Origin of the sequence: Klebsiella sp. KE9456, from assembly GCF_043832615.1 — a bacterium.
In the GTDB taxonomy this organism is placed as follows: domain Bacteria; phylum Pseudomonadota; class Gammaproteobacteria; order Enterobacterales; family Enterobacteriaceae; genus Klebsiella; species Klebsiella indica.
This window is the reverse complement of record NZ_JBDYQK010000025.1, coordinates 1-57671: the sequence shown is the minus strand read 5'-3', so window position 1 is coordinate 57671 and position 57671 is coordinate 1. Positions and strand designations below refer to the sequence as shown.

The following is a 57671-nucleotide window of genomic DNA, read 5'->3' as shown; positions in this document are numbered from 1 at the left end:
AAGGATTTGGCCTGATACTCATGTAAATTCATAATGTCCCTCAACGTTATCCATGCAGCGCCTGTTTATTCAGCGCCATCGCGGCTTCGTGTATCACTTCACTGAGCGTCGGATGGGCATGTACCGCGCAGGCAATATCCTCACCCGCCGCGCTGAACGCCATCGCTAACGCAATTTCATTAATTAATTCAGAGGACTGTGGACCGACGATTGCCCCGCCCAGCAGGCGATCGGTGTGCTTATCCGCATACAATACGCAGCGGCCCCCCTCCTGCCCCAGGGCCAGCGCCCGTCCGTTGCCGACAAACAGCGAATGGCCTTTTGTAAAGGGAATCCCCGTTGCTTTAAGCGCGGTTTCGCTGTTGCCAATCCACGCCACTTCCGGCTGGGTATAGATAACGGACGGGATCAGCGCGAAATTAACGGGCTCCACCGGTAACCCTGCAATCTGATCGGCGACAACCACCCCTTCCGCCATCGCTTTGTGCGCCAGCATTGGCCCGCGTACCACATCGCCGATTGCCCACAGGCCGGTCTGACCCGTCCGGCATAGCGCATCCACCTCAATGCCTCCCCGGCCATCAGACGTCAGACCCAACGCGGTCAGATCGACGCCGGACAAGCGCGGCTCCCGGCCAATCGCGACAATCAGCTTGTCGACGCGGGTTTCCTGTACCTCATCGCCCTGCCGCCAGCGAATGACGACCGCATTCTCCTGTGGTTCAACAGCGTCAATCGCCACACCGAACTGCATCTCCATGCCGCTGGCGGTCATCGCTTTACGGACCTCGCCAGCCAGTCGCGGCTCCAGCGCGGGCAGGAAGGTTTCCGCCATTTCCCACAACGTGACCTGCGCGCCCAACCGGTTCCAGACAGACCCCAGTTCCAGACCTATCACCCCGGCGCCAATCACTCCCAGACGTGCCGGGCATTCGCCTAACGCCAGGGCGCCGCGGTTATCAAGAATCTGCACATTGTCCACGATGGCGCCAGGCAGTTGCCGTGGCTGCGAGCCGGTGGCGATCACCACATTCCGGGCGCCAATCCGTTGCTCATTGACCGCCAATTGCCACAGACCCTCTTGTTGCCCGCACAGCGTCGCCAGCCCGGAAAGATAGGTGACTTTGTTTTTATCAAACAGCAGGCGAATCCCCTGAGTCAGGCGATGTACGATGGCGTCCTTACGTCGGATCATGGCGGCGACATCAAAGGCGACGCTCTCGACCTTAACCCCATGGACGCTCGCTTCATGCTGAATCTGTGCATACAGTTCGGATGATTGCAGCAGCGACTTCGACGGTATACAGCCAACGTTCAGGCAGGTGCCGCCCGGTGAGGGTTCGCCCTGCTCGTTAACGCCATCATCGATACAAATCACCGACAGCCCGCGTTGCGCCGCCCGCAAGGCCGCCACATAGCCTCCGGGACCGCCCCCCATCACCGCTACGTCAAAAATCGTATTCATCAACGCTCTCCTTACAGATCAAGCAGCAGTTGTTCCGGCGCTTCCAGCAGCTCGCGGATCGTCACCAGCGTCTGCACTGCCTCCTGGCCATCGATAATGCGATGGTCATAGCTCAGCGCAAGATACATCATCGGGCGAACCACCACCTGGCCGTTCTCCGCCACCGGGCGTGGCGTAATGGCGTGCATACCGAGAATGGCTGATTGCGGTGGATTGATAATTGGCGTTGACATCATCGAACCGAACGTACCGCCGTTGGTGATCGAGAAAGTACCGCCCTGAAGCGCCTCAAGCGGCAGCTTCCCGGCGCGGGCCTGAGTGGCATATTCTGCGATTTGCCGTTCAATATCGGCCAAAGAGAGATTTTGCGCGTTGCGGAGTACCGGCACCACCAACCCGCGATTACTGCTCACCGCAATGCCAATATCGCAATAATCGCGCCAGATAATATCGTGACCATCAACGCTGGCATTGACGATTGGGAAGCGTTCCAGCGCGCGCGTCACCGCCTTAACAAAGAACGACATAAAACCAAGCTTCACGCCGTGTTTTTCCGCAAAGCGCTCCTTCCAGCGAGCGCGCAGCTCCATGACCTGCTGCATATTCACTTCATTGAAGGTGGTGAGAATCGCGTTATCCCGCTGCGATGCCAGCAGACGTTCGGCAATGCGTGTACGCAGGCGCGACATCGGCTCGCGACGCTCTTCCCTGGAGCCAGATAGTGCAGGGGCCGGACGCACGGTTTCTGGCGTCCGGACGGGCTCCGGCGCTGAAGCGGGAACAAATCGCAACACATCTTCTTTCAGGATCCGCCCCTGACGGCCGCTTCCCGACACATCGGCGAGCGCCACCTCGCTACGTTGCGCTTCCAGCCTCGCCGACGGCATCACTGCCGCTTCGACTGGCGCGGAAGCGGCTTCCACAACGGCGGCAGCCTGCGGCTCCAGATGGGCCAGCAGTTGAGTCGAGGTCACCGTACAGCCTTCGTCAACCAGAATATGCGTCAGGATGCCATCCTGCGGTGCGGGAATTTCGAGGATCACCTTATCGGTTTCCAGCTCCGCCACAACCTCATCACGTTTCACCCAATCACCTTCCTTCTTGCACCAGGTCGTCAAGGTACCTTCCGCCACGGACTCGGGAAGCTGAGGGACTGTAATTTCCATCATTGTTTATTTTCCTTGTGATAACGGGATATCTGCGAACGCATCCGTCAGAAAGTCGTCAATTTGTTGTTTATGCACTCGCCCGTAACCCGTCGCCGGTGCGGCGGCGGCAGGTCGCCCGACATAGCGCCAGACGGGGTTATCAAGCGCCAGTGCGGCCAGTTGCTGGCAAATCTGCCGCCACGCGCCCTGATTCTCCGGTTCCTCCTGGAGCCAGACCCAATTTGGGCAATGCCGCCATACCGCCAGCAAAGCGTTCAGTTCATCCGCCGGGAACGGATAAAGCTGTTCAACACGTACGATCGCCACGCTGTCATCAAGGCCACGCTGCTTCCTCGCGTCCAGCGCGTCGTAATACACCTGGCCGCTACACAAAATGACGCATTTAACCTTCGCCGGATCCTGCGCCAGCGGATCGTTAATCACCGGCCGGAAAGCGCCTTCGCTCAGTTGTGAAAGCTCGCTCATCGCGCCCTTAAGACGAAGTAAACGTTTACTCATAAAGATGACCAGCGGCTTACGCATCGGTCGCAACATCTGTCCACGCAGCAGATGGAACATCTGCGCCGACTCGCTGGGCATCACCACCTGCATATTGTTTTCGGCACACAGTTGCAGCCAGCGCTCAGGACGAGCGGAAGAGTGTTCCGGGCCCTGACCGTCGTAACCGTGCGGCAGGAGGATCGTTAGCCCGCTATAGCGGTCCCATTTGGTTTCACCGGACGAGATAAACTGGTCGATCGCCACCTGCGCACCGTTGGCGAAATCACCAAACTGCGCCTCCCAGATCACCAGTTGCTGCGGCGCGGAGGTGGAATAACCGTACTCCCAGGCCAGCAACGCCTCTTCGTTCAGAACCGAATCAAATACCTCGAAAGGCGCTTGTCCCGCGCGGATATGTTGCAAAGGTGAGTAGCAAATCGGCTGCGTCTGATGATGAATGACGGCATGGCGGTGGCTGAATGTTCCCCTGCCAGAATCTTCTCCGGACAGGCGCACGCCATATCCGTAATCGACCAACGAGGCATAGGCCAACATTTCCGCCATCCCCCAATCGACGGGTTGCGCGCCTGCCGCCATCTTCTTGCGCAAAGCCAACTGCCGCTTGATAGTAGGATGCGCGACGATATCTTCCGGCAGCGTGGCAATGATCTCGCCGTAGCCGGTCAGCGTCTCACGGGGCAGCGCGGTGGAAACCTGCGCGCTCCACTGTGGGTTGGATAACCCCTCCCAGTTGGCGCTGAATGCGTGTTTTGCACACGGTACGGGAAGCGGCTCACGCTCATGGCAGGCATCCAGCCAGTCTCGGTAACGGCCAATCAATTGCTCCTGTTGCTCCGCCGTCAAAACGCCGCGACGCATCAGCACTTCACCATAGCGGGTACGCGTACCGGGATGAGCATCAACAGCCTGATACATCTGCGGCTGGGTCAGGCGCGGTTCATCGCTTTCGTTATGACCGTGCTTACGAAAACAAACCAGATCGACCATGATGTCGCGGTGGAAAGTATTGCGCCAGTCGCAGGCCAGCGCTATCGCCTGACATACCGCGTCCACATCGTCGCCGTTGATGTGGATCACCGGCGCCGCAACCATTTTGGCGATATCGGTACAGTAACGCGATGAACGCATATCCTGCTGTCGGGAGGTGGTGAAGCCAATCTGGTTATTAATAACAAGATGAATCGTGCCCCCGGTACCATACCCCTCCGTTTGCGACAGATTAAGCGTTGTCTGGTTGACCCCGAGGCCGCCCAGCGCTGAATCGCCGTGGATTAGCACGCCAGCGACCCGCTCCCGTCCCTTTTCGCCACGCCGGTTCTGCCGCGCGCGCACCTGTCCCTGTACGACCGGATTGACAATCTCCAGATGCGACGGGTTATAGGCCAGCGCCACATGTAGCGACCCAGCCGGTGTCTCCAGATTGCTGGAGTAACCCATATGATATTTCACGTCGCCGGAACCGTGGCCAACAGGCAGTTTCCCTTCAAATTCGGCAAACAACCGGGCCGGATCTTTATTCAACAGATTGACCAGCACATTCAGCCGCCCACGGTGCGCCATGCCGATCACTAACTCTTCCACGCCCTGTTCACGCAGGCGCTGCGCCAACGTATGCAGCGCGGGGATCGCGCTCTCTCCTCCCTCCAGAGAAAAGCGCTTCTGCCCGACATAGCGCGTATGCAGGTAACGCTCCAGCGTCTCCGCCGCCACCAGCTTTTCAAAACGCGCCATACAGGTCTGCGCATCCGGCTGCGGAGCGTTGCGTTCAATTCGCGCCAGTAGCCAGGCCACTTCCTCACGGTTATCCAGATGGGCCAGCTCATACCCCTGGCTTCCCGCCCAGCTCTGCTCCAGCATCGTAAGCAGCTGTTTAAGCGGCATCAGCGTTGTATGTTCGCCGAAGGTGACGCTGAACTCCTGGGTCAGATCCTCTTCGCTCAATCCCCAAAATGCCAACGTCAGCTGCGGCACTTCCGCAACCGCCGATTGCGCCAGCGGATCCAGTTTCGCGCGCAGGTGTCCGAGATTTCGCCAGGCGTAAATCAACTGCGTCACGGCAGCCTGTTTTTTTAAGGTCGTGCCTGTGGTCGCTACCGTTGACGGTTCAACGCCGGGATCCTGTTCCTGAGAAAGAAAAAAACGCCGCCAGTCTTCCGGGATCTGCTCGGGGGAGTGCAGCCAGGTCTGGTAATACTCTTCAAGCCAGGCCGCATTCTCGCCGCTGAGCAGCGCACCGGGCGAGGTCGTGTTTTCCATATGATTCTCCTTGTGGTTAATAACCTGCCGGAGTAATGCAGCATCCATACCAACAAGGATAAATCTTTATATTCAAATGGTTATCAATAATTCGATGCGTAAATCTGGGCGGAAACAGGAACAGGTAATAAGAAGATGTCCGGCATCAGGCACAGCCGTTCGGATTAACAGAGGTGATGACATCAAGCCAGTCAGAAATGCTGGCAAAATATTCAGAGTGGGTTGGTTACCAGCCTGGCGCTGACGCCAGGCCTTGAAGGCGTGACTTACATCACCGCAGCAAAAGCCTGCGCCACGCGCTGCACATTACGTGAGTTCAGCCCCGCCACGCACATGCGGCCGCTGGCAATCAGGTAGACGCCGAATTCATCGCGCAGACGGTCAACCTGGGCCTCGCTAAAACCGGTATAGCTAAACATCCCGCGCTGCTTAAGCAGGTACTCAAAATCGCCGCCCGGCACCGCCTCTTTAAGTACGTTAACCAGCGCCTGACGCATGGTCAAAATGCGGGTACGCATCCCTTCAACTTCCGCCAGCCAGCGGGCTTTCAGCGCGCTGTCGTTCAATACCGCCGCAACCACCTGCGCGCCAAAATTCGGCGGGCTGGAGTAGTTACGACGCACGGTCGCTTTCAGTTGCCCCAGCACGCGGCTCGCGGTTTCCGCATCTTCACACACCACCGACAACCCGCCAACCCGCTCCCCGTACAAGGAGAAAATTTTTGAGAAGGAATTACTGACCAGCATTGGCATGCCGACGTGGGCAATGGCGCGAATGGCATAGGCATCGTCGTCCATTCCGCCACCGAATCCCTGATAGGCGATATCGAGGAAGGGGATCAGATTACGCGTTTGTAATACCTCAACCACGTCATCCCATTGCGCGTTGCTGAGATCGGCTCCGGTCGGGTTGTGGCAGCACGGATGCAACAGCACGATGTCGCCCTCCGGCAACGTATTGAGTTTTTCCAGCAAGGCTTCGAAACGCACGCCATTGGTTTCATCATCAAACCAGGGGTAAGTCCTTACTTCGAATCCAGCCCCTTCAAATATAGCAATGTGGTTTTCCCATGTCGGATCGCTAACCCATACCCGCGACGCCGGGAAATAATGCTTCAGGAAATCAGCCCCCACTTTCAGCGCGCCAGAACCGCCCAGAGTTTGAATCGATGCGACGCGATTTTGCGCCAGTACCGGATGATCGACGCCAAACAGCAGCGGCGCGATCGCCTGACGGTAGGTATTCAGCCCTTCCATCGGCAAATAGAGCGAAGCGCCGTGGGGCTGGGCATTCAGGCGCGCTTCCGCTGCGGCAACCGACTGAAGTTGAGGAACAATGCCGTCTTCGTTGTAAAAGAGGCCAATGCTAAGGTTTACTTTGTCGCTGCGCGGATCTTCTTTGAAACGCTCCATCAGGGAGAGAATGGGATCGCCGGCATAGGCGTCAACTTTTTGAAACACGAGATGTTTCTCCGGATTTACATGAGGCTAGTCATAACACAATAAACTGGATGTGAAAGAAGATCGAGAGGATGTTAGCGGATTCAACAAAACAGAGCGGATGTGGCGTCACGCTGGCCGGTGCAGCGGATAATCTGGAGTGTTGTTCCTCCCCGGCGGGGACAAAGCCTGATGCCCCCGCCGCACTTCAAGTTCAGTATGCGCAGCCAGTCATTCGCCCCGCCTTGCGACTCGAATTATTCTGGGTATAAATGCATCAGGAGGTGTCGCAGCCAGCTGAACGCCGGTTAATCCACATACTTCATCAACACTCTTGAAGTCAGGCGCGTAATAAGTTCGTAAGCACTTACTTTTGTAATTTCGGCAATACGCTCCACGGGCAGACCATCTCCCCAGAACACCACCGGATCGCCAGATTTATCCTGCGCTTCGGGCCCAAGATCGACGCAAATCATATCCATCGCCACGCGCCCGACAATCGGCACCTCGCGACCATTAACCCGCACCGGCGTTCCGGACGGCGCGGCGCGCGGGTAACCATCGCCGTAGCCCATCGCCACCACGCCTAAACGCGTATCGCGCTCGCTAACCCAGGTCCCGCCGTAGCCAACCGGTTCGCCGGCTTTATGTTCGCGAACCGCAATCAGGCTGGAGGCCAGAGTCATCACCGGCTGGCAGCCAAAATCCGCGCCAGTGGAGCGGTTATCCAGCGGCGATACGCCGTAAAGAATAATCCCCGGGCGCACCCAGTCGAAATGCGACTGCGGCCACAGCAAAATCCCGCCGGAGGCAGCAATAGAGCGCAGCCCCGGTTTTTCTTCCGTAAAGGAAGTAAAGATATCCAGCTGACGTTCCGTAACCCCGCTCTCAGGCTCATCAGCACGGGCGAAGTGGCTGACGACATTTACCGGCTGGCGGACGTTTTTACACTGGCTCAGGCGCTGATAAAATTCTTCGGCCTGCTCCGGCAGCACGCCAAGACGATGCATGCCCGTATCCAGCTTCATCCATACGGTTACCGGCTCCGGTAAATCAGCCTCTTCCAGCGCCGCCAGCTGTTCCGGGCTGTGTACCGCCGTGTGCAGACGCTGGGCGGAAATCACCGCCAGGTCAGCGGCATTGAAGAAGCCTTCCAGCAGCAGAATCGGCTGGACGATACCGCCAGCGCGCAGACTCAGCGCTTCTTCGAGGCGAGCGACGCCAAAAGCATCGGCGTCAGGGAGCGTTCGCGCGGTCTCAAGAAGACCGTGTCCGTAGGCGTTCGCTTTCACCACCGCAACCAGTTTGCTGGCAGGTGCCAGTTCGCGTAAACGTTGCAGGTTGTGTCGCAGAGCGCGGCGGTTAATCACTACAGTTGCCGCTTGCATTTAAATTCCTTGAATTATTTATCTCAAATTTGGCGTTATTGATGCAGCGAGTTTGGGTGCGGCCAGCGCGCAGCCACCGGAGCGTACTGAAGTACGTGAGGATGGCGAGCACTGCCCAATCCCAAAATCGCAAATAAAATAGCCAAATTATTTATTCGTCGTCGTATTGTGGCCCAGCATAATTATCAAAGCGCGACCACTGACCGTTAAACGTCAGGCGCACCGTCCCGATGGGGCCGTTACGCTGTTTACCAATAATAATTTCAGCGATGCCTTTTAAATCGCTGTTCTCGTGATACACCTCGTCACGATAGATAAACATGATTAAGTCGGCATCCTGCTCGATGGAGCCGGATTCACGCAGGTCGGAGTTCACCGGGCGTTTGTCCGCTCGCTGTTCCAGGGAGCGGTTAAGCTGCGACAACGCCACCACCGGTACCTGCAGCTCTTTCGCCAGCGCCTTCAAGGAACGCGATATTTCTGCGATTTCCAGGGTACGGTTATCGGAGAGCGACGGCACGCGCATCAGTTGCAGGTAGTCGATCATGATAAGGCCAATCCCGCCGTGCTCACGCGCGATACGCCGCGCGCGGGAGCGTACTTCCGTTGGCGTCAGGCCGGAGGAGTCATCAATATAGATATTACGCTTTTCCAGCAAAATCCCCATGGTGCCGGAAATGCGCGCCCAGTCTTCATCATCCAGTTGACCGGTACGAATGCGGGTCTGGTCAACGCGAGACAGGGAAGCCAGAGAACGCATCATAATCTGTTCCGAGGGCATCTCAAGGCTAAAGATTAATACCGGTTTATCCTGCAACATCGCCGCATTTTCAACGAGGTTCATCGCAAATGTCGTTTTACCCATCGACGGACGCGCGGCGACAATAATCAGATCCGACGGCTGAAGACCGGCGGTCTTTTTGTTGAGGTCGTCATAACCGGTATTCACGCCGGTGACGCCGTCGTGAGGTTGCTGGAATAACTGTTCGATGCGCGCCACGGTGGCATCCAGCACGTCAGCGATATTCTTCGGGCCTTCATCTTTATTGGCGCGGCTTTCGGCGATTTTGAAAACTCGCGATTCGGCCAGGTCCAGCAGATCTTCGCTGGTGCGGCCCTGCGGATCGAAACCGGCTTCGGCGATTTCGTTAGCCACCGAGATCATTTCACGCACAACCGCACGTTCCCGCACGATATCGGCATAGGCGCTAATATTCGCCGCACTTGGCGTATTTTTCGATAATTCCGCCAGATAGGCGAATCCGCCGACGCTATCCAGTTGCCCCTGACGCTCCAGCGATTCCGCGAGCGTAATCAGGTCAATCGGACTCCCCGACTCCTGCAGACGCGCCATTTCGGTAAAAATATGGCGGTGCGGACGAGTATAAAAATCGTCTGAAACGACGCGTTCGGCAACATCATCCCAGCGTTCGTTATCCAGCATTAAACCGCCCAACACCGACTGTTCCGCTTCAATCGAGTGCGGCGGGACTTTTAACCCGTCGAGTTGATAATCGCGCTCTCGGGGTTCAGTCTGTGATTTGTTGAAGGGTTTATTTCCTGCCATAGTGAATGGAGTTACCGAGATAGTGAATGGTTCGAAAGATTACCACATTATTTAATGGAGGGAGCATGGCAACACGTATTGAATTTCACAAGCACGGAGGGCCTGACGTTCTGCAAACGGTGGAGTTCACGCCGCAGCCTCCCGCAGAATACGACGTTCAGGTAGAAAATAAAGCTATAGGCATCAACTACATTGATACCTACATCCGTAGCGGCCTCTATCCGCCGCCCTCATTACCGAGCGGCCTGGGTACCGAAGCCGCTGGCGTGGTCAGCCAGGTCGGCAGCGGCGTAACCCATATCAAGGTCGGCGATCGGGTGGTTTACGCCCAATCGGCTCTGGGCGCCTATAGTTCCGTGCATAACATCGCCGCCGATAAAGTCGCCATTTTACCTAAGGCGATCACTTTCGAGCAGGCGGCGGCCTCATTTCTGAAAGGCCTGACGGTCTGGTATCTGCTGCGTAAAACCTATGAAATCAAAGCAGGCGAAGCGTTCCTGTTTCACGCGGCGGCTGGCGGCGTGGGATTGATTGCCTGCCAGTGGGCAAATGCGCTGGGAGCTAAACTGATCGGCACCGTCGGCAGCGCGCAAAAGGCTGAACGCGCCAGACAGGCCGGGGCCTGGCAAATCATTAACTACCGCGAAGAGAACATCGTCGAACGTCTGAAGGAGATCACCGACGGCAAGAAAGTCCATGTGGTCTATGATTCCGTGGGCAAAGATACCTGGGAGTCCTCCCTTGACTGCCTGCAGCGGCGGGGGCTGATGGTCAGCTTCGGCAACTCATCAGGCCCGGTAACCGGCGTCAATCTTGGCATCCTCAACCAGAAAGGTTCGCTGTATGTCACCCGCCCTTCGCTGCAAGGCTATATCACCACGCGCGAAGAGCTGACGGAAGCCAGCAATGAGCTATTCTCGCTGATCGCCAGCGGCGTGATAAAAGTGGATGTCGCAGAGAATCAGAAATATGCCTTAACCGAGGCCAGACGCGCGCATGAGGTACTGGAAAGCCGGGCGACGCAGGGTTCAAGTTTGTTGTTGCCGTAGTTCGGATGTGTTGCCTGGAGTGATGGATAAAAGCCGGGCAACCACAGCCAGCGCCCCTGTAGCCTGTCGTATGCCGGAATAAGCAGAAAAGGTTCAGCGTGCTGACAAAGCGCGTTTTTCTGAAATTTCCCGGCGGCGCTTCGCTTACGCGAGCCTACGAAAAAACCAGAATATAGTAATATTGTTGAAATTGTATGTCTGGTAAGACGCCAGCCGCCACCTGGCGGAAATACGAGACATATCTAATATCGGTTTGTCATCAGCCTCAAAAGTTTAGGGCTTCCACACGGGAAGCCCTTACTTTTTTTGTTTCGGCTGTATGTAGGGTACAGCTCGATGAATTCATTAACTTGTTAATAGTGGCAGATTTAATTAGCAAAGCCTACGCTGTTTTAGGCAAAAATCTTCAGGTTGTGACATAGCGCTCAATACCTTAGTAATGCCAGCGGTTATTACTCCGATAACGACTCTCAGTCGGCGATTTTATCGCCCGGATCGCCCACACCACGACAACGGCCAACAGCAGCCACGGCAGTAATTTAATCATTAAAGCAAAGAGTCCGCCGACAAACATCACCGCTGTCGCCACCACGATGGCGGCGATAATACCCAATAATGACACGCCGGTGACCAACAGCATGACAAAAAAGCCAATCACAAATAAGAGTTCCAGCATCATCTTCTCCCCAAAGAAATTTTTCTATCACTTCCTGGGTATTACAAGAACCATGCCAAATATAACTTATTGAATATAAACAAAATTTATCACATCACTTATACGTAAAGTGGTGAATTTGACCAGGTTTTAGTGAAAAATTAACCCTTGTCGGCAACCCATCGCAGCGCCTGCTCCAGCACATTGATATCCGCACCGGCTTTATGCGCATTCTCGCTCAGATGGCGGCGCCACTGGCGCGCGCCCGGAATCCCCTGAAACAGTCCCAGCATGTGGCGCGTCACGTGTCCCAGATATGTTCCGTTGCTGAGTTCACGTTCAATATAGGGATACATCGCGCGGACCACGGCAACCGGATCGGCATCTATACCGTCCACGGCGAAAATTTCCCGGTCGACCGAGGCCAGAATGCCCGGATTCTGATAAGCCTCGCGGCCCACCATCACCCCATCCATATGCTCCAGATGCCGTTTCGCCTCCGCCAGCGACTTAATGCCGCCATTAATCGCCATCGTCAGATGCGGGAAATCGCGTTTAAGCTGGTAGACGCGCGGATAATCCAGCGGCGGGATCTCACGATTCTCCTTCGGGCTCAGGCCGGATAACCACGCCTTACGCGCGTGGATGATAAACATCTCACACTCGCCTTTCCCGGAAACCGTTTCGATAAAATCACACAGAAATTCGTAACTGTCCTGGTCATCAATACCGATGCGGGTCTTTACCGTTACCGGAATCGACACCACGTCGCGCATCGCTTTAATGCAGTCGGCAACCCGTTGGGCATTGCCCATCAGGCAAGCGCCGAACATGCCGTTTTGCACGCGATCGGACGGGCAACCAACGTTGAGGTTTATTTCATCATAGCCGCGCGCCTGCGCCAGCTTTGCGCAGTGCGCCAGCGCCGCCGGATCGCTGCCACCCAGTTGCAGAGCGACCGGATGCTCTTCTTCGCTATAGGCCAGGTAGTCGCCTTTACCGTGAATAATCGCGCCAGTGGTCACCATTTCAGTGTACAGCAGCGTATGGCGCGAGAGCTGACGCAGAAAATAGCGGCAGTGTCTGTCTGTCCAGTCGAGCATCGGCGCGATGGAAAAACGGTGGGCGGCAAAAGCAGTTGGCGTTGATTCTGACATCATGGCGAATAAATAAGCATCCGGGTAAAAAGGGGCGCTACTATAGCACAAAGATACATCACTGGCGCATCGCCCCGGCGCGGACTTTTTCTATCGGACAACAAACGTTACTTTCTCCGCGGCTTGCCGTCGTGCGGGCCGAAAAACTGCGGCGGATGATCAACCCAACGATCCTGACGGGTAGCGGCATAGCCGGGATTAAGCGGATAGTAGATACGGTTGAATTTGTTGTTCGCCTCGCCGACGACTAACAGGCGAACTTCGTGGTCGGTATTATTGAGGAAGGTGTGGCAAACGCCGGTTCCGGCAGGAAAGCCGACGCTATCACCGGGCTCCAGCTTCCAGAGATAGCCGTTAATCCACACGTCCGGATACCCCTCCAGCACATAGATAAACTCTTCTTCGTCGCTTTCCGCGTGCGGATAGGAGGTACGACGCCCGGGCGGAAGACGTTCGTGATGGATCCCCAGACGATTCAACCGCAGGCCGCGCGCCAGCGGCGCACCGATGGAGAACAGCTCTGTGCTATCGGGATAGGTGGAATCATCCGCCCCCTCCAGTTCACGCCAGTGTCGAATGCAATCAGGTCGTTTCATCGTTTTCTCCCGAAAATGAGATGCATCGGATATAGCATAACCCTAAATAATTCGCGTTGCAGACAGCGGAAAGTGAGCGACAAATTCGTCAGAAACAAATTTGTCCCGCCAGAAAGGCGCCTCCGGCGAGCACAGGCAACGTGAAGTGTGACCGGTATAAGTCCCAGGGACTCGGTGTTTTATCTGGAACGTGATAAAGTAACAGTTTCACATTCACGCGACCAGAGGACGCCATGGATAAGACTACTTCGCAACAAATGTTAGCGCATGCTGAAAAGCTCTGTGCACAACGTGGCGTACGCCTGACCCCTCAGCGCCTTGAAGTGTTGCGTTTGATGAGCCTGCAGCAAGGGGCTATCAGCGCCTACGATCTGCTCGATCTGCTCCGGGAAACAGAACCGCAGGCCAAACCGCCAACGGTATACCGGGCGCTGGAGTTTTTGCTGGAGCAGGGACTCGTGCACAAGGTGGAATCCACCAACAGCTATGTGCTGTGTCACCTTTTCGATCAGCCAACCCACAGCTCAGCGATGTTTATCTGCGACCGCTGCGGTGGCGTCAAAGAAGAGTGTGCGGAAGGTGTAGAAGATATTATGCATTCCCTGGCGGCGAAAATGGGCTTCGCTCTGCGCCACAATGTGATTGAAGCTCACGGCCTGTGTGCCGCCTGCGTTGAAGTCGAAGCCTGCAGCACGCCGGGGCACTGCCATCACGATCACACCATACAGATTAAAAAGAAAGCCCGCTGAGGGGTGAGCCGCAGCGGGAATCAAGGCTGACGGTACCTCCGGATACCGTCAAGGCAGGCACTAACAGTGGGTTAAAACACGACGCTTTCGCTACCAGCGATAATCGTTACGGGTTTCCCACTCCGTGACCTCTTTCTCGGCCTGGTCTTTGGCGTAGCCATAACGTTCCTGAATCTTACCGACAAGCTGGTCACGTTTACCCTCGATGACGGTCATATCGTCGTCGGTCAGTTTGCCCCATTGTTCTTTTGCTTTACCTTTCAACTGTTTCCAGTTACCGCCGATTTCGTCTTTATTCATCATGCAATCCTCATCGTTCGGTGAATGAACAGCCCGTTATGGGCCGGGCATGACTTAACTATAGATGAGTATTCTGAGTAGAATTTATTATTCAGAATCTTTAACCAGCAGACAAATAAAACCCGCTACGAAAACCAGGTTCCATACCGCCAGTGTCGCCGCCAGATGAGCGCCAGCGACGCCCCGCGCAGGGCAAGAAAAACCGTCAGCGCCAGCCACAAACCGTGATTCCCGAGAACCGGTAGCGTTAACAGCGTCAGGGCAAATCCCGCCGCCGCCACAACCATACTATTACGCATCTCCGCCCCGCGCGTCGCGCCGATAAACATACCGTCCAGCAAATAGCACCAGACACCAATCACCGGCAGTATCGTCTGCCAGATGAGATAGCGGTCGGCCAGTTGCTGCAATGAAGGCAGAGACGTCAACACGCTGATGATCTGCTCACCGGCAAGGCTGTAAATCAGCGTAAACGCCAGCGCCACCATCCCTGACTGGCGACAGGCCGCACGCCAGACGACAAGCAGTTGACCGTCATCGCGCGCGCCGTAGGCCTGCCCGGAATGGGCTTCAACGGCATAGGCGAAACCATCCAGTGCGTAGGCGGTAAAGGTCAGCATAGTCATCAGTACCGCATTGACCGCCACCACATCGGCGCCGAGACGGGCCCCGAATACTGTCACCGCCCCGAAGCAAAGCTGTAGCAGCAGCGAACGCAGCATGATGTCGCGATTTAACGCCAGCAAACGGCGTATGTCGCCACGCCAGGCGTTTTTCAACATCGACAGGGGAACGCCACGCAGCGCCAGCACGCGTCTCACCATTAACAGTCCAATAAAGAAGGTGGCGTATTCTGCCGTGACCGTCGCCAGCGCCGCTCCCTGAACATTCATATGCAGGCCGATCACCAACCATAAATCGAGCGCAATGTTAAGAACATTGCCGACCACCAGCAGGATCACCGGCGCCCGGGCATACTGCACACCAAGCAGCCAGCCCAGCAGGACCAGATTCGCCAGCGAGGCGGGCGCGCTTAGCCAACGAATCTCAAGAAAGTGCCGGGCCTGTACGAGCACAGATTCACTGCCGCCGACAATATGTAGCGCCAGATTGATTAACGGCCCCCTGAAGAGGACGATCGCTACCCCGGCGGCCAGCGCCAGAACAATCGGCTGCACCAGCGCGCGCGCCAGCCGCTGCGAATCGTTTGCGCCAAATGCCTGCGCCGTCAGTCCGGTAGTGCTCATGCGCAGAAACAGAAGCAGCATAAAAAGGAAGCTGGTGGCCGTTGCGCCAACCGCCACGCCTGCCAGATAAACTGGGCTGTCGAGGTGACCAATAACGGCGGTATCCACCAGTCCCAACAGCGGAACGGTGATATTGGAGAAGATCATCGGTAACGCTAAGCGCCACAGGGCTCTGTCAGCAGAGTTAAAAAGCATGGAAGAGGAGCCTGAATGGAAGTAAACGACGCAGCATCATGCATCAGCGGATAATGCTGCGGAATGGCGAGGTTATTGCCAGTTGCCGTTGCGGATAACGCCGACAGCCAGGCCTTCAATGGTAAAACTTTGTTCGCGCAGATCGACCACGATCGGGGAAAATTCGCTATTTTCAGGCAGCAGCTCAACGACGTTGCCCTGCTTTTTCAGCCGCTTCACGGTGACTTCTTCGTCAATGCGCGCCACAACCACCTGACCGTTGCGCACATCCTGCGTTTTATGCACCGCCAGCAGATCGCCATCCAGAATCCCGATGTCTTTCATTGACATACCGCTGACGCGCAGCAGAAAATCGGCGCTCGGCTTAAACATGGATGGATCCACCTGATAGTGGCCTTCAATATGCTGCTGCGCCAGCAGCGGTTCACCTGCGGCAACGCGGCCAATTAGCGGCAGACCGCTCTCTTCCTCCGTCAGCAAGCGAATACCGCGAGAAGCGCCAGAAACGATCTCGATTGCGCCTTTACGCGCCAGCGCCTTCAGGTGTTCTTCCGCCGCGTTTGGGGAACGAAACCCCAAGCGCTGAGCAATCTCCGCACGCGTCGGCGGCATGCCCGTCTGGCTGATATGATCCCGAATGAGATCAAACACCTCCTGCTGCCTGGTCGTTAACGCTTTCATTCCGCCCCCTGGGTGTATATACAGTTATGCTGTGAGTATATACAGCTAACGGTGATTTTGGAACCATATTTCACACAAAAATCAGCAGTTTCTTTCCATTTTGCGAACCGATACGGCAAGAGTCAGCGATAGTTCGCCCACAACAGCATTCCCCAGGTCATCAGCGCGATAATAATCGCCAGCAGAACCGCCGCGGACCCCAGATCTTTCGCCCGTCCCGAAAGGACGTGACGCTCAGGACCAATACGGTCGACGACGGCTTCAATGGCGCTATTGATAATTTCAACTATCATCACGAGCAGAACCGAACCAATCAGCAGAACCCGGGTGACGGCATCGACGTCCAGCCAGCAGGCTATTGCCACGGCAATAATGGCCGCGATACCTTCCTGACGAAATGCGGCCTCGTTGATCCACGCCGCGCGAAATCCTTTACAGGAATACCCTGCGGCTTTAATAATTCGGGTTAACCCGGTGGTATTATTGGCCATCAAACGAACCTTTTAATGTAAATAACGCCAATGAGTGTACGCGTTTGCCGCGTTACACCGGAAATTTTGCGCACTTTCTGTTATTCTTGCCGCGCATTTGCATGATTAACCAGGGGCTTCATATCGTCTATGTCTGGCTGGCAACGAATTTACTATAAATTACTGAATTTACCATTAAGGGTGCTGGTAAAAAGCAAGTCTATTCCGGCGCAACCTGCCGAGGAATTAGGCCTGGATACCTCGCGCCCTATTATGTACGTCCTGCCTTACAATTCGAAGGCGGACCTGCTGACGCTACGCGCTCAGTGTCTGGCACATGAGTTACCCGATCCTCTGGAGCCGCTGGAAATCGATGGCTCTCTGCTTCCGCGCTATGTATTTATCCACGGCGGCCCGCGCGTATTTACCTATTACACGCCAAAGGAAGAGTCCATCAAGCTGTTCCATGACTATCTGGACCTGCACCGTAATCATCCCGATCTGGATGTACAGATGGTGCCAGTTTCAGTGATGTTCGGTCGTGCTCCGGGGCGCGAAAAGGGAGAAGAAAACCCGCCTTTACGTATGCTCAACGGCGTGCAGAAATTCTTTGCCGTCTCCTGGCTGGGACGCGACAGCTTTGTGCGTTTCTCGCCTTCGGTCTCTCTACGTAAGATGGCGGACGAGCACGGCACCGACAAAATTATCGCTCAGAAACTGGCCCGCGTGGCGCGCATGCACTTTGCCCGCCAGCGTCTGGCAGCCGTCGGGCCGCGTCTGCCAGCCCGTCAGGATCTGTTCAATAAACTGCTGGCGTCAAAAGCCATTGCCCGCGCGGTGGAAGATGAAGCACGCAGCAAGAAAATCTCCCATGAAAAAGCGCAGCAAAACGCCATCGCGCTGATGGAAGAGATTGCCGCCAACTTCTCCTACGAGATGATCCGTCTGACCGACCGTATTCTGGGCTTTACCTGGAACCGTCTCTATCAAGGGATTAACGTCCATAACGCCGAGCGCGTTCGTCAGCTGGCGCACGACGGGCATGAAATTGTCTATGTGCCCTGCCACCGCAGCCACATGGACTATCTGCTGCTCTCCTACGTGCTGTATCACCAGGGGCTGGTGCCGCCGCATATCGCCGCCGGCATCAACCTGAACTTCTGGCCTGCGGGCCCGATTTTCCGCCGCCTGGGCGCGTTCTTTATTCGCCGTACCTTTAAGGGCAATAAGCTCTACTCCACCGTCTTTCGCGAATACCTGGGCGAGCTGTTCAGCCGCGGCTATTCCGTGGAATATTTCGTGGAGGGCGGTCGTTCGCGTACCGGTCGTCTGCTGGATCCGAAAACCGGCACCCTGTCGATGACCATCCAGGCGATGCTGCGTGGCGGTAATCGTCCTATCACGCTGGTGCCGATTTATATCGGCTACGAACATGTGATGGAGGTCGGGACCTACGCCAAAGAGCTGCGCGGCGCAACGAAAGAGAAAGAAAACCTGCCGCAGATGCTGCGCGGATTAAGCAAACTGCGTAATCTCGGTCAGGGTTACGTGAACTTCGGCGAGCCGCTGCCGCTGATGAGCTACCTGAACCAGCATGTACCTGAATGGCGCGAGTCTATCGATCCTATCGAAGCCGTTCGTCCATCGTGGCTCACACCGACGGTGAATAACATCGCTTCGGATCTGATGGTGCGGATTAACAATGCCGGTGCGGCAAACGCCATGAACCTGTGCTGCACCGCGCTGCTCGCGTCGCGTCAGCGTTCCCTGACCCGCAAGCAGTTAACCGAACAGCTGGAGTGCTATCTTGCCCTGCTGCGCAATGTGCCCTATTCAACGGATGCGACCACGCCTGCGGTCTCGGCCAGCGCTCTTATCGACCACGCGCTGCAAATGAACAAGTTTGAAGTCGAGAAAGACACCATTGGCGATATCATCATTTTGCCGCGCGAACAGGCGGTACTGATGACCTACTATCGTAACAATATCGCCCATATGCTGGTTATGCCGTCGCTGTTAGCCGCCATCGTCACCCAGCATCGTCATATTACCCGCGCAGAAATATTGCGCCACGTCGAGATGTTCTATCCGTTCCTCAAGGCCGAGCTGTTCCTGCGCTGGGAGATAGCCGAGCTGGCGGGCGTTGTCGATGCGCTGATTGCCGAAATGCAGCGTCAGAGTCTGATCGTCGTGAATGGCGATGATGTAAGCGTGAACCCTTCTCATGCTCGCGCGCTACAACTGCTGGCCGCAGGCGCGCGCGAAACGCTACAGCGCTACGCGATTACCTTCTGGCTGCTGAGCGCCAACCCGGCAATCAACCGCAGTTCGCTGGAGAAAGAGAGCCGTACCGTCGCGCAACGTCTGTCGGTACTGCACGGCATCAATGCGCCGGAGTTCTTCGATAAGGCGGTATTTAGCACGCTGGTGCTGACCCTGCGCGACGAAGGCTATATCAGCGATACCGGGGATGCGGAACCGGAAGAGACGCTGAAGATCTACCGTATGCTGGCTGCGCTGGTTACGTCCGATGTGCGTTTAACGATTGAAAGCGTTACCCAGGATGAAGCGTAACGCGTGAAGAAAGCGCCCGGCTTGCGCACGATGCCAGCAAGCCGGGTAGAGCGTCGAATCTAGCGCATATATCCCATCACCAGGCCAAGAAACAGCACCATCCCAACGTAGTTGTTATTTAAAAACGCTTTAAAACAGTCATCGCGTTCGCGCCTGAAAATCAGCTTCTGCTGCCAGACAAACAGCGCCGCGGCGATAAACAACGACCAGTAATATTCCCAGCCCAGCCCGTTCAGCCAGCCAACCGTCGCCATCAGCGCCAGTACCGCCACCTGTAACATACCAATAATTAAACGATCGCTATCGCCGAACAGAATCGCCGTCGATTTAATACCGATTTTTACGTCGTCGTCGCGATCGACCATCGCATACTGGGTGTCATAGGCCACCGCCCACAGAATATTGGCGAGAAACAGCAGCCAGCAGCTCAGCGGTAGCGATTCCGTTACCGCCGAGAATGCCATCGGAATCGACCAGCCGAACGCCGCGCCCAGCACCACCTGCGGCAGATGAGTGTAGCGTTTCATAAACGGATAGATCCAGGCTAATGCCAGCGCCGCAATCGACAGCAGGATAGTCATGGTGTTGAGGGTCAGCACCAGCAGAAACGAGACCAGCACCAGCGCGATAAATAGCGTACGCGCCTCTTTCTCGGTGACATCCCCGCTCGGCAGCGGACGGTGAGCGGTGCGCTTGACGTGGCCGTCAAACTTGCGGTCGGCATAATCATTTACCACGCAACCTGCGGCGCGCATCAGCCAGACACCCGCAACAAAAACCACGAGGATCCACAGCGGCGGCATTCCCGGCGTCGCGACCCATAGCGCCCACAGCGTCGGCCACAGCAACAGCAGCGCGCCGATCGGTTTGTCAGTACGCATCAAGCGGTGAAACGCCAACAGCTTATTCTGCGTCAGACTCCACTCCATTTTATTTTTCCTCTTAATACAACGGTGATGCAGGCAAAAACAGTTCCGTTAACAACAGCGGTTTGCCGCTCAGCCGCAGACGGGAACGCCGCCCCCAAAGACCAGCATGGCGACCAATTTCAATAAAATCGCGGGTTAGCGTAGATGACGTAAACAGATAACGGCCCAGCGGCGTTTGCCCCAACTGTTGTAGCGCCATTTCGGGGCCGCTGAGCGTCGACTCAGGGACGAGAGTGCGGCCCGCCAGCCAGGGCGTATCATTGGCGCAAAGTATAATTTCCCGCAGCCAGTAGCGCGGTTCATCCGGCAACAAAGAGGCTTCATCCGCCAGCGCTTCGCGGCCAACATAACCTTCGTTAACCATCATTACGCTGACTTTTTTCCCCTGTTGCTCAAAGCGTTTGGTCATTGAGTCTTCCAGCAATAACCAGTCGCGCAGAGGCGAATCCAACGAGGGCATCGTGGCAAAATAACGCAGCGCACGCAGTTGCGTAAGCGCAGGATGTGGCATGCCTGAATCTCCGGTACATAACATGACAGTATTGTATCGCAGAATGAGACACTGAGGGCGGGCAAACGTCAATATCCGATCATCCACGCAACAGCCATGCAACAGACGCCGCCGCGCGATAAAAAAAGTGCGTCCCAATGGACGCACCGAAAGGCTGAGCCTAAACATCAGCATTGTGGGGAGACGGTCACCCCTTGCCTTTTACACTGCTGATAAAGGTGGAACGAGCAGATTTCGAACCGAGACGTTCAGCTTCGTTCATCAATTTCAGGGCCTTATCGATATCACCTTTCGCGACCGCCTGTTTAATGCCGTTGTTGAAATAGGTTTCAGTATCATCGAGCATCGGTTCGCTTTTCGCTGCCGGAACGGAAGCCGGGGCGGGTGCGCTATAGGCTGGCGCCGCCGTATTACCTACGGTGACAGGGCCAGGTCCGGAAGAGCCAAACAGCGGGCCGACCAGCACGCTGGAGCCGCTACTGGTTTTCACTTTCAGCTTCAGTACACCCTCGGTGGTGTGTCGCGCAACCGGGTCTGGAATATCCGGGATGGCATTGCCCGCGCCTTTGGCATAGGCTTTCGCCGGATCCAGCAGGGTGGTCGTTTGTTGCAAATCTTTTTCCGTCGTAAAGACCAGCACATAGAGCTTCTGCTGCCCCAATGCTGGCGTCAGGCGCATCACACCCTCAAGCCGATCCGCTGCCATGACGCCGGGCTGCTGATAGGTAAAATAGCTGCTGGGGAAAAACGCAGACGGGGTCATATTCTGATCTAAAATCAACACGTTCGGCGCAAAAATCTGTTTTTGCTTATTCACTTCGCTACTGAGCGTCAGGGTCAGTTCGCCAATATTCGCCGGCACGCTCCAGGCCGCAACCGGGCCGGAGATACCAGCGACATCCAGCCGTTGCCCTGCCGTAAGCAAATCAACGGATTGCGTTTTAGATTGATCGACTGGCGTCCAGACCAGTTTCTGCAGAGCCGTTCCGGGAATGGCCGGGGCGGCGCTGATGTTTTGCGGGACAACGTTGACATCGGCAAGGCTCATCCCCGGCACGCAGGCCAACATTCCTGCGGATAAACACAGGGCGACGAGCGTTTTCTTCATTTTCATTGTTTTCACCTCGGATAGCATCGGATCAGCGGTAGCCAGGCAATAGCGCGCTAATCCTGAATAATCAGGAGGGGTGTAAGCCCCTCCGTGTCACTACGTGATTACGACGGTATTACCACCAGACTTCCATCTGCGCGCCGAAGGTTACTTCGCTATCGCTGCCACGGCTGTCGGTCAGGAGACCATTACCGCTGCTATCTTTCGTTTGCAGACCTGTGGTTGTGCTGTTACCCCAGTTTTCATCCCATTTGGCATAGGTGGCGAAAATACGGATCGCCGGGCGGGACCAGACGCTGCTACCTGCCTGCCATTGCTGAGCGAGGGTAATTTTGTACTGGTTGTTGCGTTCGCCGGTTCGCTGGGATTTCACGTTGTCGTAACCGATTTCCAGCTGGGTGCTCATAATCGGCGTCCATTTATACATTGGACGAATACCCGCAGTGTACCAGGTCGAACCATTTTTACTGTCCAGATCGACGTCCTGATACATCGCAACGTACATCAGGCCCCAGTCGTCATTGAAGTCCATCGCACCGTGATCCAGAACGCGGATCATGCTGCCATCGTTATCAATACTGGTGCCCTGAGAGTGACCGTTACCCGAAGAAGTCATCGAGTCAGTAGCATACTGAACCACAAACTTGTTAAAGCCACCCCAGAGAGACTGCGTATGTTCACCGGTGAACATCCAGCCATCTTTCGACGCGCCATCGGCCAGATGATAGTCATCCTGCGGGTTGGCGCGACCGTAATCGACACCTAATTCCAGAACACCACCCGGGTTAGTTTCCAGACCTGCCAGTCGCACGTCGAAAACATCGTTCGCGGTTTTAGATGCGTATTTCTTAGTGTCATCGCTGGAGAAAGTATACGAACCGCCGCTTTCTGAGTTACGCGTGGCCGCCAGAGAGAGTTTACCGAAGCCAAGGTCGACGTTTTCCAGACCGGCACCCGGGCCAGAGATATCCCAGTAGTAGAAGTCGATCATATGAACGTCATGCCGCTGGTAGAAGCGCTTACCGGCCCACAGGGTTGAACCGGGTAACCAGTCAATCAGGTTTTTACCCTGGATATTGGCTTCACGGAACGCCGGAGAGGTGCTTTCCCAGTCATCCTGTTGGTCTACGGAATAAGCGACGTTAGTATCGAAATAAAAACTCTTGTCACCCTCTTTCCATAATTCCTGGCCCAGCTTCAGCTCAGCATAGGTTTCACATTCATTACCGAGACGGTATTTACTTTGAGCGCCCGTGGCTTTGAAACATTGCTGTGAACCGCCGCTGCCGGTCCAGCCGATACCGGAACGCGCATAGCCGTGGAAATCAACGGCCAACGCCTGGGCGGACATAACGCCTGCCGCAACGGCGACCGCCAGTGGAAGTTTGCGCAGAGTCATCATCATTCTATCTCCTGAGATCATTGCTTTTCTTTGAACGCTTCACCTGTTGTTGCGCCGGTTTAGCGGCGCGCTAGGGTGCACGTTTTTTTTAATTAGAAGCCCTACACGCCCGGCTCTTTATGCAACCGACGACAGGCGGTGCCATCCTCACGGAATAAATGGCAACGCTCAGGCGGCAAACCGATGGCGAATGTGGCTCCCTCTTCTACCAGCACCACGTCGTTCTGGCGGTACACCAGGTTTTGACGGATGGATGGGATCTGGATATGAATTTGCGTTTCGTGACCAAGCTGCTCGACCACCTGAACCTCGCCTTCGAGGGTGACATCGGCGATATCGCAGGGCAGCAGATGTTCCGGGCGAATACCTAAGGACATATTGGCGCCGACCTGAACGCGGGCGCCGTCCACCGGCAACCAGATTTGCTGACGGTTAGGCAGTTCCACCTGCACCTGCTCAATGGCGGTGGCGGTGACTTTAACCGGCAGAAAGTTCATCTTTGGCGAGCCAATAAAACCGGCGACAAAGCGATCCGCCGGATAGTGATAGAGTTCAAGAGGCTTGCCGACCTGCGCGACGCGACCGGCATCCAGCACCACAATCTTGTCGGCAAGGGTCATCGCTTCGACCTGGTCGTGGGTGACGTAAATCATCGTGCGCCCGAGGCGCTTATGCAGCCGGGAAATCTCAATACGCATCTGCACGCGCAGCGCGGCATCGAGGTTAGAAAGCGGTTCATCCAGCAGGAAAACCCGTGGTTCGGCAACCAGGGTACGACCAATCGCCACACGCTGCCGCTGACCGCCGGAAAGGGCTTTCGGTTTGCGATCCAGCAGATGGGCCAGTTGCAGGACTTCCGCCACCTGAGTAACACGTTGGTTAATAAGTTCTTTTTTCGCGCCGGCCAGCTTCAGGCCAAAAGACATGTTTTCCGCGACGGAAAGGTGGGGATAAAGCGCATAGGACTGGAACACCATCCCGATACCACGTTCGGCGGGCGGGACATCATTCATGCGGGTATCGCCAATCAGCAGATCGCCGCTGGTCACCGTTTCCAGCCCGGCAATCATACGCAGCAGAGTGGATTTACCGCAGCCCGATGGGCCAACAAACACGACGAATTCCCCATCCTGGATCTCAAGGTTAATGTCTTTCGAGACCACCACCTCGCCCCAGGCTTTCGTTACATTCCGCAGTTGTACGCTCGCCATGCCCTTCTCCCTTCGTTACAACCTGTCACTTAACGACACATTCAAGATGGGCTGACTATGCGGCATTCGTGAATCCGGCAAATCCTCCACCCCCGGCTTTTTTATGGGGGAGGAGGCGGGAGGATGAGAGATGCCATCTCGCTGGTTGGGAGAACGGGATGCGGTTCATTTCGTGATATGGACGACAAAATGAGCAGCATTTTTATGTGCTCCAGAGCGCATAAATGGCATTTCTGTAATGGAGATCACATAAACGAAGGAAGGGGCGTAGAGATGGGGAGGATGGAAAGAGGTTGTTAAAAAAGGACACTCATTATCGTCAAGCCACTTAAGTGTATCCACGAGCACATCACCAAATAGGACGGGTATATGAAAATCAAAACTGGCGCTCGCATCCTCGCGCTGTCTGCATTGACCACGATGATGTTTTCCGCCTCTGCCCTCGCAAAAATTGAAGAAGGTAAGCTGGTTATCTGGATTAACGGCGACAAAGGCTACAACGGCCTCGCTGAAGTGGGTAAAAAGTTTGAAAAAGATACCGGTATTCACGTTTCCGTAGAACATCCGGACAAGCTGGAAGAGAAATTCCCGCAGGTTGCCGCGACTGGCGACGGTCCGGACATCATCTTCTGGGCCCACGACCGTTTCGGCGGCTATGCGCAGTCCGGACTGCTGGCGGAAATCACCCCGGATAAAGCCTTCCAGGACAAACTCTATCCGTTCACCTGGGATGCGGTTCGCTATAACGGCAAACTGATCGCGTATCCGGTCGCCGTAGAAGCGCTGTCGCTGATTTATAACAAAGATCTGGTGCCGAATCCGCCGAAAACCTGGGAAGAAATTCCAGCGCTGGATAAAACGTTGAAGGCGAAAGGTAAGAGCGCGCTGATGTTCAACCTGCAGGAACCGTACTTCACCTGGCCGCTGATTGCTGCCGACGGCGGCTACGCATTCAAATTTGAAAACGGCAAATATGACGTGAAGGACGTTGGCGTGGACAGCGCTGGCGCGAAAGCGGGCCTGACCTTCCTGGTCGACCTGATCAAAAACAAACACATGAACGCCGACACCGATTATTCCATCGCGGAAGCGGCATTCAATAAAGGCGAAACCGCGATGACCATCAACGGTCCGTGGGCGTGGTCAAACATCGACAAGAGCAAAATCAATTACGGCGTGACGCTGCTGCCGACATTCAAAGGCAAGCCGTCCAAACCGTTCGTTGGCGTACTGAGCGCCGGTATTAACGCCGCCAGCCCGAACAAAGAACTGGCGAAAGAGTTCCTCGAAAACTACCTGCTGACCGACCAGGGCCTGGACGCAGTGAACAAGGATAAACCGCTGGGCGCCGTCGCTCTGAAATCTTTCCAGGAGAAACTGGAAAAAGATCCGCGTATCGCCGCCACCATGGCGAACGCCCAGAAAGGCGAAATCATGCCGAACATCCCACAGATGTCCGCGTTCTGGTATGCCGTTCGTACCGCAGTGATCAACGCCGCCAGCGGTCGTCAGACCGTCGACGCCGCGCTGAAAGATGCACAAGCTCGTATCACCAAGTAATACAGTTTCTCTTATTTCTTAAGAAATAAGGTTTATTGAATACGTTGTTACACGAAATCATTCGCGCTACATCGAGGCGGCAAGGATGCAAATCCCCAGGAGCTTACATAAGTATGTGACTGGGGTGCGCATTCGCAGCCAACAAAGAGGTAGCACGAAAGAAAAAGTGTAAAGAGGAAGATCCCCATGGATGTCGTAAAAAAGAAACACTGGTGGCAAAGCCCGCAGTTGACATGGTCTGTGATTGGTTTGCTTGGCCTGTTGATAGGTTACCTTGTTGTTTTGATGTATGCCCAGGGGGAGTACCTGTTTGCCATCATGACGCTGATTTTAAGCTCGGTTGGCCTGTACATTTTTTCAAACCGCAAGACCTATGCCTGGCGCTACGTTTATCCGGGTCTCGCCGGGATGGGGCTGTTCGTTCTGTTCCCGTTGGTCTGCACCATCGCCATCGCCTTCACCAACTACAGCAGCACCAACCAGTTGACCTTCGAACGCGCGCAGCAGGTACTGATGGATCGCACCTTCCAGGCGGGTAAAACCTACAACTTCGCGCTTTACCCGGCGGGAGAGGAGTGGAAGCTGGCGCTGACCGATAGCGAAAGCGGTAAACATTATCTTTCCGACGTCTTTAAATTCGGTGGCGAGCAGAAGCTTGCCCTTAAAGAAGCCGATACCTTGCCAGAAGGCGAACGCGCTAACCTGCGCATCATTACGCAAAACCGTATCGCCCTGAACCAACTGACCGCCGTACTGCCGGACGCAAGCAAAGTCATTATGAGCTCCCTGCGTCAGTTCTCCGGCACGCAGCCGCTGTATACGCTCTCCGGGGACGGTACGCTGACGAATAACCAGAATGGCGTGAAATATCGCCCTAACGCCGGAATCGGTTTCTACCAGGCGATTAACGCCGACGGTAGCTGGGGGAGTGAGAAGCTGAGTCCTGGCTATACCGTCGCCATTGGCTGGGACAACTTCACCCGCGTGTTCCAGGATGAAGGTATCCAGAAACCCTTCTTCGCCATTTTCGTCTGGACAGTGGTCTTCTCCCTCCTGACCGTTATCCTGACCGTGGCGGTAGGCATGGTGCTCGCCTGCCTCGTCCAGTGGGAAGCCTTAAAAGGCAAAGCGATTTATCGCGTCCTGCTGATTCTGCCTTACGCCGTACCGTCATTTATCTCGATTCTGATTTTCAAAGGGTTATTCAACCAGAGCTTCGGTGAGATCAACATGATGCTCAGCGCGTTGTTCGGCATCAAACCGGCCTGGTTTAGCGACCCGACCACCGCGCGCGCCATGATCATCATCGTCAATACCTGGCTGGGCTATCCATACATGATGATCCTGTGCATGGGCCTGCTGAAAGCGATTCCTGACGACTTATATGAAGCCTCGGCAATGGACGGCGCAACCCCGTTGCAGAATTTCTTTAAGATCACGTTCCCGCTGCTGATTAAACCGCTAACGCCGCTGATGATCGCCAGCTTCGCCTTCAACTTTAACAACTTCGTGCTGATTCAACTGTTAACCAACGGCGGACCGGATCGCCTCGGCACGACCACGCCTGCGGGCTATACCGACCTGCTGGTGAGCTACACCTACCGTATCGCCTTTGAAGGCGGCGGTGGTCAGGATTTCGGCCTGGCTGCGGCCATCGCCACGCTGATCTTCCTGCTGGTGGGCGCGCTGGCGATTGTTAACCTGAAAGCCACACGTATGAAGTTTGATTAACTGGAATAACCAGACGTCATTGGCGCGGCCAGCCAGAGCTCGGCCAGCGTGGAAGAACCGGCGCGTACAGGTAGTACGTGAGGATTATTCGCTACGCTCATCCTTCGGGTCGTCCTGAAGGACGTTCAAAACGCGGTGACTTTTGTCTGAGCACTGCCTGAGTTCAAAATGGCAAGCAAAATAACCTGGAGCGGTATCAAGGGGAGTAAAAATATTATGGCTATGGTTCAACCCAAATCTCAGAAGCTGCGCCTGTTCATCACGCATCTCCTGCTACTGATTTTTATCGCGGCGATTATGTTCCCGCTGCTGATGGTTATCACTATCTCTCTGCGCGAAGGTAACTTCGCCACCGGTAGCCTGATCCCGGAACGTATCTCCTGGGAGCACTGGCGGCTGGCGTTAGGTTTTAGCGTTGAACATGCTGATGGCCGGGTTACGCCGCCCCCCTTCCCGGTCCTGCTGTGGCTGTGGAACTCCATCAAGGTGGCCGGTATTACCGCCATTGGCATCGTCGCGCTCTCTACCACCTGCGCATACGCTTTTGCCCGCATGCGCTTTCCGGGTAAAGCCACGTTGCTGAAAGGGATGCTGATTTTCCAGATGTTCCCGGCGGTTCTGTCGCTGGTCGCGCTGTATGCCCTGTTTGACCGTCTCGGTCAGTATATTCCGTTCGTCGGTCTGAATACCCACGGCGGCGTAATCTTCGCCTATATGGGCGGTATTGCGCTGCACGTCTGGACGATTAAAGGCTACTTCGAAACCATCGACGGCTCTCTGGAAGAAGCGGCGGCACTGGATGGCGCCACCCCGTGGCAGGCGTTCCGCCTGGTGCTGCTCCCGCTGTCGGTGCCGATTCTGGCGGTGGTGTTTATTCTGTCGTTCATCGCTGCGATTACTGAAGTGCCGGTCGCCTCGCTACTGCTACGCGATGTGAACAGCTACACCCTGGCCGTCGGCATGCAGCAGTATCTCAACCCGCAGAACTATCTGTGGGGCGACTTCGCCGCCGCCGCGGTACTCTCCGCCATCCCGATTACCGTGGTGTTCCTGCTGGCCCAGCGCTGGTTAGTTAACGGTCTGACGGCAGGCGGAGTGAAAGGTTAAGTTTTATTGTTAGATACTCTAAATAATTCAGGTTGCGGGAAGGCGATACCCCCCGCTTATCCCCGGAGCATAGAGCGCTATGTGACCGGGGCAAACGGGAGCGGTCAATGCATCAACAACCTGAAGTATGACGAGTATACCGCCCCAAATTTCAGAAGAGGGTCGGTGGTTCAGTCGCCGTACGCGCCCCCAACCGGGTACGGCAGCCACCGCCCTCATCTGAAAAAGTAAGGCAAATGCCACTGCGACCCTCAACTGGACCCGACATAAATGATATTTGTGACTGTTGGTCAGCGGCCCTTGTGGCCGCTTTTTTTTACTCGCGTTTCAGACGGTTGGAGTTACACAGCCAGAGCGTAATCACCAGAATCAGGATCGCCGCGGAGTAAATCAGCACCGCCATCGGCGACTCATGATCGATAATAATCAGCCTCACGATAGCGGTGATCCCGATATAGACGAAATAGCGTAGCGGGAAGTGAAACCCCGATTCGAAATACTTCACAATCAGCGCAATAAACTCGAAATAGAGAAAATAGACCACCAGCCCTTCCACCAGCTTGTACTTACTGACCGGATCGGGGGTGAACAATACGTGCGCCAGATGCAGCGTCTCTTTGCCCAGGAAAACGATCAGAATGATCCCGAGACATACCAGGCCAAGATTCAAAATCGTTTGCATTGCCGTGGCGATAAAATTGACCAACGGACGATAAACCGGCGCCATATACACACCTCATCATCATGATTCCATGTAACCTGTATAACGTAAAAATGTGATCAAGATCGACATTATTCGTTAGATTTTTGCCACCGTTGGCGTAAATGTAACAATCGTTCGTCAGGTTTGCGGGTTAAAAAGGAAATAATCATGCTGAAAATTCGCACTGCGCGACCAAAAGACGCAGCCCTGCTCAATCAAATGGGCAACGCCAGCTACCGCCACCACTTCGCTCACCTTTGGCATAACGCCGACGAACTGGCGCTTTTCCTGGAGCAGGAGTATTCCGTCGCCTCGCTGGCGCGCAGCCTCTCCGATAAGAAGTCCCGCTGGTTGATTGCGCAGGCAGAGCAGCCCATCGGCTTCGCTAAATATACCTGCCGCCAGGATATTAACCCAGGGGGTCCATCCGGCACGCTGCTGCATAAGCTCTACCTGATGCCTGGCGCGACGGGGCTACGCTATGGCGAGCAGTTTTTTAGCGCCATCGAAAAACAAGCAAAAGAGGCCGGCGAAAGCTGGCTATGGCTGGAGGTGCTCGCGGCAAATCCCGGTGCCCGACGTTTTTATGAACGTCAGGGAATGCGGCACATCAAAGACACCGTTTTTCATTCCGCTACCCAACACAGCACGCTACATATTCTGGCCAAACCACTCTGAGAGGCAACATGCATACCTTTCGTGAAACCGCTATTCGCAACGTCACCAGCGGAGAGAATGTGGTGATTTACCAACCCGCTAACCTCTACGACTGCACGCTCGGCGATAACGTTTTTGTTGGTCCCTTCGTTGAAATTCAGGGCCATACTCATATTGGCAGAGACAGCAAAATTCAGTCCCATACTTTTATTTGCGAGTATGTCACCATCGGCGAACGCTGCTTTATCGGTCACGGAGTGATGTTCGCCAACGATATGTTCCGCGATGGCAAACCGAATGCCGACCGCGAAAGCTGGGGAAGAATTGTCCTTGGCAACGATGTGTCGATCGGCAGCGGCGCGACCATTCTGGCGATCAGCATTTGCGATGGCGTAGTGATAAGCGCGGGCAGCGTGGTTACCCGGTCAATTACCGAGAAAGGCGTGTGGGCAGGAAATCCGGCGAAACTGTTGCGACGACTCTAAACAAAAATGCCGGCCACATGGGCCGGCATTCAGGCATCCGTCTGATTATACGCGCCAGGATTTGTAGCGATTAATCAGGCCATTGGTCGAGCTGTCGTGGCTGCTCACTTCGCTGCCATCTTTCAGCTCCGGCAGAATGCGGTTAGCCAGCTGTTTACCCAGCTCAACGCCCCACTGGTCAAAAGTGAAGATGTTCATAATCACACCCTGGGTGAAGATCTTGTGCTCATACAGCGCAATCAGCGCCCCCAGGCTGAACGGCGTGATTTCACGCAGCAGGATGGAGTTGGTCGGGCGGTTGCCTTCAAACACTTTGAACGGCACCACGTGCTCCAGCGTCGCCGGATCTTTCCCCTGATCGCGATATTCCTGCTCAACCACTTCACGGGATTTACCGAACGCCAGCGCTTCGGTCTGCGCAAAGAAGTTAGACAGCAGTTTCTGATGGTGGTCAGACAGCGGGTTGTGGGTCATCGCCGGGGCGATAAAATCGCACGGCACCATTTTGGTCCCCTGATGGATCAACTGGTAGAACGCGTGCTGACCGTTGGTGCCCGGCTCGCCCCAGATGATTGGGCCCGTCTGGTAATCCACGGCATTGCCGTTACGGTCAACATACTTGCCGTTGGATTCCATATTGCCCTGCTGGAAGTAGGCGGCGAAACGGTGCATATACTGATCGTACGGCAGAATCGCTTCGGTTTCGGCACCGAAGAAATTGTTGTACCAGATACCAATCAGCGCCAGCAGCACCGGCAGGTTTTTCTCAGACGGGGTGGTGGAGAAATGTTTGTCCATCGCATGCGCGCCGGAAAGCAGTTCAACGAAGTTGTCAAAGCCGACAGACAGGATGATAGACAGACCAATCGCCGACCACAGAGAGTAGCGACCGCCGACCCAGTCCCAGAACTCAAACATATTGGCGGTATCAATACCGAACTCGCCAACCGCTTTACCGTTGGTGGAAAGCGCAGCGAAGTGTTTCGCCACGTGTTTCTCATCACCCGCGGTCGCCAGGAACCAGTCGCGCGCACTGTGGGCGTTGGTCATGGTTTCCTGCGTGGTAAAGGTTTTGGAAGCCACCAGGAATAGCGTGGTTGCCGGGTCCACTTTCTTCAGCACTTCGGCGATATGGGTACCATCGACGTTAGAGACAAAGTGCATGTTGAGGTGGTTTTTGTACGGACGCAACGCTTCGGTCACCATAAACGGACCAAGGTCAGATCCGCCGATACCGATGTTCACCACATCGGTAATGGCTTTGCCGGTATAGCCTTTCCAGCTGCCGGAGATAATGGCCTCTGAGAAGGTTTTCATTTTCTCAAGCACCGCGTTCACTTCCGGCATCACATCTTTGCCATCAACCAGAATCGGCGTATTGCTACGGTTACGCAGCGCAACGTGCAGCACCGCGCGGTCCTCTGTGCGGTTAATCTTCTCGCCGGAGAACATTGATTTAATGGCGTCGGCCAGGAAGGTCTCTTTCGCCAGATCCTGCAATTTTGCCAGCGTCTCTTCGGTGATGCGGTTTTTAGAGAAATCCACCAGCATCAGATCGTCGAAGGTCGCAGAGAATTTAGAGAAACGGTCGCTATCTTTGGCGAAAAGATCGCTGATAGTAACGTCTTTCATTTCATCAAAATGTTTCTGTAATGCCTGCCAGGCAGAAGTCTGCGTTGGGTTGATGTTTTTCATTAGCAATACTCTTCTGATTTGAGAATTGTGACTGCGGTCGATTGTAGCGCCGGTGGCGAAAAATTGTGATGATTTTTGTATTATGCCTATGATACGCGTCAGGAACAGAGGCTATTTGGCGCAAAATGTCTCTGCCAGTATAGCCATCATAAGGCTTTTTTCTGTCAGTAACTTGAGCATGAAAAATCCGCATAACCCTGACATTGACATACTTCGTCTGAAGCCTTTATATAACGGCAGTACCGACAAGACGTCGGTATGTATCGATCGCGAATTTCACGCTACAGCGAAAGAGTATTGCAGGGGGATGACCCCAGGCAAAGTGAAAGACGTCGGTAATTGCCAGAAGAGGTGCGTTGCCCAGGTAACCGTATTGGAGGAACCAGTCCGGAGAAAATACGTGAGGGGGAGCAACGCCGAGGTGAAAAGCGTCTGGTTACGCCCATCACCGGCCGCAGGGGCTGAATCCCCTGGGTTGTCACCAGAAACGTTCGCAGTCGGGCGTTTCATACTCGCCGCATCAGCGATGCGAGTCTACAAGGTGGAGCACTTCTGGGTGACATCGTAGTTTGTTTATCGCTCTGCGCCCACCCTGTTTTTCGCTCTTCCCTTGTGCCATGGCTGAATAATTTGGCCTGACTTATTAAGACATTTTTTGCAATCCGGCGGCCTCCTGCCCCATCAGTATGAATTGTCAGGAAGCGTTTTAATAAGTCAGGCCCCTGACACGAGGTTGTTATGACAGATTTAGTTGTAGCCAAATTCGGCGGCACCAGCGTTGCCGATTTCGATGCCATGAACCGCAGCATAGAGGTCGCGCTGCTCGATGCCAGTACCCGCGTGGTGGTGCTTTCCGCCTCTGCGGGCGTGACCAACCTTCTGGTCGCGCTGGCGGAAGGGCTGGAGCCGACCGAACGCTTCGAAAAGCTCGATGCCATACGCCAGATCCAGTTCAATATTCTGGAACGCCTGCGCTATCCGAACGTAATTCGCGAGGAAATTGAGCGCCTGCTGGAAAATATCACCGCGCTGGCGGAAGCCGCATCGTTGGCCAGTTCGACCGCGCTGACGGATGAACTGGTCAGCCACGGTGAATTGATGTCCACGTTGCTGTTTGTCGAAATCCTGCGTGAGCGCGGTATCGCCGCCCAGTGGTTCGACGTGCGTAAAATAATGCGCACCAACGATCGCTTTGGTCGTGCGGAACCGGATATCGCCGCGCTTGCTGAATTAACTCAGCAACTGCTGGCTCCGCGTCTTGCGGAAGGACTGGTGATCACCCAGGGCTTTATCGGCAGCGAAGCCAAAGGCCGTACCACCACCCTGGGCCGTGGCGGCAGCGACTATACCGCCGCTCTGCTGGGCGAAGCGTTAAAGGCGACCCGCGTTGATATCTGGACCGATGTTCCGGGCATCTACACCACCGATCCGCGCGTCGCTCCGGCAGCCAAGCGCATTGACGTTATCGCCTTTGAAGAAGCGGCGGAAATGGCGACCTTCGGCGCGAAAGTGCTGCATCCGGCGACCCTGCTTCCCGCCGTGCGCAGCGATATTCCGGTATTTGTCGGTTCCAGCAAAGCGCCTGAGGCCGGCGGCACGCTGGTGTGCAAAACCACCGAACACCCTCCGCTATTCCGCGCTCTGGCGCTACGTCGCAGACAGACGCTACTGACGCTGCACAGCCTGAATATGTTGCACTCACGCGGATTTCTCGCCGAAGTCTTCAGTATTCTGGCGCGGCATAATATCTCCGTGGATCTGATCACCACCTCAGAAGTCAGCGTGGCGCTAACCCTGGATACCACCGGCTCAACCTCGGTTGGCGATACGCTGCTGACCCAGGCGCTGTTGACCGAACTGTCGTCCCTGTGCCGCGTAGAGGTCGAGCAGGACCTGGCGCTGATTGCCTTGATTGGTAACGAACTGTCAAAAGCCTGCGGCGTTGGTAAAGAGGTCTTCTCTGTGCTGGAGCCGTTCAACATTCGTATGATTTGCTACGGCGCCTCCAGCCATAACCTGTGCTTCCTGGTGCCGGGGGCGGATGCCGAGAAAGTGGTGCAAAAACTTCACCATAATTTATTTGAATAATCTCCCTTCTCACGATAAACAATACCTCTGGCCGGGCGTGACCCGGCCTATTTATAACAAGATCAACACAACGGACTCACCATCACTTGGGTTTTCCTGAGTATGGCAAGTCAATCGCAAGGAAAACACTATGCTCGCCACGCTTACGCGGTTGTTCCCATTATGGGCGCTACTGCTCTCCGTTATCGCGTATTACACACCCGCCACTTTCACTCCCGTTGGTCCGTGGGTTCCCACGCTGCTGATGCTGATTATGTTCGGCATGGGCGTGCACCTGAAAGTGGATGACTTTAAACGCGTTCTCTCCCGTCCCGCGCCGGTCGCGGCGGGTATTTTTTTGCACTATCTGGTGATGCCATTTGCCGCCTGGCTGCTGGCGCTGATTTTTCAGATGCCGCCGGAGCTTTCTGCCGGGATGGTGCTGGTCGGTAGCGTCGCCAGCGGTACGGCATCCAACGTCATGATCTTTCTGGCTAAAGGCGATGTCGCGCTCTCGGTGACTATCTCATCGGTCTCCACGCTGGTCGGCGTGGTGGCGACGCCGCTGCTGACGCGTCTGTACGTGGATGCGCATATTCAGGTGGATGTGATGGGGATGCTGCTCAGTATTCTGCAAATCGTGGTGATCCCGATTGCGCTGGGGCTGGTGGTGCATCACCTACTGCCAAAAGTGGTGAGGGCGGTGGAACCATTCCTCCCGGCGTTTTCAATGGTTTGTATTCTGGCGATTATCTGCGCCGTGGTGGCGGGTTCCGCTTCGCATATCGCCTCCGTCGGCCTGGTGGTGATTATCGCGGTGATCCTGCACAACACCATTGGCCTGCTCGGCGGCTACTGGGGCGGGCGTCTGTTTGGCTTTGACGAATCCACCTGCCGCACGCTGGCGATTGAGGTTGGGATGCAGAATTCCGGGCTTGCCGCCGCGCTGGGGAAAATCTACTTTGGCCCGCTGGCAGCACTACCAGGCGCGCTGTTCTCTGTCTGGCACAACCTTTCCGGGTCGTTGCTGGCCGGTTACTGGTCAGGGAAACCGATTTCTGATAAAGCGCGCAACAGGGCACAAGAACGCGAATAACCGTAGAGAATCGACAGCCCCCCGGCGGCGCTGCGCCGCCGGAATTTTCCTCGACGCACGACGATTTACAGTGAGACGTCTGCCTCTTTACCGTACACTGAAGCCATCAGCTACCTGAGGGCACCATTATGGCACTCCCCCGCATCACCCAAAAAGAGATGACCGAGCGCGAGCAGCGCGAACTGAAAACGTTGCTCGACCGCGCGCGCATCGCTCATGGGCGTCCGCTGACCAATGCGGAAACCAACAGCGTGAAAAAAGAGTACATCGATAAACTGATGGCGCTACGCGAAGCCGAAGCCAAAAAGGCCCGCCAGCTAAAGAAAAAGCAGGCTTATAAACCGGATACTGAAGCGTCGTTTTCCTGGTCGGCAAATACATCAACGCGCGGCAGGCGTTAACGCCCTTTCTTTTTACGCCCCGGCGCGGTAAAGCGCTTGCCATTCGTTGCCGGGCGAGCGGGTTTCCCGTTGGTTTTTTCGAGCGTCACCACCGGGCGTTTAATACCGGTCGCTTTCGGCCTGGCTTTTGCCTTCGGTTTCGCTTCCGATGATGAATTCTCAATCAGCTTAAACAGATCAACCAGCTCATCATCGGTCAAATCGCGCCATTCGCCCAAAGGGATGCCGGTCAGGCTAACGTTCATAATCCGCGTACGTTCAAGCTTCGTCACTTCATAGCCAAAGTGTTCGCACATCCGGCGGATCTGGCGGTTTAGCCCCTGCACCAGCGTAATGCGAAACACAAACGGCGCTTCTTTTTTGACTTTGCACTTTTTGGTCACCGTTCCGAGGATCGGCACACCCGCCCCCATACTCCGCACAAATTCATCGGTTACCGGCTTATCCACGGTCACCAGATACTCTTTTTCGTGATCGTTGCCGGCACGCAGGATCTTGTTAACCAGATCGCCATGGTTGGTCAGAAAGATCAGCCCCTGGGAATCTTTATCCAGACGACCGATCGGAAAAACGCGTTTGCTGTGATTAACGAAATCAACGATGTTGTCGCGTTCGCCATCTTCGGTGGTGCTGACAATACCGACGGGTTTATTCAGCGCAATCAGTACTAAATCGTCCGCTTCACGCGGCTCAATCAATCGGCCATTGACCTTAACCACATCGCCCGGCTTAACCTGATCGCCAATAGTGGCGCGCTTGCCGTTGATAAAAACGTTACCTTGTTCGATAAAGCGGTCCGCTTCGCGGCGCGAGCAGATTCCGCTTTCACTGATGTATTTGTTAAGTCGGGTTGATGGATCGGGCAGCATAACTCTCCTGAAACAGATTATCCTTCAAGTTGTCTCTGTGTTGGCTACGTTCACTCATCCCGGAGGCATAGAAATCTATACCTCCAGGAATTTACGCGCATGCCGCCCTGATAAAACTTGAATGCGTTTATGTTTAAAACGCGAAATATATCCTACCTTGCGGACAATAAAAAATAATCGCGTTCTCGCCGCTTCACGCTAAATGTGATCTATCGCGCCTTTCAACACAAAAGTGAGCCATTAAACCGGAGGCAACTTTACCCAGTGAAATAAAGGAGAATCAGGCCGTTAGCGTCATCAGCACAAAAGTGCCATAAACCACCTCGCCAGAATACAAATGTGCAACAGAAACCGTCAGCATATCAGCATGAAATAGATGAAAATTGCTTTAAAGTCCGCTCTTGATCGGGTTATATCAGATCAGAGCAGCAAATATGTGATTTGCACAAATGTGCAGGAGTCGAAAGATGACGATAGAAAATAGCGACGATATCCGCCTGATTGTGAAAATCGCCCAACTCTATTATGAGCAGGATATGACCCAGGCGCAGATCGCCCGCGAGCTGGGGATCTATCGCACCACCATCAGCCGCCTGCTGAAGCGTGGCCGCGAGCAGGGCATCGTCACCATCGCCATCAACTATGACTACAACGAAAACCTGTGGCTTGAGCAGCAGCTAAAACAAAAATTTGGTCTCAAAGAGGCCGTTGTGGCGGCCTGTGATTCTCTTCAGGAAGAGGATCAGCTCAACGTTATCGGCCAACACGGCGCACAGCTGGTTGACAGATTGCTGGAGCCGGGTGATATCGTCGGTTTCTCCTGGGGGCGCGCGGTGCGGGCATTGGTGGAAAATTTGCCACAGGCCAGCCACTCCCGCCATGTTATCTGCGTGCCGATTATCGGCGGCCCATCCGGCAAACTGGAGAGCCGCTACCACGTTAATACGCTGACCTACAGCGCGGCAGCGAAGCTGAAAGCCGAATCGCATCTCGCCGATTTTCCGGCGCTTCTGGATAACACATTAATTCGTAACGGTATTATGCAGTCTCAGCATTTTAAAACCATCGCCGCTTACTGGGAAAACCTGGACGTCGCGCTGGTGGGCATTGGCTCTCCGGCGATTCGCGATGGCGCTAACTGGCACGCATTTTATGGCAGCGAAGAGAGCGACGACCTCAATGCCCGTCGCGTTGCTGGCGATATCTGTTCACGTTTCTACAATATTGATGGTGCGACGGTAGAAACCGCCATGAGCGAGAAAACGATCGCTATTGAGATGGCGAAACTGAAAAATGCTCGCTATTCCGTGGGTATCGCGATGGGCGAAGAAAAATACTCTGGTATTCTTGGTGCATTAAACGGCAGTTATATTAACTGTCTGGTGACGAATAAAGAAACCGCAGAGTCGTTACTGAACTAAAGATCAACAATATCATTTCACGCAGTACGCCTGCGGGAGATCCCTTTATCTGAAGAAAACAGGAGTCGATAATGGAAACGTGGTTAAATTTAGGATGTAAAGTGATTATTGTTACCGGCGGCGCCTCAGGAATTGGTTTGGCCATCGTCGATGAGTTATTAGCCCAGGGTGCTAACGTGCAAATGATAGATATTCATGGCGGTGATAAACATCACAATAGCGAACGTTATACTTTCTGTCCAACGGATATTTCCCGCGCCAGTGAGGTTAATAAAACCGTCACAAGCATTATTCAACGAGTTGGTCGTATTGATGGTCTGGTTAATAACGCCGGGGTGAACTTTCCACGTTTATTAGTCGATGAAAAATCTCCAGCCGGTCGCTATGAATTAAATGAAGCCGCTTTTGAAAAAATGGTCAATATCAACCAGAAAGGCGTTTTTTTACTCTCCCAGGCGGTGGCTCGCCAGATGGTCAAACAACGCGACGGGGTGATTGTTAACGTCTCTTCTGAAAGCGGACTGGAAGGGTCTGAAGGCCAGAGCTGCTATGCGGCAACCAAAGCAGCGCTGAATAGCTTTACCCGCTCCTGGTCGAAAGAGCTGGGCAAACACGGTATCCGCGTGGTCGGCGTTGCGCCGGGGATTCTGGAAAAAACCGGGCTGCGTACGCCGGAGTATGAAGAGGCGCTGGCCTGGACCCGCAACATCACCGTTGAGCAACTGCGGGACGGCTATACCCGAAACGCGATTCCGATTGGCCGCGCGGGTCGTCTTTCTGAAGTCGCTGATTTTGTTTGCTATTTACTCTCAGAACGCGCCAGCTATATCACCGGAGTAACCACTAACATCGCTGGCGGCAAAACGCGCGGCTAAGGGGGAAAAATGGTTAACGTTATCTTCTGCGCCCACGGCCAACTGGCCAGCGCCATGCTCGATTCAGTACGCATGGTCTACGGCGATGTCAACGTCAGCGCCGTCAATTTTGTCCCCGGAGAAAACGCGGGTGATATCGCCTGTAAGCTCGAAAAGTTAGTAAGCGCACACAACAATGAAGAGTGGCTTATCGCCGTCGATTTACAGTGCGGCAGCCCGTGGAATGCCGCCGCCGGGCTGGCGATGAGCAATCCACAGCTACGGGTAATCAGCGGCCTGTCGTTACCGCTGGCTCTGGAGCTGGTGGATAACCAGCAAACGTTGTATGCGGATGAACTATGCCAACACCTGGAGACCATCGCCAGCCAGTGCTGCGTCACCTGGCGACAGCCGGAAACTATTGAGGAGGATTTTTGATGAACATTACGCTTGCGCGTATTGATGACCGTTTAATTCATGGTCAGGTTACTACCGTATGGTCAAAAGTAGCCAATGCACAGCGGATTATTATCTGCAATGATGATGTTTATAACGATGACGTTCGCCGCACGTTACTCCGCCAGGCCGCGCCTCCGGGTATGAAGGTTAATGTGGTCAATATTGAAAAGGCGGTGGCGGTATACCATAACCCTCAATATAAAGATGAAACTGTTTTTTACTTATTTACCAATCCACAAGATGCTTTAGCGATGGTGAAACACGGAGTAAAAATTGCCACATTAAATATTGGCGGCATGGCCTGGCGACCGGGTAAGAAACAATTAACTAAAGCCGTATCTTTAGATAACAACGATATTTTCGCTTTCCGCGAACTGGATAGTCTTGGCGTAAAATTGGATTTACGCGTCGTCGCATCTGACCCATCCATTAATATTATGGAAAAAATTAAAGAGCAGTCATTCGCAGAATAAATAAAACGCCTGTATTTATTACACACAGTCATTCCGGAGGCAGCCTGAAGGACATCGTGTCAATGCCGTAACAGGCAGGGAATCTTATACCCTTGAGGTAACAAATTATGGAAATGAGTACCCTACAAATAATAGCCATATTTATTTTTTCCTGTATTGCCGGAATGGGCAGCGTGCTGGATGAATTTCAGACACATCGCCCACTCATCGCCTGTACCGTGGTTGGTTTGATTCTCGGTGATTTAAAAACCGGCATTATGCTCGGCGGCACTCTGGAGCTGATCGCGCTGGGCTGGATGAACGTCGGCGCGGCGCAGTCTCCGGACTCGGCGCTGGCCAGCATTATCTCGGCAATCCTGGTGATTGTCGGCCATCAAAGCATCGCCACCGGAATAGCCATCGCCCTGCCGGTCGCCGCCGCGGGCCAGGTGCTTACCGTGTTTGCCCGCACTATTACCGTGGTATTCCAGCACGCGGCGGATAAAGCGGCGGAAGAGGCACGCTTTGGGACAATCGATCTGCTGCACATCTCGGCGCTGGGCGTCCAGGCGCTGCGCGTTGCTATCCCTGCGCTGGTGGTGTCCCTGTTCGTCAGCGCCGATATGGTCAGCAATATGCTCAACGCTATCCCGGAATTCGTCACCCGCGGTCTGCAAATCGCCGGCGGTTTTATCGTGGTGGTCGGCTACGCGATGGTACTGCGCATGATGGGCGTGAAGTATCTGATGCCCTTCTTCTTCCTCGGCTTCCTCGCTGGCGGTTATCTCGACTTCAGCCTGCTGGCCTTCGGCGGAGTGGGGGTGATCATGGCGCTGATTTATATCCAACTGAATCCGCAGTGGCGCAAATCTGAACCGCAGGCCGCAGCCACCACGTCCACCGCCCTTGACCAGCTTGACGACTGATGGAGCCCGACATGGAACAGAAAAGAATTACCCAAGGCGACCTGGTGAGCATGTTTCTGCGCTCCAATCTGCAGCAGGCGTCATTCAACTTTGAACGTATTCACGGTCTTGGCTTTTGCTACGACATGATCCCGGCTATTAAGCGCCTCTATCCGCTGAAAGCGGATCAGGTCGCTGCGCTAAAACGCCATCTGGTGTTCTTTAACACCACCCCGGCGGTCTGCGGCCCGGTGATTGGCGTGACGGCGGCGATGGAGGAAGCGCGAGCTAACGGCGCCGCCATTGACGATGGTGCAATCAACGGCATCAAAGTTGGTCTGATGGGGCCGCTGGCAGGCGTTGGCGATCCGCTGGTATGGGGCACATTGCGGCCGATTACCGCCGCACTCGGCGCATCGCTGGCGCTCTCTGGCAATATTGTTGGCCCCCTGCTGTTCTTCTTTCTTTTTAATGCCGTACGTCTGGCCATGAAATGGTACGGGCTACAGTTGGGCTTTCGTAAGGGAGTCAGCATCGTCAGCGATATGGGCGGCAACCTGCTACAAAAACTTACCGAAGGCGCGTCCATTCTCGGCCTGTTTGTGATGGGCGTGCTGGTGACCAAATGGACCACCATCAACGTGCCGTTGGTGATCTCGCAGACGCCTGGCGCCGACGGTTCCACTGTCACCATGACCGTGCAGAACATCCTTGATCAACTCTGTCCTGGTCTGCTGGCCCTCGGGCTGACGCTGATGATGGTGCGCCTGCTCAATAAAAAAGTGAATCCCGTATGGCTGATTTTCGCCCTGTTCGGTTTAGGGATTGTCGGTAACGCGCTGGGCTTCCTGTCCTGATTATTCCTCCCCGGCGATGCCGGGGCTATTTCAACAAGTAACCCCAGAAAATTTCGGCGTACGTAAAGGCGGCGACTGGACCTCTCCCCGGAGCGTAGATTCACTGCGTGACCGGGCGGCGTGAAGGAAGCCAGCATCGCTGTCGTTCGAAAGATGAAGGGGATGAGGTGGAAAACATGCAAACAACAACGGCCCTGCGTCTTTACGGCAAACGCGATCTGCGCCTGGAAACCTTCGAACTCCCGGCGATGCAGGATGATGAAATTCTGGCCCGCGTGGTCACCGACAGTCTGTGCCTTTCATCCTGGAAAGAGGCTAATCAGGGCGAGACGCATAAAAAAGTACCGGACGATGTGGCGACCAACCCGATCATTATCGGCCATGAATTCTGCGGTGAAATTATCGCCGTGGGCAAAAAGTGGCAGCACAAGTTTCATACCGGTCAGCGCTATGTGATTCAGGCCAACCTGCAACTGCCGGATCGTCCGGACTGCCCCGGCTATTCCTTCCCCTGGATCGGCGGGGAAGCGACTCACGTGGTGATCCCCAATGAGGTCATGGAACAGGATTGTCTGCTCTGCTGGGAAGGCGATACCTGGTTTGAAGGATCGCTGGTAGAGCCCCTCTCCTGCGTGATCGGTGCCTTCAACGCCAACTATCATCTGCAGGAAGGCAGCTATAACCACGTAATGGGGATTCGTCCGCGAGGACGCACGCTGATCCTTGGCGGCACCGGCCCGATGGGACTGTTGGCTATCGATTACGCCCTGCATGGCCCTGTCAACCCGGCGCTGCTGGTGGTCACCGATACCAATAAGCCGAAACTGAGCTATGCGCGTCGGCACTATCCATCCGAACCGCAAACGCTGATTCACTATCTTGATGGCAATGACGCCAGCCGCGAAACGCTGATGGCGCTCAGCGGCGGCCACGGATTTGATGATATTTTCGTCTTCGTCCCTAACGAACAGCTGATCACTATGGCTTCATCGCTGCTGGCCGCGGACGGCTGTCTGAACTTCTTTGCCGGTCCGCAGGATAAACAGTTCAGCGCATCGATCAATTTTTACGATGTACATTACGCCTTCACTCACTATGTGGGTACCTCCGGCGGCAATACCGACGACATGCGCGCCGCCGTAGAATTAATGCAGGCGAAAAAAGTTCAGACCGCGAAAGTGGTGACCCATATTTTGGGGCTGAACGCGGCGGGCGAGACGACGCTGGATTTACCGAAGGTTGGCGGCGGTAAAAAATTAGTGTATACCGGGAAAAACATACCGTTAACACCGCTGGGGGAAATTACCGACCCGGAACTGGCGGCGATAATGGAACGCCATCACGGTATCTGGTCAAAAGAGGCGGAAGAGTATCTTCTGGCCCATACAGAGGATATTACCCATGATTAATCGCGATACGCTACTGTGCATGTCCCTGGCCGGTCGTCCCGGCAACTTCGGCACCCGCTTTCATAACTATTTATATGAGAAGCTGGGACTGAACTACATCTATAAAGCGTTTACAACAAAGGATATTGAAGCGGCGGTAAAAGGCGTGCGCGCGTTAGGTATTCGCGGCTGCGCGGTATCAATGCCGTTTAAAGAGAGCTGCATGCCGTTTCTCGACGCTATCGATCCTTCGGCAAAAGTGATTGACTCGGTCAACACCATCGTTAATGACGACGGCAGGTTGACCGGGCTGAATACCGACTACATCGCAGTGAAAAGCCTGATTGACAGCAACCAGCTCGATTCCTCCGCGAAAGTGATGATCCAGGGCAGCGGCGGGATGGGCAAAGCGGTGATCGCCGCCTTTCGCGATGCCGGTTTCCGCGACGTCATTATCGCTGCCCGCAACCGCGATAATGGCCTGACGCTGGCGAACCAGTACGGCTTCCAGTGGCAGCCGCAGCCGGAAGGAAATGCGGTGGATATTCTGGTCAACGTCACCCCGCTCGGCATGGCGGGCAGTGCGGAAAGCGAAACGCTGGCTTTCAGCCAGACGATGGTGGAACAGGCCAGCGTGGTATTTGACGTGGTCGCTCTGCCGCCGGAAACGCCGCTGATCAAACTGGCGCAGCAGCTGGATAAGCAGGTTATCAGCGGCGCGGAAGTGATTGCCCTGCAGGCGGTGGAGCAGTTCGTACTCTACACCGGCGTGCGCCCGGATGATGCGCTGGTCGCTGAAGCGGCCGCATTTGCCAGAGCGTAAGCATAACCCCCGGGTAAGGCGCCAGCCATCGCCCGGGGATTTTTCCCGGCAGCGGCGCTTCCTCCCGGTTCAGGCTATCAACCCTGGCTGTGTCACGACCTGGTGCGGAGCACAGCCTAATACTCATCCCGCTCATCATCTTCATCCGGTTGTTCCATCACGCTATAGGCCACCGAACAGAACAGCGAATTCAGACGCTTCATATCTCCCAGCAACGCCAGATGCAGCGTGCTGGTTTCAATACTCTGCACGTTTTGCTGGTGCAGGCGGTCAACGTGGGCATGAGAGTAACGACGGTTCATAATGCGAAAACGGTGCTTGCTGCGGCGCAGACGGCGGGCGCTGGGCACATCGCCGGAGAAAAATACCGACATCGCCAGTTGCAGGTTGCTGAGCAGTTGGTCGTAGAGCGCATCCAGCTCTTTTAACCCCTCCATAGAGAACGCCCGACGCGCCGCCAGAGATTTGTCGGCGATTTCACTGGCCATTCTTTCAACGATATCCGACGCCTGCTCAAGATTAAGCGCCATTTCGATAATCTCCGCCCAACGGCGGGATTCTTCATCCGCCAGTTCCTCTTTCGGCATCCTCGCCAGATAGAGCTTAATGGCGGTATACAGTACGTTGATATCGTCCGCCATTCGCCGCAGCGCCTTCTCCTCGCGCGGCTCACCGTGCATCACCTTGTGCAAACCGGCCAGCATCTGCTCCATGGCATCGCCAATACGCAGCGTTTCGCGGGCGGCATTAGCCAGCGCCAGCGCAGGGGTATCGAGTGCCGAGGTGTCAAGGTGCTTCGGCTTCAGACGAGCATCCAGCTCCGGCTCGTCGCGAATTAAACGCTTACAGAATCGCGCCATCGGCCCAACGAACGGCACCATGGCAAGACAACGAATCAGGTTGTAAAAAACATGGAAGTAGATGACCAGTTCAGATTCCGCCAGGGGCAGTTTCTGCATGACCGCCGCCAGCACATGGACAAATGGCAGAATAATCAGGCTACCCACCACCTTAAACAGCAGGCTACCCAGCGCGACGCGCCGCGCCGCGGCATTAGCGCCGCTATTGTTAAGCATCGCCAGCAGCCCGGAGCCGAGGTTCGCGCCAATCACCAGGCACAGCGCGACCGGAAATGAAATCACGCCGGTTGCGGTTAAGGTTGCGGTCAGCAACACCGCCGCCAGGCTTGAATAACTGATGATCGCAAACACCGCGCCGATCAGCGCATCCAATAAAATATCGCCGGTCAGTGAAGCGAAAATAACCTGTACGCCGCTGGCCTGAGTGATGGGATGCACCGCCTGGACGATCAGTTCCAGCGCCAGAAGTATCAGCCCAAGGCCAATCCCCACGCGTCCAAGCTGGCCCGCACGCGTCTGCTTACGCCCAAGAAAGAAAATCACGCCGATAAAAATCAGCAGCGGCGAAAGCCATGACAGGTCGAAGGTCAGCACCCTCGCCATCAGTGCGGTGCCGACATCCGCCCCCAGCACCATCACCAGCGCCGGGGCCAGCGCCACCAGATCCTGGGAGACAAAAGAAGTAACCAGCATGGTGGTGGCATTGCTGCTCTGGACCAGCGCGGTAACGCCAATCCCCGCGCAGAAGGCGAGCGGCTTTTTCTCCACGCTACTGCTCAGCACGCTTCGCAGACGAGCACCGTAGACGCGCATCACGCCGGTACGCACAATGTGGGTACCCCATACCAGAAGAGCAACAGCAGACAGCAGGTGTAGCAGAGTTAGCACAGAATCAGGTACTCCTTATCATTATTATGATGTTCGGCTTTTTTGCCGGATGGCGCTGCGCTTATCCGGCCTACGGAGATATTTGTCGGCCGGATAAGGCGTTTACGTCACATCCGGCAAGCAGCCCCATGAACCTTCAGTATAAGGGTTCCGGCACAATAAAGAGACAGGGCGCCCGATGAGCGCCCTGTTTGTTGTAAGAAAAAATGACAGTTTTATGAATTAGTCAGCATCATAGCCCAGGTTGGCAGCCAACCAGCGTTCCACCTCCGCGACCGTCATCCCTTTACGCTGCGCATAATCCTCCACCTGATCGCGCTGAATTTGCGCTACCGCGAAATACTTGCTGTCCGGATGGCTGAAATACCAGCCGGAGACCGACGCGCCCGGCCACATGGCGTAGGATTCGGTCAGCGTCATGCCGGTGTGTTTTTCCACCTCCAACAGTTGCCAGATGGTGCCCTTCTCAGTGTGCTCCGGGCAGGCCGGATAGCCCGGCGCCGGACGAATCCCCTGATAGTTTTCGCGAATCAGCTCCTCGTTGCTGAGGTTCTCATTCGCTGCATAGCCCCAGTAGACTTTACGCACCCGCTCATGCAGGTATTCCGCAAAGGCTTCCGCCAGACGGTCAGCAATCGCTTTGACCATAATCTTGTTGTAATCATCATGCTGCGCCTCGAATGCCTCTGCCAGCGCATCCTCTTCCAGACCGCCCGTGACGGCGAAGGCGCCAATGTAATCCTCTTTGCCGCTCTGTTTCGGCGCAACAAAGTCAGACAGGCAATAGTTGGCGAACCCCACCTTCTCCGTTTGCTGACGCAGATGATGGCTGACCGCCAGCACATGGGTACGCGTCTCATCGCGATAAATTTCGATATCATCGCCAACGCGGTTTGCCGGGAACAGCCCCACCACGCCGCGCGGGTTGAGCGTCTTCTCGGCACTCAGTTTATCCAGCATGTCGTTGGCGTCTTTAAACAGGCGCTTCGCCTCTTCGCCTACCACTTCATCTTCGAGGATGCGCGGATACTTCCCGGCCAGCGACCAGGTCATAAAGAACGGCGTCCAGTCGATGTAGTTGCGCAGCGTTTCGATACTGGCTTCAACCTCCTGCACGCCCAGACGATGAGCAACCGGCGGCGTGTAGCTTTGCCAGTCAAAAGCCAGATCGTTTTCGCGCGCGGCGGCCAGCGTCACCGGCGGCGTGCGTGGCTTTTTACGCCCATGCTGGATGCGCACCGTTTCGTACTCTTTACGGGTACGGGCGACAAACTCATCGTGCTGGGTTTCAGACAGCAACGCCGCCACGACGCCCACGGTGCGCGAGGCGTTCTGGACATAGACCGTCGGGCCGCTGTAGTTCTGCTCGATCTTCACCGCCGTGTGCGCTTTCGAGGTGGTCGCCCCACCAATCAGCAGCGGAATGGTGAAGCCCTGACGTTCCATCTCTTTCGCCACGTTGACCATTTCATCCAGCGACGGGGTAATCAGGCCGGAGAGACCAATCAAATCCGCATTCACTTCTTTCGCGGTTTTGAGGATTTTTTCTGCCGGCACCATCACGCCAAGATCGATGATTTCATAGTTGTTGCACTGTAAAACGACGCCAACAATGTTTTTGCCAATGTCATGCACGTCGCCCTTCACGGTGGCGATAACCATTTTACCGTTGCTGGAGCCCTGCTCTTTGCTGGCTTCAATAAACGGTTCCAGATACGCCACCGCCTGCTTCATGACGCGGGCCGATTTCACCACCTGCGGCAGGAACATTTTGCCTTCGCCGAACAGGTCGCCCACCACGTTCATACCGTCCATCAGCGGCCCCTCAATCACTTCAATTGGGCGCGTCGCCTGCTGACGGGCTTCTTCAGTATCCTGTTCGATAAACTCGGTAATGCCTTTGACCAGCGAATACTCGAGGCGTTTTTTCACTTCCCAGGTACGCCATTCCGCCTGTTGCGCATTGGCGGAATCATCAGCTTTGCTGCCACGGTATTTTTCCGCCAGATCCAGCAGACGCTCGGTGCTATCGTCGCGGCGGTTAAGGATCACATCTTCCACCGCGTCGCGCAGTTCGGCGGGCAGGTCGTCATAAATCGCCAGTTGCCCGGCGTTGACGATCCCCATGTCCATGCCGTTACGAATGGCATAGTAGAGGAACACCGCATGAATCGCTTCGCGCACCGGGTCGTTGCCGCGAAACGAGAAGGAGACGTTAGAGACGCCGCCGGAGATCAGCGCATGCGGCAGTTCGCGTTTGATATCTTCACAGGCGCCGATAAAGTCCTGCGCGTAGTTGTTGTGCTCTTCAATCCCGGTCGCTACGGCAAAAATGTTCGGGTCAAAGATAATGTCTTCCGGCGGGAAACCCACCTCTTTGGTGAGAATGTTGTACGCCCGGCGGCAAATCTCGATCTTACGCGCGCGAGTATCGGCCTGCCCTTGTTCATCAAAGGCCATCACCACCACCGCCGCACCATAGCGACGCAGCTGCTTCGCATGGTGGATAAAGGGCGCAACGCCCTCTTTCATCGAGATCGAGTTCACGATACCTTTGCCCTGGATACACTTCAGGCCCTTTTCGATAACCTCCCACTTCGAGGAGTCGATCATGATCGGTACGCGGGCGATATCCGGCTCACCGGCAATCAGGTTGAGGAAACGCACCATCGCCGCTTCGGCGTCGAGCATCCCCTCATCCATGTTGATATCGATAATCTGCGCGCCGTTCTCCACCTGCTGACGGGCGACATCCAGCGCTTCGTTATATTTTTCTTCTTTGATCAGCCGCTTAAATTTAGCGGAACCGGTGACGTTAGTACGCTCCCCCACGTTTACAAACAGGCTGTCATCGCCAATATTCAACGGCTCAAGGCCGGAAAGGCGGCAGGCTACCGGAATATCGGGCAGTTTACGCGGCGCTAAGCCATCAACCGCGCGGCTCATGGCGGCAATGTGTTCCGGCGTGGTGCCGCAGCAGCCGCCGACAATGTTAAGAAAGCCCGACTCCGCCCACTCGCGGATCTGCTTTGCCATCGTATCAGCATCAAGATCGTATTCGCCAAATGCGTTAGGCAGACCGGCGTTCGGGTGCGCGGTAACATAACATTCGGCAATACGCGACAGTTCCTGCACATACTGGCGCAGTTCATCCGGCCCCAGCGCGCAGTTAAGACCGAAGGTGAGCGCTTCGGCATGGCGCAGCGAGTTATAGAACGCTTCGGTGGTCTGGCCGGAGAGCGTGCGTCCGGAGGCGTCGGTAATCGTGCCGGAGATCATAATCGGCAGCTCGATGCCCAGCGCGTCAAATTCTTCTTTCACTGCAAAAACGGCGGCTTTCGCGTTCAGCGTATCAAAAACGGTTTCAATCAGAATCAGGTCCGCCCCGCCTTCCACCAGCGCTTTGGTGGATTCGCGATAGGCCGCGACCAGCTGATCGAAGGAGATATTGCGAAACGCCGGGTCGTTCACGTCCGGCGAGATGGACGCGGTGCGGTTGGTGGGGCCAAGCACCCCCGCAACGTAGCGCGGTTTTTCCGGCGTGCGCGCCGTCCATTCATCGGCGCAGGCGCGGGCCAGTTTTGCTGCGGCAAAGTTGATTTCCGCCGACAGGGATTCCATCTGGTAATCCGCCATCGCAATGATCGTCGAGTTAAAGGTGTTGGTTTCAATGATATCCGCCCCCGCCGCAAAGTAGGCGTCATGAATCGCGGTAATCACCTCCGGCTTGCTGAGTACCAGCAGGTCGTTATTGCCTTTCAAATCGCAGCGCCAGTCGGCAAAGCGCTCGCCGCGGAAATCCTCTTCACTCAGACGATAGCTCTGGATCATGGTACCCATGCCACCATCCAGAACCAGAATGCGTTCATTTAACTGCGCACGCAGTTGTTCAACTTTGCTACTCACGACTTGCTCCCGACAACACTCAACCTGGACCGTAAAAGGCCAACAAAGCATACTGGCATAAACATGGCAGGTGGAAAAGAGAACAGCGGATAAGATGAGACATGTTCAGCTTCACTCATCCGATCAGTCGGGTAGTGATTGCATTATCGCCAAATAAAACGAAAATCATTTCCACGATACAGAAAAAAGGAGACTGCGATGGCGACTCCCGCTCCCGCAAAACGCGGCAGAAAACCTGCCGCTCCCGCGGCCGCTCAGGCTGGCGGACAAGTTCAGTCCCTGACTCGCGGTCTGAAACTGCTTGAATGGATTGCTGAATCTCACGGCAGCGTCGCGCTGACCGAACTGGCGCAACAGGCCGGTTTGCCTAATTCGACAACTCACCGCCTGCTGACCACTATGCAGCAACTGGGGTTTGTTCGCCAGGTTGGCGATCTGGGGCACTGGTCGGTAGGCGCTCACGCTTTTGTCGTCGGCAGCAGTTTTTTGCAGAGCCGTAATCTGCTGGCGATTGTCCATCCTGTTCTGCGCAAACTGATGGAAGACTCCGGCGAGACGGTCAATCTGGCGGTGCTGGATCAAAGCGATCACCAGGCGATTATTATCGACCAGGTGCAGTGTACGCAGTTGATGCGTATGTCGGCGCCGATTGGCGGTAAGCTGCCCATGCACGCATCCGGGGCAGGAAAAGCCTTTCTGGCGCAATTGAGTGAAAATCAGCTTACCGACCTGCTGCACCGTAAAGGCCTGCACGCATACACTCATGCGACCCTGGTCTCACCGGTGCATCTGAAAGAGGATTTGGCCCAGACGCGCAAGCGCGGCTACTCCTTTGATGATGAAGAACACGCGCTTGGCCTGCGCTGCGTAGCGTCATGTATTTATGATGAACACCGCGAGCCGTTTGCCGCGATTTCTATCTCCGGGCCAATTTCCCGGATTACCGACGACCGCGTGACCGAATTTGGCGCGATGGTGATTAAGGCGGCAAAAGAGGTAACGCTGGCATATGGTGGAGTGCGATAAATGAGCGATCTGAAATCCTACTGGCAGGATAAATACCCTTCAGCTTTTTGCTGGTCTTTCGGCGATTCAGCGGAGCTTGCCGACGAGCTGGCGGCCCTGGTCGTCAAGGGAAAGAAGCGCGGTACCTGCGGCTCACTTGCCAGCTATCAGCAAGAGCAGCCTCCCGTAACGCCAGGGGCATATCACATAGTGCTGGATGGCAAAGGTAAAGCCGTATGCGTGATACGCACCCTCACGCTCAGGCTCATCCGTTTTAACGAAATGAGTCCTGAGCTCGCCGCGCTGGAAGGCGAAGGTGATTTGAGCCTCGCTTACTGGCAATCGGCGCATCAGGCGTTTTTTGAACGTGAAGGCACATGGGCGCCAGATATGGAGCTGGTGTACGAAGAATTTACGGTTATTGAGGCAGCCTGAGCCAGGCTGCCGGTTTACCCTGCCTGCTGAAGGTTGCCGTAGCGCACGCTAAAACGCTGGCGGCGACGATAAGCATACACATCTTCCACATGTCCCTCGCGGATACGCGTCTGTAACGCCCGCCAGTAGTCGGCACGAAACAGGTCGGCGTGCATCTCTTCGAACAGCGGCCCGATACGCGGGTCGGCGCACAGCCAGTGGCGAAACTCTTCCGGGAAAACATCGCCCGGCGACACGCTGTACCACGGCTCGCTCGCCAGCTCGTCTTCCGGGTAGCGCGCTGGCGGGATATCGCGGAAATTTACTTCTGTCATATAGCAAATTTCATCGTAATCGTAGAACACCACGCGCCCGTGGCGGGTGACGCCAAAGTTTTTAAACAGCATGTCGCCGGGGAAGATGTTGGCGGCGGCAAGCTGGCGAATCGCATTGCCGTACTCTTCTACCGCATCGCGCAACGCCTGACCGTCGACCTGTTCCAGCCAGATATTTAACGGCACCATCCGCCGCTCGATATAAAGATGGCTGATGACAATCCGATCGCCGAGATCGGTAATTTTCGCTCCGGCTTCGGTTTGCAGCAAGGTCATCAGTTCAGCGGAGATTTGCCGCTTCTCCAGCACAAAGTTCTCAAACTCCTGGGTATCAGCCATTCTCCCCACGCGATCGTGTTCCTTGACCAGTTGATAGCAGGCGCGGACGTGGGCGGCGGTCATCTCTTTCTGCGGCGCAAACCGGTCTTTAATCACCTTAAATACCCGGTCAAATCCCGGCAGAGTAAACACCAGCATCACCATGCCGCGAATACCGGGCGCTTCAATAAACTGCTCATCGCTGCCGGAGATATAGTGCAGATATTCTCGATAACTCTCTGTTTTCGCATGCTTCTGGCAGCCAATCGCCATATACAATTCGGCGGTGGTTTTACCTGGCAGAATGTCGCGCAGCCACTCCACCAGCGCGCCGGGCAGCGGCGCATAAACCATAAAATAGGAGCGGGCGAAGCCAAAAATAATGCTCGCTTCAGCATGGGTGGTCAGACAGGCATCAATAAATAACTCACCTTCATCGCTACGATGGACTGGCAAAAGAAAAGGCAGCGTCGCCATTGGCATCACCAGTTTCCCCACCAGCCAGGCAGCCTTATTACGATAAAACAGTTCGTTCGCAACCTGTAAATGCGAGCGGGAAAGCAGATCGCTGCCGAGCGCCTCCTGTAAGCAGGCGGTGATATAGCCGATATCACGCGCTTTATCTTGCCACGGCAGGCGGAATGGCAAATCGGATAACACCTTGCGCAATAACGTCTCCCAACCGCGATCGGGGAAAAAGTCTTTCGCCAGCGGGCGCGGAATCGTGCGAAACCGGCGCTCAGGCTGGGAGCTAAAGATAAAAAGCCGCTCAGGAGTGAGCGATCGATGGTCAAATAACCGACAGTAAACGGAATTAAAAAAGCTCTCGGCAATTTCAAAGCGTGGGTAATCCGGCAGCAGCCGGGTATAGTGCGCTTTTACCCGCAGCAAAAAATCGCTATCGGTATTTTTGCCATCGGTAATGCAGCGTAGCTGCTCAACGACCAGGCCGACATGGTGATCGTAGAGGTGAATGCGCTGTTTCATCGCCTGCTGGACCGCATGCCAGTCAGCCTGCTCAAAGCGCTGCTGGGCGCCGGAAGTCACTTCAAGAAAACGGCCGTATTGGGCATCAAAGCCCTGCAAAATTGTTTGAGCAATCAGTAATTCCAGGCCACGCGACATGGTTTGCCCTCATCGGTTGCCGGATGGCGGCGCAGGCACCTTATCCGGCCTACGGTTCAGGGTAGGCCGGATAAGCGTCAGCACCATCCGGCATGGTTCAGAACTGCGATTCTTCTGTGGAGCCGGTCAGTGCGGTCACGGATGATGCGCCGCCCTGGATGATGGTGGTGACTTTATCAAAGTAACCGGTGCCGACTTCCTGCTGATGAGAGACGAAGGTATAGCCATCTTTAGCCGCCGCAAACTCCGGCTGCTGAACCTTCTCAACGTAGTGCTTCATCCCCTCGCCCTGCGCGTAAGCGTGTGCCAGGTCGAACATGTTGAACCACATGCTGTGGATACCCGCCAGGGTGATGAACTGGTACTTGTAGCCCATATCCGACAGTTGCTGCTGGAAGCTGGCGATGGTTTTATCGTCCAGGTTCTTCTGCCAGTTGAACGACGGTGAGCAGTTGTAGGCCAGCAGTTTACCCGGGTATTTCGCATGGATGGCATCGGCAAAGCGCTTCGCCAGTTCAAGGTCCGGCGTGGAGGTTTCGCACCACACCAGGTCTGCGTAAGGCGCATACGCCAGCCCACGGCTGATCGCCTGCTCAATACCAGCACGCGTGCGGAAGAAGCCTTCGCTGGTGCGTTCGCCGGTAATAAATTCACTGTCGTACGCGTCGCAGTCCGAGGTTATCAGATCTGCCGCATCCGCGTCGGTACGGGCAATCAGCAGCGTCGGTACACCCATCACGTCAGCCGCCAGACGCGCCGACACCAGTTTCTGAATCGCCTCCTGCGTCGGCACCAGCACTTTGCCGCCCATATGGCCGCACTTCTTCACCGACGCCAGCTGATCTTCGAAGTGAACTGCCGCTGCACCGGCTTCAATCATCGATTTCATCAGTTCAAACGCGTTCAGTACGCCGCCAAAACCGGCTTCCGCATCGGCCACGATCGGCAGGAAATAATCGACAAAGCGCGGATCGCCAGGCTCAACGCCGGAGGCCCACTGGATCTGATCCGCACGACGGAAGGTGTTGTTGATCCGATCCACAACCGCCGGAACAGAGTTTGCCGGGTACAGCGATTGATCCGGGTACATGCTGGAGGCCAGGTTAGCGTCCGCCGCCACCTGCCAGCCGGACAGATAGACCGCCTCAATGCCGGCTTTCGCCTGTTGCAGCGCCTGGCCACCGGTCAGTGCGCCGAGACTGTTGATGTAGCCTTTTTTCGCGTCGCCATGCAGCAGACGCCACATTTTGGCCGCACCAAGCTGCGCCAGCGTACATTCCGGGTTCACCGAGCCGCGTAATTTCACCACTTCCTCCGCGCTATACGGGCGGCGGATACCTTCCCAGCGCGGTTGCGTCCATTCTTTCTGTAACTCTTCGATTTGTTGGGTACGGGTTTTCATATGCAGATGCTCCATATTGTTATGTGGTGAATTACGCCAGGAAGCGGTAGCCCGGCAGGGTCAGGAAGTCAATTAACTCATCGGAAGTAGTGATCTGCTCCATCAGGCGCGCGGCTTCATCAAAGCGCCCGCTGCTGAAGCGGTGCTCTCCCAGCTCGTCCTGGATCACCAGCATCTCTTCGGCCAGCATCTGACGGAATAGTGCTTTCGTGACGGGTTTGCCGTTGCTCAGGGTTTTCTGGTGATGAATCCACTGCCAGATAGAGGTTCGGGAGATTTCGGCCGTGGCCGCATCTTCCATCAGGCCATAAATCGGTACGCAGCCATTGCCGGAAATCCATGCTTCGATGTACTGCACCGCCACGCGAATATTGGCGCGCATTCCCTCTTCAGTACGATCGCCCTCACAGGGCGCCAGCAGCTGTTCGGCAGTAATGGGCGCATCTTCATCGCGGGTAACAAACAGCTGGTTCTGGTTTTCGCCCAGCGCCTCGTTAAAGACCGTCATCGCGGTGTCCGCCAGCCCTGGATGCGCGATCCAGGTCCCGTCATGACCGTTATTGGCTTCCAGCGCTTTGTCCGCTTTCACTTTGTTGAGCACTTGATTGTTGCGCTCGGCGTCTTTGCTCGGGATAAACGCCGCCATGCCGCCCATCGCAAATGCGCCGCGCTTGTGGCAGGTTTTGATCAACAGGCGTGAATAGGCGCTGAGGAACGGTTTATCCATCGTCACCACCTGACGGTCCGGCAGGACGCGATCCGGGTGATTTTTCAGTGTTTTGATATAGCTGAAAATGTAATCCCAGCGGCCACAGTTCAGACCGACGATATGATCGCGCAGCGCATGCAGAATTTCGTCCATCTGGAAGACGGCTGGCAGCGTTTCAATCAGAAGGGTGGCTTTGATGGTGCCGCGCGGCAGATTAAAGCGGTCTTCGGTATAGCTGAAGACTTCGCTCCACCATGCGGCTTCCTGCCAGGACTGAGTTTTCGGCAGGTAGAAGTAAGGGCCGCTACCTTTTGCCAGCAACGCTTTATAGTTGTGGAAAAAGTAGAGAGCGAAATCAAACAGGCTGCCAGGAATGGCTTCCCTGCGCCAGGTGACGTGTTTTTCCGGCAGATGCAGGCCGCGTACGCGACAAATCAGTAACGCCGGATCTGGCTTGAGTTGATAGATTTTCCCGGCTTCGTTGGTGTAGCTGATGGTGCCGTTCACCGCATCACGCAGGTTGATCTGGCCATCAATGACTTTGCTCCATTCGGGAGCCAGCGAGTCTTCAAAGTCGGCCATAAATACTTTTACATTAGCATTCAGCGCGTTAATCACCATTTTACGTTCAACCGGGCCGGTAATTTCCACGCGACGATCCAGTAAGTCAGCGGGAATACCTCGGATTTTCCAGTCGCCATTACGAATGGAAGCGGTTTCCGAAATAAAATCAGGCAGCTTACCATCGTCAATGTCCTGCTGTTGCTGGATGCGAGCAGCGAGGAGTTTGTTACGTGCGGGTGTAAATCGCGTCACCAGTTCGGTCAAAAACGCCACCGCCTCTGAGGTCAGAATTTGCTTCTCTTGCTCTCCACAGGGCCTGATAAAGGCCAACTCATCGGCGATTGTTGCCTGTTTATTCATCATGCAGCTCCTCGTCATCGATCCGAATACATCCCCAGTGCGAACGAAAGATCGTTGTACGCTTTTCGTTCAGCACATTTAAGATTACTCGCTTAAGAATTTAAATCAAAAATAATTTCCATTTTTAATTTAATTTAAATATAACCGATTGATAACATAAAGAATAAAGTTCAATTACAAGATGAGTGGCATTTCGGAAATAAAAAAAGCACCCGAAGGTGCCTGTTTCGACATGCTGAAACGCTTTAGGATCGTCAGCGCCAGAAGATTAATCCAGTGTTGGATTCATGTGACGAAGATCATATGGCGTGATCTGGTAAACGTAATAGTTGAGCCAGTTGATGAACAACAAATTACCGTGACTGCGCCAGGTCGCACGCGGTTTGTTCTGCGGATCGTTCTGAGGGAAATAGTTGTACGGCACATTCGGGCTTAAACCCGCTTCAACATCGCGGAAATATTCGCTGGCCAGCGTATGGGCATCGTATTCCGGATGACCGGTGACAAACGCGATGCGTTTATCTTTGCTGGCGAACAGGTAAGCATCTCCCTCTTCCGTTTCTGCCAGAATGTCTAAGTCGGTATAATCGCGAATTAATGCCGCAGGAAAGTCCGCATAGCGTGAGTGTGGAGCAAGGAACGCGTCATCAAAACCACGGGTCAGTAAAGCATGGGGATGAAGAATATGATGTTCGTAGACGCCGGAAAGCTTGTCAGCGCGGGTTTGCTTCGGAATGCCATAGAGAATATTAAGCGCGGCCTGTACCGCCCAACAGACAAACAGCGTTGAGGTGACGTGATCTTTCGCCCACTCCAGTACCTGCTTAATCTGCGGCCAGTATGCTACATCATTAAACTCCACCAGACCCAGCGGCGCACCGGTCACAATCAGTCCATCGAAGTTCTGATCGCAGATATCCTCGAAGTTACAATAGAAGTTGTTCAGATGCTCTGCCGGTGTATTACGCGATTCACGGGCATCAATCCGTAAAAGCTGAATATCAACCTGAAGCGGTGAGTTTGACAGCAGTCGCAGGAACTGGTTTTCCGTTTCGATCTTCTTTGGCATCAGGTTAAGAATAAGCACCTTCAGCGGGCGGATTTCCTGAGTCGTCGCACGAGTCGTCGTCATGACAAAGACGTTTTCATTACGCAAGAAATTGACGGCTGGTAGCTCGTCCTGCACCCGAATTGGCATAACTTTATTACCTCATAGCATACGTATAAACGTTTAGACATCCAGATAGCTGAAGATACCCAGGAATGAGGTAAATGTCGAGTCTGCATGTACAGGGTGAGAAAATTTCACGGAGATATTTAAATCAGGATATAAGGACAAATAAAAAGAGAGAATATGGTTATTAGCGTCGCCCCTCGCGACATGATGAAAGGAATATCCGTTATTGAATCTGGTTTATACGTAGGCCGGATAAGGCGCAGCCGCCATCCGGCAGTGCCCGGACGGTATAAACGCAAAAAGGCCATCCGTGAGGATGACCTTTTCACTTATTTGATGCCTGGCAGTTCCCTACTCTCGCATGGGGAGACCCCACACTACCATCGGCGCTACGGCGTTTCACTTCTGAGTTCGGCATGGGGTCAGGTGGGACCACCGCGCTACGGCCGCCAGGCA

At 55.0% G+C, this 57671-nt stretch carries 49 protein-coding genes, 1 rRNA gene and 1 riboswitch (1 of these 51 running past the window's edge); of the genes, 21 read left to right on the top strand and 29 right to left on the bottom strand.

Going from position 1 to position 57671, the window contains the following annotated elements; all coding sequences use genetic code 11:
* The 7 genes from sucC to dnaB form a co-directional block, all read right to left on the bottom strand.
* A protein-coding gene (gene sucC, locus ABK821_RS21345) for an ADP-forming succinate--CoA ligase subunit beta (protein ID WP_142503282.1) crosses the window boundary here: on the bottom strand, positions 1 to 32 show its 5' end (the start). Its footprint begins 1138 nt before the window's first position; the window shows 32 of its 1170 coding nt (coding positions 1-32); its start codon is at positions 30 to 32; its stop codon lies beyond the left edge, outside the window.
* A 14-nt stretch (positions 33 to 46) separates the two neighbouring features.
* Positions 47 to 1465, bottom strand: coding sequence for a dihydrolipoyl dehydrogenase (lpdA, locus tag ABK821_RS21340; protein WP_343178764.1), 1419 nt, complete (start codon positions 1463 to 1465; stop codon positions 47 to 49).
* Between the two features lie 11 nt (positions 1466 to 1476).
* Complete coding sequence (odhB, locus tag ABK821_RS21335; protein WP_142503283.1) at positions 1477 to 2634, bottom strand: 2-oxoglutarate dehydrogenase complex dihydrolipoyllysine-residue succinyltransferase; 1158 nt, start codon at positions 2632 to 2634, stop codon at positions 1477 to 1479.
* 3 nt (positions 2635 to 2637) lie between these two features.
* On the bottom strand, positions 2638 to 5391 hold the full coding sequence (locus ABK821_RS21330; RefSeq protein ID WP_308560721.1) for a 2-oxoglutarate dehydrogenase E1 component: 2754 nt from the start codon (positions 5389 to 5391) through the stop codon (positions 2638 to 2640).
* 266 nt (positions 5392 to 5657) lie between these two features.
* Entirely contained in the window at positions 5658 to 6851 is a 1194-nt protein-coding gene (gene tyrB, locus ABK821_RS21325; RefSeq protein ID WP_343178763.1) for an aromatic amino acid transaminase, read from the bottom strand.
* 287 nt (positions 6852 to 7138) lie between these two features.
* Complete coding sequence (gene alr, locus ABK821_RS21320) at positions 7139 to 8218, bottom strand: alanine racemase (protein ID WP_138360854.1); 1080 nt, start codon at positions 8216 to 8218, stop codon at positions 7139 to 7141.
* A gap of 151 nt (positions 8219 to 8369) precedes the next feature.
* Positions 8370 to 9785 carry a replicative DNA helicase gene (dnaB, locus tag ABK821_RS21315; protein ID WP_138360855.1) on the bottom strand — a complete coding sequence of 472 codons (1416 nt, stop codon included), beginning with the start codon at positions 9783 to 9785 and terminating at the stop codon, positions 8370 to 8372.
* Between the two features lie 65 nt (positions 9786 to 9850).
* On the opposite strand from dnaB, the gene ABK821_RS21310 reads away from it, so the two are divergent.
* Positions 9851 to 10834 (top strand): quinone oxidoreductase, encoded by a 984-nt coding sequence (locus tag ABK821_RS21310; protein ID WP_343178762.1) that lies wholly within the window; start codon positions 9851 to 9853, stop codon positions 10832 to 10834.
* Between the two features lie 433 nt (positions 10835 to 11267).
* Here the strand turns inward: ABK821_RS21310 and pspG are convergent, their stop codons facing one another.
* The 3 genes from pspG to ABK821_RS21295 all read right to left on the bottom strand — a co-directional run bounded on the left by pspG (position 11268) and on the right by ABK821_RS21295 (position 13242).
* Positions 11268 to 11510 (bottom strand): envelope stress response protein PspG, encoded by a 243-nt coding sequence (gene pspG, locus ABK821_RS21305; protein WP_142503297.1) that lies wholly within the window; start codon positions 11508 to 11510, stop codon positions 11268 to 11270.
* 140 nt (positions 11511 to 11650) lie between these two features.
* A complete protein-coding gene (dusA, locus tag ABK821_RS21300) occupies positions 11651 to 12649 on the bottom strand; it encodes a tRNA dihydrouridine(20/20a) synthase DusA (RefSeq protein ID WP_138360894.1) in 999 nt (332 codons plus the stop codon).
* Positions 12650 to 12753: 104 nt separating this feature from the next.
* On the bottom strand, positions 12754 to 13242 hold the full coding sequence (locus tag ABK821_RS21295; protein ID WP_138360857.1) for a cupin domain-containing protein: 489 nt from the start codon (positions 13240 to 13242) through the stop codon (positions 12754 to 12756).
* 233 nt (positions 13243 to 13475) lie between these two features.
* Here ABK821_RS21295 and zur point away from each other — a divergent pair, with 233 nt between their 5' ends.
* The gene (zur, locus tag ABK821_RS21290) at positions 13476 to 13991 is read left to right on the top strand and encodes a zinc uptake transcriptional repressor Zur (protein WP_138360858.1); all 516 of its coding nucleotides are present in this window, start codon (positions 13476 to 13478) and stop codon (positions 13989 to 13991) included.
* 90 nt (positions 13992 to 14081) lie between these two features.
* Here zur and ABK821_RS21285 read toward each other — a convergent pair whose 3' ends face one another.
* The 4 genes from ABK821_RS21285 to ABK821_RS21270 all read right to left on the bottom strand — a co-directional run bounded on the left by ABK821_RS21285 (position 14082) and on the right by ABK821_RS21270 (position 16905).
* Entirely contained in the window at positions 14082 to 14291 is a 210-nt protein-coding gene (locus ABK821_RS21285) for a CsbD family protein (protein WP_138360895.1), read from the bottom strand.
* A 125-nt stretch (positions 14292 to 14416) separates the two neighbouring features.
* Complete coding sequence (gene dinF, locus ABK821_RS21280) at positions 14417 to 15733, bottom strand: MATE family efflux transporter DinF (RefSeq protein ID WP_138360859.1); 1317 nt, start codon at positions 15731 to 15733, stop codon at positions 14417 to 14419.
* 72 nt (positions 15734 to 15805) lie between these two features.
* Positions 15806 to 16414: a transcriptional repressor LexA gene (gene lexA / locus ABK821_RS21275; RefSeq protein WP_138360860.1), complete on the bottom strand. Its 609-nt coding sequence runs from the start codon at positions 16412 to 16414 to the stop codon at positions 15806 to 15808.
* Between the two features lie 122 nt (positions 16415 to 16536).
* Positions 16537 to 16905 carry a diacylglycerol kinase gene (locus tag ABK821_RS21270; protein WP_138360861.1) on the bottom strand — a complete coding sequence of 123 codons (369 nt, stop codon included), beginning with the start codon at positions 16903 to 16905 and terminating at the stop codon, positions 16537 to 16539.
* 129 nt (positions 16906 to 17034) lie between these two features.
* Between ABK821_RS21270 and plsB the strand changes: the two genes are divergently transcribed.
* Positions 17035 to 19458, top strand: coding sequence for a glycerol-3-phosphate 1-O-acyltransferase PlsB (gene plsB / locus ABK821_RS21265; RefSeq protein ID WP_138360862.1), 2424 nt, complete (start codon positions 17035 to 17037; stop codon positions 19456 to 19458).
* Positions 19459 to 19517: 59 nt separating this feature from the next.
* Here the strand turns inward: plsB and ubiA are convergent, their stop codons facing one another.
* From ubiA to malK, 5 genes are all read right to left on the bottom strand, one after another.
* On the bottom strand, positions 19518 to 20387 hold the full coding sequence (ubiA, locus tag ABK821_RS21260; protein ID WP_343178761.1) for a 4-hydroxybenzoate octaprenyltransferase: 870 nt from the start codon (positions 20385 to 20387) through the stop codon (positions 19518 to 19520).
* Between the two features lie 13 nt (positions 20388 to 20400).
* Entirely contained in the window at positions 20401 to 20898 is a 498-nt protein-coding gene (gene ubiC, locus ABK821_RS21255; protein WP_138360864.1) for a chorismate lyase, read from the bottom strand.
* Positions 20899 to 21085: 187 nt separating this feature from the next.
* Positions 21086 to 22012: a maltose operon protein MalM gene (gene malM / locus ABK821_RS21250; protein ID WP_138360865.1), complete on the bottom strand. Its 927-nt coding sequence runs from the start codon at positions 22010 to 22012 to the stop codon at positions 21086 to 21088.
* A gap of 112 nt (positions 22013 to 22124) precedes the next feature.
* Positions 22125 to 23414 (bottom strand): maltoporin, encoded by a 1290-nt coding sequence (locus ABK821_RS21245; RefSeq protein WP_142503287.1) that lies wholly within the window; start codon positions 23412 to 23414, stop codon positions 22125 to 22127.
* 98 nt (positions 23415 to 23512) lie between these two features.
* A complete protein-coding gene (malK, locus tag ABK821_RS21240) occupies positions 23513 to 24622 on the bottom strand; it encodes a maltose/maltodextrin ABC transporter ATP-binding protein MalK (RefSeq protein WP_138360867.1) in 1110 nt (369 codons plus the stop codon).
* A 369-nt stretch (positions 24623 to 24991) separates the two neighbouring features.
* Here malK and malE point away from each other — a divergent pair, with 369 nt between their 5' ends.
* The 3 genes from malE (at position 24992) to malG (ending at position 29020) form a co-directional block, all read left to right on the top strand.
* On the top strand, positions 24992 to 26182 hold the full coding sequence (gene malE / locus ABK821_RS21235; protein ID WP_138360868.1) for a maltose/maltodextrin ABC transporter substrate-binding protein MalE: 1191 nt from the start codon (positions 24992 to 24994) through the stop codon (positions 26180 to 26182).
* A 186-nt stretch (positions 26183 to 26368) separates the two neighbouring features.
* Entirely contained in the window at positions 26369 to 27913 is a 1545-nt protein-coding gene (gene malF, locus ABK821_RS21230; RefSeq protein ID WP_138360869.1) for a maltose ABC transporter permease MalF, read from the top strand.
* Between the two features lie 216 nt (positions 27914 to 28129).
* A complete protein-coding gene (gene malG, locus ABK821_RS21225) occupies positions 28130 to 29020 on the top strand; it encodes a maltose ABC transporter permease MalG (protein WP_138360896.1) in 891 nt (296 codons plus the stop codon).
* Positions 29021 to 29336: 316 nt separating this feature from the next.
* On the opposite strand, the gene psiE is transcribed toward malG, so the two are convergent.
* Positions 29337 to 29747: a phosphate-starvation-inducible protein PsiE gene (psiE, locus tag ABK821_RS21220; RefSeq protein WP_138360870.1), complete on the bottom strand. Its 411-nt coding sequence runs from the start codon at positions 29745 to 29747 to the stop codon at positions 29337 to 29339.
* 144 nt (positions 29748 to 29891) lie between these two features.
* On the opposite strand from psiE, the gene ABK821_RS21215 reads away from it, so the two are divergent.
* Together ABK821_RS21215 and ABK821_RS21210 are read left to right on the top strand one after the other, a co-directional pair.
* Complete coding sequence (locus ABK821_RS21215; protein ID WP_138360871.1) at positions 29892 to 30401, top strand: GNAT family N-acetyltransferase; 510 nt, start codon at positions 29892 to 29894, stop codon at positions 30399 to 30401.
* Between the two features lie 8 nt (positions 30402 to 30409).
* Entirely contained in the window at positions 30410 to 30865 is a 456-nt protein-coding gene (locus ABK821_RS21210) for an acyltransferase (protein WP_395034121.1), read from the top strand.
* 45 nt (positions 30866 to 30910) lie between these two features.
* On the opposite strand, the gene pgi is transcribed toward ABK821_RS21210, so the two are convergent.
* Positions 30911 to 32560, bottom strand: coding sequence for a glucose-6-phosphate isomerase (pgi, locus tag ABK821_RS21205; protein ID WP_138360873.1), 1650 nt, complete (start codon positions 32558 to 32560; stop codon positions 30911 to 30913).
* A gap of 338 nt (positions 32561 to 32898) precedes the next feature.
* Positions 32899 to 33120: riboswitch (Lysine riboswitch) on the top strand.
* Positions 33121 to 33298: 178 nt separating this feature from the next.
* Here pgi and lysC point away from each other — a divergent pair.
* From lysC to ABK821_RS21190, 3 genes are all read left to right on the top strand, one after another.
* A complete protein-coding gene (lysC, locus tag ABK821_RS21200; protein WP_138360874.1) occupies positions 33299 to 34648 on the top strand; it encodes a lysine-sensitive aspartokinase 3 in 1350 nt (449 codons plus the stop codon).
* 130 nt (positions 34649 to 34778) lie between these two features.
* On the top strand, positions 34779 to 35723 hold the full coding sequence (gene panS, locus ABK821_RS21195) for a ketopantoate/pantoate/pantothenate transporter PanS (protein WP_142503290.1): 945 nt from the start codon (positions 34779 to 34781) through the stop codon (positions 35721 to 35723).
* Positions 35724 to 35851: 128 nt separating this feature from the next.
* Positions 35852 to 36124: a DUF3811 domain-containing protein gene (locus ABK821_RS21190; protein ID WP_138360876.1), complete on the top strand. Its 273-nt coding sequence runs from the start codon at positions 35852 to 35854 to the stop codon at positions 36122 to 36124.
* On the opposite strand, the gene rluF is transcribed toward ABK821_RS21190, so the two are convergent.
* Positions 36121 to 36993, bottom strand: coding sequence for a 23S rRNA pseudouridine(2604) synthase RluF (gene rluF / locus ABK821_RS21185; protein WP_138360877.1), 873 nt, complete (start codon positions 36991 to 36993; stop codon positions 36121 to 36123). The two genes, ABK821_RS21190 and rluF, sit on opposite strands and share 4 nt — an antisense overlap.
* Positions 36994 to 37460: 467 nt before the next feature.
* On the opposite strand from rluF, the gene ABK821_RS21180 reads away from it, so the two are divergent.
* The 8 genes from ABK821_RS21180 to ABK821_RS21145 all read left to right on the top strand — a co-directional run bounded on the left by ABK821_RS21180 (position 37461) and on the right by ABK821_RS21145 (position 44152).
* Positions 37461 to 38414 (top strand): sugar-binding transcriptional regulator, encoded by a 954-nt coding sequence (locus ABK821_RS21180; RefSeq protein WP_343178760.1) that lies wholly within the window; start codon positions 37461 to 37463, stop codon positions 38412 to 38414.
* A 71-nt stretch (positions 38415 to 38485) separates the two neighbouring features.
* Positions 38486 to 39289, top strand: coding sequence for an SDR family oxidoreductase (locus tag ABK821_RS21175; RefSeq protein ID WP_343178759.1), 804 nt, complete (start codon positions 38486 to 38488; stop codon positions 39287 to 39289).
* Positions 39290 to 39298: 9 nt separating this feature from the next.
* Positions 39299 to 39706: a mannose/fructose/sorbose PTS transporter subunit IIA gene (locus ABK821_RS21170; protein WP_138360880.1), complete on the top strand. Its 408-nt coding sequence runs from the start codon at positions 39299 to 39301 to the stop codon at positions 39704 to 39706.
* Positions 39706 to 40200: a mannose/fructose/sorbose PTS transporter subunit IIB gene (locus ABK821_RS21165; protein ID WP_308560710.1), complete on the top strand. Its 495-nt coding sequence runs from the start codon at positions 39706 to 39708 to the stop codon at positions 40198 to 40200. Before ABK821_RS21170 ends, ABK821_RS21165 begins: the two co-directional genes overlap by 1 nt.
* Positions 40201 to 40307: 107 nt before the next feature.
* Positions 40308 to 41105, top strand: a complete 798-nt coding sequence (locus ABK821_RS21160; RefSeq protein WP_138360882.1) for a PTS mannose/fructose/sorbose transporter subunit IIC — start codon at positions 40308 to 40310, stop codon at positions 41103 to 41105.
* Between the two features lie 11 nt (positions 41106 to 41116).
* Positions 41117 to 41941 carry a PTS system mannose/fructose/sorbose family transporter subunit IID gene (locus ABK821_RS21155; RefSeq protein WP_138360883.1) on the top strand — a complete coding sequence of 275 codons (825 nt, stop codon included), beginning with the start codon at positions 41117 to 41119 and terminating at the stop codon, positions 41939 to 41941.
* Between the two features lie 176 nt (positions 41942 to 42117).
* Positions 42118 to 43350, top strand: coding sequence for an L-sorbose 1-phosphate reductase (sorE, locus tag ABK821_RS21150; RefSeq protein WP_138360884.1), 1233 nt, complete (start codon positions 42118 to 42120; stop codon positions 43348 to 43350).
* On the top strand, positions 43343 to 44152 hold the full coding sequence (locus tag ABK821_RS21145) for a shikimate 5-dehydrogenase (RefSeq protein WP_138360885.1): 810 nt from the start codon (positions 43343 to 43345) through the stop codon (positions 44150 to 44152). The genes sorE and ABK821_RS21145 overlap by 8 nt, the downstream gene beginning before the upstream one ends.
* Positions 44153 to 44268: 116 nt before the next feature.
* Here ABK821_RS21145 and ABK821_RS21140 read toward each other — a convergent pair whose 3' ends face one another.
* Together ABK821_RS21140 and metH are read right to left on the bottom strand one after the other, a co-directional pair.
* Positions 44269 to 45900, bottom strand: a complete 1632-nt coding sequence (locus ABK821_RS21140; protein ID WP_138360886.1) for a Na/Pi cotransporter family protein — start codon at positions 45898 to 45900, stop codon at positions 44269 to 44271.
* A gap of 222 nt (positions 45901 to 46122) precedes the next feature.
* Positions 46123 to 49806, bottom strand: a complete 3684-nt coding sequence (gene metH / locus ABK821_RS21135) for a methionine synthase (protein WP_343178757.1) — start codon at positions 49804 to 49806, stop codon at positions 46123 to 46125.
* Between the two features lie 198 nt (positions 49807 to 50004).
* Between metH and iclR the strand changes: the two genes are divergently transcribed.
* Together iclR and ABK821_RS21125 are read left to right on the top strand one after the other, a co-directional pair.
* Complete coding sequence (iclR, locus tag ABK821_RS21130) at positions 50005 to 50832, top strand: glyoxylate bypass operon transcriptional repressor IclR (protein WP_138360888.1); 828 nt, start codon at positions 50005 to 50007, stop codon at positions 50830 to 50832.
* Positions 50833 to 50841: 9 nt separating this feature from the next.
* Positions 50842 to 51246, top strand: a complete 405-nt coding sequence (locus ABK821_RS21125) for an ASCH domain-containing protein (protein WP_138360897.1) — start codon at positions 50842 to 50844, stop codon at positions 51244 to 51246.
* 14 nt (positions 51247 to 51260) lie between these two features.
* Here ABK821_RS21125 and aceK read toward each other — a convergent pair whose 3' ends face one another.
* The 5 genes from aceK to rrf all read right to left on the bottom strand — a co-directional run bounded on the left by aceK (position 51261) and on the right by rrf (position 57669).
* The gene (aceK, locus tag ABK821_RS21120) at positions 51261 to 53003 is read right to left on the bottom strand and encodes a bifunctional isocitrate dehydrogenase kinase/phosphatase (protein ID WP_395034119.1); all 1743 of its coding nucleotides are present in this window, start codon (positions 53001 to 53003) and stop codon (positions 51261 to 51263) included.
* 97 nt (positions 53004 to 53100) lie between these two features.
* A complete protein-coding gene (gene aceA, locus ABK821_RS21115; RefSeq protein ID WP_395034117.1) occupies positions 53101 to 54405 on the bottom strand; it encodes an isocitrate lyase in 1305 nt (434 codons plus the stop codon).
* Between the two features lie 31 nt (positions 54406 to 54436).
* A complete protein-coding gene (gene aceB, locus ABK821_RS21110) occupies positions 54437 to 56038 on the bottom strand; it encodes a malate synthase A (protein WP_395034123.1) in 1602 nt (533 codons plus the stop codon).
* Positions 56039 to 56306: 268 nt separating this feature from the next.
* Positions 56307 to 57236 (bottom strand): homoserine O-succinyltransferase, encoded by a 930-nt coding sequence (gene metA, locus ABK821_RS21105; protein WP_138360890.1) that lies wholly within the window; start codon positions 57234 to 57236, stop codon positions 56307 to 56309.
* A gap of 317 nt (positions 57237 to 57553) precedes the next feature.
* A 5S ribosomal RNA gene (gene rrf, locus ABK821_RS21100) occupies positions 57554 to 57669 on the bottom strand.
* Positions 57670 to 57671 lie beyond the last annotated feature (2 nt).

Coding starts and splice junctions, on each gene's coding strand:
- metA (WP_138360890.1), bottom strand. CDS start 57,236: ATGCCAATTCGGGTGCAGGACGAGCTACCAGCCGTCAATTTCTTGCGT.
- malG (WP_138360896.1), top strand. CDS start 28,130: ATGGCTATGGTTCAACCCAAATCTCAGAAGCTGCGCCTGTTCATCACG.
- malF (WP_138360869.1), top strand. CDS start 26,369: ATGGATGTCGTAAAAAAGAAACACTGGTGGCAAAGCCCGCAGTTGACA.
- malM (WP_138360865.1), bottom strand. CDS start 22,012: ATGAAAATGAAGAAAACGCTCGTCGCCCTGTGTTTATCCGCAGGAATG.
- ABK821_RS21155 (WP_138360883.1), top strand. CDS start 41,117: ATGGAACAGAAAAGAATTACCCAAGGCGACCTGGTGAGCATGTTTCTG.
- aceB (WP_395034123.1), bottom strand. CDS start 56,038: ATGAATAAACAGGCAACAATCGCCGATGAGTTGGCCTTTATCAGGCCC.
- ABK821_RS21145 (WP_138360885.1), top strand. CDS start 43,343: ATGATTAATCGCGATACGCTACTGTGCATGTCCCTGGCCGGTCGTCCC.
- dusA (WP_138360894.1), bottom strand. CDS start 12,649: ATGATGTCAGAATCAACGCCAACTGCTTTTGCCGCCCACCGTTTTTCC.
- aceK (WP_395034119.1), bottom strand. CDS start 53,003: ATGTCGCGTGGCCTGGAATTACTGATTGCTCAAACAATTTTGCAGGGC.
- ABK821_RS21165 (WP_308560710.1), top strand. CDS start 39,706: ATGAACATTACGCTTGCGCGTATTGATGACCGTTTAATTCATGGTCAG.
- ABK821_RS21180 (WP_343178760.1), top strand. CDS start 37,461: ATGACGATAGAAAATAGCGACGATATCCGCCTGATTGTGAAAATCGCC.
- odhB (WP_142503283.1), bottom strand. CDS start 2,634: ATGATGGAAATTACAGTCCCTCAGCTTCCCGAGTCCGTGGCGGAAGGT.
- lpdA (WP_343178764.1), bottom strand. CDS start 1,465: ATGAATACGATTTTTGACGTAGCGGTGATGGGGGGCGGTCCCGGAGGC.
- ABK821_RS21210 (WP_395034121.1), top strand. CDS start 30,410: ATGCATACCTTTCGTGAAACCGCTATTCGCAACGTCACCAGCGGAGAG.
- pspG (WP_142503297.1), bottom strand. CDS start 11,510: ATGCTGGAACTCTTATTTGTGATTGGCTTTTTTGTCATGCTGTTGGTC.
- ABK821_RS21160 (WP_138360882.1), top strand. CDS start 40,308: ATGGAAATGAGTACCCTACAAATAATAGCCATATTTATTTTTTCCTGT.
- dinF (WP_138360859.1), bottom strand. CDS start 15,733: ATGCTTTTTAACTCTGCTGACAGAGCCCTGTGGCGCTTAGCGTTACCG.
- ABK821_RS21330 (WP_308560721.1), bottom strand. CDS start 5,391: ATGGAAAACACGACCTCGCCCGGTGCGCTGCTCAGCGGCGAGAATGCG.
- iclR (WP_138360888.1), top strand. CDS start 50,005: ATGGCGACTCCCGCTCCCGCAAAACGCGGCAGAAAACCTGCCGCTCCC.
- lexA (WP_138360860.1), bottom strand. CDS start 16,414: ATGAAAGCGTTAACGACCAGGCAGCAGGAGGTGTTTGATCTCATTCGG.
- ABK821_RS21190 (WP_138360876.1), top strand. CDS start 35,852: ATGGCACTCCCCCGCATCACCCAAAAAGAGATGACCGAGCGCGAGCAG.
- plsB (WP_138360862.1), top strand. CDS start 17,035: ATGTCTGGCTGGCAACGAATTTACTATAAATTACTGAATTTACCATTA.
- pgi (WP_138360873.1), bottom strand. CDS start 32,560: ATGAAAAACATCAACCCAACGCAGACTTCTGCCTGGCAGGCATTACAG.
- aceA (WP_395034117.1), bottom strand. CDS start 54,405: ATGAAAACCCGTACCCAACAAATCGAAGAGTTACAGAAAGAATGGACG.
- malK (WP_138360867.1), bottom strand. CDS start 24,622: ATGGCGAGCGTACAACTGCGGAATGTAACGAAAGCCTGGGGCGAGGTG.
- ABK821_RS21295 (WP_138360857.1), bottom strand. CDS start 13,242: ATGAAACGACCTGATTGCATTCGACACTGGCGTGAACTGGAGGGGGCG.
- alr (WP_138360854.1), bottom strand. CDS start 8,218: ATGCAAGCGGCAACTGTAGTGATTAACCGCCGCGCTCTGCGACACAAC.
- ABK821_RS21310 (WP_343178762.1), top strand. CDS start 9,851: ATGGCAACACGTATTGAATTTCACAAGCACGGAGGGCCTGACGTTCTG.
- ABK821_RS21285 (WP_138360895.1), bottom strand. CDS start 14,291: ATGAATAAAGACGAAATCGGCGGTAACTGGAAACAGTTGAAAGGTAAA.
- panS (WP_142503290.1), top strand. CDS start 34,779: ATGCTCGCCACGCTTACGCGGTTGTTCCCATTATGGGCGCTACTGCTC.
- sorE (WP_138360884.1), top strand. CDS start 42,118: ATGCAAACAACAACGGCCCTGCGTCTTTACGGCAAACGCGATCTGCGC.
- ABK821_RS21170 (WP_138360880.1), top strand. CDS start 39,299: ATGGTTAACGTTATCTTCTGCGCCCACGGCCAACTGGCCAGCGCCATG.
- ubiC (WP_138360864.1), bottom strand. CDS start 20,898: ATGCCACATCCTGCGCTTACGCAACTGCGTGCGCTGCGTTATTTTGCC.
- malE (WP_138360868.1), top strand. CDS start 24,992: ATGAAAATCAAAACTGGCGCTCGCATCCTCGCGCTGTCTGCATTGACC.
- zur (WP_138360858.1), top strand. CDS start 13,476: ATGGATAAGACTACTTCGCAACAAATGTTAGCGCATGCTGAAAAGCTC.
- ABK821_RS21175 (WP_343178759.1), top strand. CDS start 38,486: ATGGAAACGTGGTTAAATTTAGGATGTAAAGTGATTATTGTTACCGGC.
- dnaB (WP_138360855.1), bottom strand. CDS start 9,785: ATGGCAGGAAATAAACCCTTCAACAAATCACAGACTGAACCCCGAGAG.
- rluF (WP_138360877.1), bottom strand. CDS start 36,993: ATGCTGCCCGATCCATCAACCCGACTTAACAAATACATCAGTGAAAGC.
- ubiA (WP_343178761.1), bottom strand. CDS start 20,387: ATGGAGTGGAGTCTGACGCAGAATAAGCTGTTGGCGTTTCACCGCTTG.
- psiE (WP_138360870.1), bottom strand. CDS start 29,747: ATGGCGCCGGTTTATCGTCCGTTGGTCAATTTTATCGCCACGGCAATG.
- lysC (WP_138360874.1), top strand. CDS start 33,299: ATGACAGATTTAGTTGTAGCCAAATTCGGCGGCACCAGCGTTGCCGAT.
- ABK821_RS21215 (WP_138360871.1), top strand. CDS start 29,892: ATGCTGAAAATTCGCACTGCGCGACCAAAAGACGCAGCCCTGCTCAAT.
- ABK821_RS21270 (WP_138360861.1), bottom strand. CDS start 16,905: ATGGCCAATAATACCACCGGGTTAACCCGAATTATTAAAGCCGCAGGG.
- ABK821_RS21245 (WP_142503287.1), bottom strand. CDS start 23,414: ATGATGATGACTCTGCGCAAACTTCCACTGGCGGTCGCCGTTGCGGCA.